Genomic DNA, 57,463 nt, shown 5'->3' on the forward strand with positions numbered 1-57,463 from the left:
CGAGATCTCGATGCAGCAGATCGAGCCGGTCGCGGCCTGAGAGCAGCGTTGATTGGCGTCAGGGTTCTTTCGCTGTTGAATAAGCCGCGAGAGCACTCCGGAGCGGATGTCAGCAGAACGGCCATGGCGCCAGCCACTGGTGATGGCGTTCGCGCTGATCAGTGTCTGCTTCAGTCAGCTGTCCTGCCAGCCCCGGCGCGCGGAGCAGCAATTGACGGTTGCTTCAGCGGGAAAGATCAGTTCGCTGGATCCCGCTCAGGCCAGCACCGTCAACACGATCCAGCTGTTGAGCGCCCTCGGCGACCCTCTCTACAGCCTCTCCGAAGACGGCGAGCTGGAACCCCGTCTCGCAGCGGCATCTCCTGAGATCAGCTCCGACGGAACGACCGTCACGATCCCGTTGCGCACCGACGTCCGCTTCCATGACGGCAGCCGCTTCGATGCGGCCGCCATGGCCTTCAGCCTGCGGCGCTTTCTGCGCATCGGCACCCTCAGCTATGTCGTCGGAGACCGCATCGCCGCTGTGGAGGTGGCCGCCCCCGACCGGCTGCGGCTGCGACTGAGCCGCCCGTCCACATCCCTCGAGGGACTGCTCACCTCGGTGAACCTCACCCCGGTCTCGCCGCAGTCTTACCGGGACCACAGCGATCGCTTCCTGACGGACCGGTTCGTCGGCACCGGACCGTACCGCCTGAGCAGCTTCAGCGAACACCAGCAGCGACTGGAACCCTTCGAGGCTTACTGGGGAGAGGCCCCCCGCAACAGCGGTCTCGACCTGATCACCCTGAGCAACTCCACAGCTCTCTACGGCGCCCTGCGCAGCGGTGAAGTGGATGTGCTGCTCTCTGCTTCCATCGATGAGGACCAGAGGTATGCGCTGCACCGCAAGGCGGAGGCGGGACAGCTGCATGAGGCGGTGGGGCCGGCCATGGAGGTCGGCTACATCACCCTGCTCAGCAACGCCATGCCGCTGCAGGATCCTCGGTTGCGTCGTGCCCTGTCGCTGAGTCTGAACCGCACGGAGCTGAGTGCACGGGTGAGCTACGGCCTGCGCCGTCCCCTGCGTGCCCTGGTCCCTCCCAGCCTGGCCGGGGGAGGGAGCCCGATCTGGCCGGCGCACGATCCCATGCAGGCCAGGGCCCTGCTCAGCAGCGCCGGGTACTGCGACGGCAGGCTCCTGCAGGTGCCGCTCACCTTCCGATCCAATGTGCCGGCAGACAAGCTGCTGGCCCTCACCTGGCAGGCGCAGGTGAAGCGTGATCTATCCGACTGCCTCGTGCTGGAACTGGATGGAGTGGAATCCACCACCGTTTACCGCCAGCTCGGAGAAGGTGCTTTCAAGGCCGTGATGCTCGACTGGCGCGGCACTTATCCCGATCCAGAGGCCTATCTGACGCCGCTGCTCAGCTGCAGCAATCCATCAGGCGAGATCTGCCTTGACGGCGAAGCAGCGATCAGCGGTAGCTTCTGGTCCACCTCCGGTCTGCAGGAGGCCCTGCGCAGCAGCGATGAGCTCAGGGGCGCCGCCCGTCACGCTGAGCTGAAGCGCATCGAACGCATGACCGCGCTTGGAGCGGCCTACATCCCGGTCTGGCTCGAATCCCCGCGCGCCTGGGGGCAGACCGATCTCTCGGTGCCCGAATTCGACGGCAGCGGCCACGTGCGGCTGAACCGGCTTCGGAGGACTCGCTGATGGGACGCGCCCGCGCACTGCTCAACTACAGCGCCACACGGCTGGGGCTGGCACCTCTGATGCTCTGGCTGATCGCCAGCCTGGTGTTCCTGCTGCTGCGACTCGCCCCTGGAGATCCGGTGGATGCGGTGCTGGGCAGTCGGGCTCCCGCAGCGGCGAAAGCGGCGATGCGGGCCCGGCTCGGCCTGGATCAATCCCTGTTGCAGCAATATCTCGACTATCTCAACGGCCTGCTGCACGGCGATCTCGGCCAGGCCCTGATCAACCAGGAACCGGTGAGCACGATCATCGGGCGCACACTTCCGGCCAGCCTCGAGCTGAGTTCGATCGCGCTGCTGGTGGCAGCGATTGTGGGTCTGAGCGTCGGGTTCAGCGGTATCGCACGCCCTGAGGGCAAGCTCGATCTCGCCGGGCGGCTCTACGGACTGGGCACCTATGCCCTGCCCCCCTTCTGGGTGGCGATGCTGGTGCAGCTGCTGTTCGCGGTGAGTCTGGGCTGGCTGCCGGTGGGAGGACGCTTCCCCCCCAGCCTCCTCCTCCCGGAGGGCAGCGGCTTCTATCTGCTGGACAGCATCCGACAGGCCGACTGGATGGCGCTGCGCGGCACCATCCGGCATCTGCTGCTTCCGGCGGGGACCCTGGCCCTACTGCTCAGCGGCACGTTCACAACAGCCCTGCGCCTGAACCTGCGCCGCACACTGAGAAGCGACTACATCGAATCGGCCCGCAGCCGTGGACTGATGGAATCCCGCGTGGTGCTTCGTCATGGCCTGCCCAATGCACTGCTGCCGGTGCTCACCATCGCCGGCATCACCGTGGCCTCCCTGATCGGTGGCGCGCTGCTGATCGAGGTGACCTTCTCATGGCCCGGCATCGCCCTGCGGCTGCAGGAAGCGATCAACCAACGGGACTACCCGGTGGTTCAGGGCATCGTGGTGGTGATCGCCGCGCTGGTGGTGCTGGTGAGTGTGGCGGTGGACCTGCTGGTGGCAGCTCTCGACCCGCGGATCCGCTACTGAAGCGCCGACTCCAGCACGGCAGCATCCCGGCTGTTGAAGCGGTGCCAGCGAACGGAACCCTCCTGGTAATGGTGCGAGGCCGTGGCCTGAGCGGCCCCCTCGAGCTGCTCGAGGAACGCGATCAGTTCACGACGCAGCAGCTCCTGCACCGCCAGGGGATTGACCCCCACCAGCTCCTCGCCCAGACGGAACAGATCATCTCCGTCGCCGCTGCTGCTCTGGCCCTCAACCCGGATGGCTGAAAAATGACTGCCCCCCTCCACGATCACCGCCCGACTGAAGGGGTGCTGTCCGAAGGAGGCGAGCATCCCCAGCTGCTCGGCCAGCGGCGGGGTGATCAGATCCAGCGTGCCGCCCATCAGCAGCACCGGAATCGAAGCGGGGCGCGACAGGCCGGGGGGCCAGATCAGGCTGCCGAAGCTGTTGAGACCCACCACAGCTGCCAGCTCCGGAACTGAGATCCGCGCCTCCAGAGCACCCTCCTTGGCCAGCTCACACTGCAGCAGCAGGGAGAGGTTGGTGAGCGGCAGTTCATCGAGAGCCTGCCGGCATCGCTGCGGCAGGCCTGGCTGCGGCGCCCGCCCCGTGGCCATCAAGGCCGTGAAGGCTCCGAGGGAATGGCCGATCAGCACCACGCGATCCCCCGGCACATCGAGGGTGCCGCGGCGCTGGGCCAGCAGGACAGCCTGGAGATCCTGCATCCGCTGACGCAGAGCCTCTGCACCCGCCAATGGCTCGCGACCTTCCAGCAAGGCCTGCACGGCGGCGGAGTCGCTGCCTGGATGCTCCATCAGCACGACAGACCAACCGGCTGATGCCAGCCCGCGAGCCAACCATTGGAAATGATCCGGATCACCTCCGAGCCCAGGCATCACCAGGATCCGGGGCCGGCGACGATCGGAGCGGGGCGCTGACCAGCTCTGCAGTTCCAGATCCTCGACACGATGGGGAACCGACAGCCGGATGCGTCGAGGTCCGGGCCTGGAGCGCTCCACCCCCGATGCGAGCGGGTCCAGCACCTCGGCCGGTTGGCGGGACAGATGACTGGTGAGCCGCTGCTGGCGTTCCACCTGGGTTTTCCAGCGGCCTGCAGCCAGCAGCAACGCATCAAGGTTCACCCTCAGACGCTCAGCGGGCAGGGCCTCCAGCAGATCGAGGGTCGAAACCTGCGGTGCCTCCGTCAGCAGCTTCTCCATGGTGGAGAGAATCCGCTCACTGCTGATCCGTTCCGTGCCCTTGGCGCTGTCGACCTGGATCAGATCACCGAGCGCATCGATCAGCGGTCGGGCCGCCCAGCTGCGCAGAAGCTGCTGGCCCAGGCTCCTGCGGGTCAGCACCGGCGCGTTCAACAGACGGATCAACCCAGACCGGCTGTCCTGGTCCAACAGCCTCAACCAGGTCGTGAGCTCGGATCGCTTGCCAGCGCCGGCGCCAGCCAGACCCTGAAGCTCATCCACGGTGATCGGCAACGTGATGCCGTCGATCACCACCTCGAGCCGTTCAGCAGCCCGGACGGGCCACGGTGCGAGGGGAGAGAGCAGCAGACTGCCGATAAGTCCTATCGCGAGGCTTCGCCCTGTTAAGCGTCCGCGCAGCAACGCCTGACCCCATGCGGTGGTGGAACCAGTTTCCTTCAGGCCTGCGAAATGTCACCCGGCTGAGACTGCTCGCGTCCATCGGGGCTGGCGGAGTCATCTTCATGACCCCGTTGATCTTCCATGCCATCGATTTCTCCGCCAGTCAGGTCGGCAGCGGGCTTGCGGTCTCCGCGCTGATCGGCACGGCCGTCCGCCTGCTCAGTGGGTCGCTGCTGGATCGGGGTCTCCGCTGCTCATGGCCGGTGCGCGCCACCACGCTGCTGGCGGTGCTGGCTGATCTGACCCTGTTCCGGGCCGACACCTACGGCGGATACCTGCTGGGCCAGCTGCTGCTGGGCACTGCGGCAGGGCTCTACTGGCCGGCGATCGAACTTGCTGTGCCGTTGAGCTGCGGCAACGTTCCCTCCGGACGAGGGTATGCCCTGGTCCGCAGTGCTGATGCCCTCGGCATCGGCCTGGGCGCTCTGCTGGGCACCGTGGCCGCCTTGGTGGGCCAGCTGCGCCTCGTCTACGGGGTGGAAGCGCTGTGCATGACGGCTGTGCTGATTCTGATTAGCCTCCATCCACTCGAGGATTCCCGCGCTCGCCCCGGGAAGGACAGCACCAGACCGACCGAACGGGAAGCCGGATCCAGCGGCCTGCGCTGGCTCGGACCACTGCTGCCCGTTCTGGCGGTCAGCGTGATCGCCACTGGCATCCTGGCGCTTCAGCAGAGTGCCCTGCCCCTGGATCTGGTGAAGGGAGGCCTGCAGCGCCCCGCTCTGAGCGAAAGCCAGAGCGGCGGGCTGATCGCTCTGCAGCTCAGCCTTCTGGTCGTGCTGCAGTGGCCGGTCGGCCGCTGGCTTTCGGATCGCAGCGTGATGTTCGGCCTCAGCGTCAGTGTGGCTGGTTTCAGCGTCGGTTCGGTGCTGCTGGCGCTCTCCTCCGTCTCCGAACACGGCCTCCACTTCGTTCTGGCAGCCCTGATGCCGATGGCCCTGGCACAGGCTGCCTTTCTACCCACCGCCACGGAGGCGGTGATCGAGGAGACGCCGCCCGGCCATCGGGGGCTGGCGATGGCACTGTTCTCCCAGTGTTTCGCCATCAGTGCGATGGCGGCACCTTTGATCGGAGGTGCCCTCCTGGACCGTCAGGGGCATGGATTGCTGCTCTGGCTGATCACGGCAGCGGCCTGCCTGCTGATGCTTCCGGTGGTGCGCAGCATCCAACCCCGCTTCACCGACTCATCGGGGGCTCTCGAAGAGACGGTCGATGGCGTAACAGGGAACCCAGGCTTTCTCGGGGACTGACGGTCGCCCGGATCGGTCCAGCAGGCGGTAGAGGCAGAACTGCTCTCTCTGCTCGATCGCCGGGCCTTCCACCACAATCTCCTCGCTGCGCAGATCCAGCCGATGGGTCATCCGGAAACCAGGCCTGGAATACAGACTGGTTCCAGGACGCAACGTGAACATCGCGGCCATCGACGGTGGCGCCGCCAGCAGCATGAAACCGATCAGAAGTGTCTGACGAAGGCGGCTGCGTGGCATCGAGCAGTCCCTGGAGGATCGCCAGTGTCACACGTGCCCCATGCATTGGACGGAACTGGCTGCCATCGCTGATTCAGACGATCAGCAGAACCAGATGCAACGTCTTTCAATTCCTGCCTGCACAACACATCCACCGCTGGAATCTTTCTTACCTTCAGCCAGGCAGAGCAGCCATTCGTTCACACATTCACAGCCAAGCGTGTGAGCCCGCACCATGACCAGGCAACTCACATTTCACCGCCATTATTCATCTGTCTTCATAAACAGTATTTCGAAACATATTTCATGATTTTTCCGCACTCTCTCCGCAATTGTCTTGCTATGAAACGCGAAAGAGCAGGAACGAATGAACCAAACCATCAAGTACTCCCTCCACAACGAAGTCATGGAAGCCGTTGACGAACTCATGGAGAAATATTTTCAAGTTGCCAACAAGAACGAGGTCTGCCAGGAAATCGCCTGCACTTGCATTGAATACTGCGAACAGGAACTACCAGAAAACGAAGAAGCAGTTAAAACTCTGCAAAAACTTTTTGAAAACAACAAAAGACACCAGCCTCACAAAAGACACCTTTGAAGCGCCTGGCCTCGAACAGTGCCCACAACAAAAAACAAATCCTTTAGAAAGAATTGTGCGACAAGAGTACGCAGCTTTTCGTCCAACTCCCTGCAACGAACCGAGGAATAAGTTCATGAAGTTCTGAGACTTGCCAGTCAAAATGGCGGAGAACTAGGCTTCAAATTGACTGCATTAATTTTTTTTGGAACAGTCTCATTCCATGGATTCCAATTCTGCCGTTCAGATTGGAACCTGGCGTCGCGCGATCAAGGGGATGCGATCCAATGGATCAAGCAAATATCATTACAACTGGAATTTCGATGACGGGAATAGTGGATTTATCGTACACGGGAAAAAGCGTGGCAAATGGCTCCGCAGAAAGTACAAGATGTTCATCGATTCCAATGGCAACGGAATTCTAGATGATTCAGATGAATTAATTTCAAAGGGGAAGTTTGAGAAAAGATTTCGCAAGCAACGACCTGGCCGACTGATTGAAAAAGATACCGATGGCATCATCACAGCAAAAACCTATGAAGTACATGATCATTCCGACCATGGGCATACCGAACATGACCATGGCGAACTTTTTTCCCATATGGGGGAATCCGGAATCAATGCACTCGGCATTGAACACATGAGCTTCATGAATCTAGACAACAATATGGTCCTACATGATCATGGTTTAGCCCACGATCATGACCACTCGATGACAATGTAATTGGAGCCAAGGCATCGTCATCACCCTGAAGACAGCAGCCTGTCCAGAGACCTGTTGGCTGTTGCGCTGATCACGACCCCTGCGTTTTCTATCGCTACGTCTTGCCCCCAATCAACCATTCGAGCCATCGATCAGGGGGCATCCATCGATTCGACCAATCCAGCATGCTCGAGAAGCCGTGGGGTCGACACTTGTTAACCAGACAAGTGTCGACCCCACGGCCTAACAAGGTATGCGTGTTGTTTACACGTTGAACAAAAACTCTGTACCTAATAGTCATAGCAATGGATCTAAGCGAACTCGATAACCATAGACTTTTAGAGGACTTTCCTGCCCACTGTGGTGGTTTGTCTACTGGGCGGTAACGCCTTCAGCCACTGAAGCCAGGCAAAACAGATCGATATCGAGCCAAAGAAATTGAGGGGCAGTCCAGCCAGCTACTCCACGCAGCTTCGGCAAGCACGAAACAGGGTCAAACGTTCTATTCAAACTCCTACAAATCAAGTCATACCAATCGGTATGAAGCAGTTGGTAGACAAGCAATTGTGGAGCAATGGACCATCACAGCTGGATCCTCCGGCAAAGCAAGCCAAAGGAATGACGCATGTCCGGCCATCCCTGCAACTGGTGCAGGAACGAGGGAAGAGAAGGCATCACCCAGAACCTGATCCATCAGAACAGGAACGAACAGGTTCACTTTCAGATCACTGACCGGAAGCTCAATGCTCTCGATGGCGGTCAGATTGACATCAAGGCTGAGCAACTTAAACTCGAAAAAGGATTAAGGGTTTTATCTCTATGTACGAGATGGACCGCAAGGCAGACCGAGAAGAGACGGATCGCTGGAGGGCTGATGCGATGGACGTGATGCTCCGCCTAAACGAGCTGCTCAGCGAAAGACGTTGAACACCATTCACCTGAATGGACTCCACTCAGAAGCTCGTAGAGAAGTTGATTGAGAGACGGATGAAGAACACCGGAGAGTCTCAAGCGGTAGCCACTGCCAACGTGCTGGCTGCCTTCGGAAAGCTCAAGAGAAGTGAACCGAACGCGCCTCTCGGCTGATGTTCAGAGAAAGTCAAAATCCTCTTCGACTTCATCACCCTCGAGGGATTGCAGCCAAAGCGCCGAGATGGGAAAAACGAGACAGCCAGCCAGAATGAATTCCATGGATGCCGGAGCGGTTGATATCACCATGCAGGCACAGACTGCGCACGTTTGTATCTTTTATTGCCAGAATTTCGTACAAGCGTAGCAAGTCATGCTTTCCAACTGAGTTAGGCATTTGAACTCAAGCGAGATATTTCGCCTCAACGACTACATCTCCGTTCCGCAGGATGACGGAAGTTGATTGTGTTACAACCTTTTCTGATGGAAGTTCTCGCCGTTGTCGTCATCGTTGCCATCTCCGGTGGATGCGCTGCTGCACTGACGCCGGGTAAATCCTGATCATGTACACATTGACTGTGATCATCATCACAATCGGATTCCTTGGTCTGTTTAGACCGATCATTTCGATCCTCTGATCAGGTTCTGTCACCAGCACACCTGGCTGAAGAACGTTGAGTGGCTGACGACTGAGGCATGAGTCACTTGAAGCCTCAGGGGTCCAGCCACAGACGGACCGCCCTTAGAGAGCCTTTTAGCCGAGTTCCAGCACAGAGCAGTTAGGGAGGCGTATGGGATGGGGGGATTGAGCTTGGTGGAGAGGCGAAAAACTCTTACTTAACCGATGTTGCAAAACTAATTTCATATGCAGCCATCAATGACATTCAATGGCCTTTTGGCTCTTCTTTTAGAAATGCATTCGGCTTTGATGATGTTGATCCATTCATAACCATTGGGCGCTCACATAATGCCATTAGGGCTAATGAAGGTCAGCTGCATAGAGAGCATGTAGTTCCAGCTGTACGCATTAAGGAGAAAGCTTACGAGATGGCGTGTGGATATGCGTCTGTTGAAGCTATTGCAGAGTTTCTACGCTGTCATCTCTTGATTGTTCTACTAACCAAGGAAGAAGCACAACTACTCGACACGAGAGTGTCAGATGGTGGGATTAAGCTTAAAACTTCTATGCCTTTGTATTGGGTATGGGGTGATGATCCACTCGATCGTTTGAAGGATGTTGGTATCAGCATCGAACTTTATGAGGAGTATTCACCGCGTACTTGGAAGCCATGGAAGCCTAGGAAGCGTGATTACGTGCGACATGTGCTTCGAAAACCATTCTCTTAAGACAGCGGGATGATCCTTCAATTATTGAGCCATGGGGTCAGAGGGCTTCATCCAAGATCTGGCGACCAAGGAAACCAAGCGGTTCCACCGTGACGAGAAAAGCTGGACACGAGACCCGAAGGTCTTTGTCGATACGGGTGTGCTGATACCTGGCGAGCCACCACTGCTGAAAACACGTGTGCACCTGCGTAGGGACGCTACAGAACAGCTGTGGAAGGAGTTGCATCGTGTTGGCTGGGAGCAGGTAGACCCTTGTTGGGGAGCTTCTGCAGAGCCGTAAAGCAAAGGGGCTGTGGGGGAAATCTGCGCTTTGTGTATACGTAAAGACCTCTCAGAAATTTTTCTTATTTTTCTCTATTTTGTTTCTTACTCAAATAAAATCAATGAAAATATATATTCGTATCTGGAGTCTATTTTCTAAAAACCATGGCTCAGCTCTATCTCGTTGCTTTCAAAGAGCAAAATTACGGCACTGAACCCGAAGTAAATTATGCGCTTCGGGAGCTACTCGACGAACACTGCAGCTACTGCACTCCTGCATGCAAGACAGAGGTCTTTGGTCCTCATACACCTGAACAGAGCCTGGCAGAAATCTGCTGGTTATTGCAGGAGGTTGGATACACACAACTTGCCTACCACGATCTGATTGACCTTCTCCGCGAGAAATATGAAAAGGTCAACGGCTATAAGACTCCATCATGGTATGAAACATTCTATGGTCGTGAGATCCAGCGCCAAGACGAAGTAGAGCGAAAAGAAAGAGTTGATAGATGGAAATCCGACCGAAACTGGATCTTCAGAACTCTGATTTCTAAGTGGGTCAAGCCACGCAAGAGGTGAGGCTTTGAAGCCAGAGGCCTAGGCGTTCAAGCAATCCCCATCATTGGAGCAAGCCACTCAGCATGAAGAGCTGTCAGCACTGACATGTCAAAGGCATGGACCGCCGGGTTGGTCTTGTCTGCCACCCACAACAGTCCAAACGGTGCATTGATCGCTAACTGCAACCGCCACCGCCAGGTGATGACTTTCCAAGTCTTCCGCAGGATGGGATTTTGGACCACGTCTGAACTGGGGCAAAGGGTAGTAGAGCCTATCCAGCTAAGCGCCCATATCGCTGATCACCTCCATCTCTCCCTACAGCTGGCATCCCTGTGTTGATAGATCAGGCAGCAGGTCAATCCATCACCTCACCTGCGCCAAGCATGAAGGTGTCGATAATGATCCGAAAAGAGAGAGCCAACGTCGCTTAACGAACTCATCACCCGTATAACTCAGCGCTCAATCGGAGAGCCGCTCCCAGTACCCAAGCGCTGAGAAGCACGACGAGTAAGACGTAGACAGACCGTATAGACAGCGGATATTCCGCAGGGCTTATCCCTCATACAGGATCCGGAGGTCATCGTCTAGGCGTGCCAGTCATCGGTCACACCAAGCAACCTCACTCAGGCTTCTTGCTGCTCTTACCTCCGTTGTGATCGCTTCCTGCGACGACGGCGACACGTGCACCACGACAAGTGCTGAATGGGTTCGACTGGGCTGCCTCAGCACACCCCTCAAGTCGAGACAAAAAGCCCTAAGCCTTTAAAGCCCCAGGCATCCAGGCACAGGCAGACCACCCTTAGAGAGACATTTAGCCGCGTTTCTGCACGGAGCACTTGAGGAAGGGTATGAGAAGGATTGCGCCCGGTCTGCACGTAATAGAAAGGCTTCTCAAATTTGTGTGATTTTTATCACAGCCACATACACTTGTTACAAACAATACTTTTGATAAATACTTTGGATAATATTAAAGTGAAACGGTCACTACACCCAAGCCGCAAAAAGGGTGCCAAAAATACATAGCAGGCAAACTGTTGTCAACTACCTTAAAAGGGTGAATTGACAATCACTATGTCCTCTCCACCCCGTGACTTTCGCTACACATTCGATTTCCTAAATAAAGGGAATCTCATTTATGTTTATCAACACTTCAACTATTTGCTGAGTATCGGAAGACTGGAAGACGCCAAAGCCTTTGAAGAGGAATATACAGAAGACATCGACACAACAACATTATTCACAAAGTCATAAACGATGAGCGGCTTTCCTAATTGCCATAACTAGGGAAGTGACAGCTTGCCACCTCTGCCTCTACTTCCTTTTAACAGTTAACTTTTTCCTAAAAGTCACCTCCGTCCTCACAGGAAGCTTTCTCCTAATCGCCATAACCAGAGCTAATCCAACAGTTACGACAACATAGAAGATGCCTGAGTAAAATGATGCCATAAAAAGTGCAGCAACTTGACCGATTATTATGAACGCAAGCGGCGGAGCACCGTCCAAAAAAGCAAGTGTAATCCAGAAGATGGATAAGAAGATAATTGTGCTTGCAACGAAGAACCAACAAGTAAGTTTCCAAATCAAGCTGAGCTGCTTATCAGTTAGCCAAAGAGTGCTAGGAGCCATTACCAGATAGCCCAGGCTTTTAAAGTATAGCGGCAGAAATAAGCTTGACCACTTGAAAAACCCCAACACTCCCTTCATCAGAAAACACTTAAAACTTATTCTCTAGCGCCAATTCATCCTTATATCGTCCTTGATTCATCAATACAAAAAGATGATCAAGCGTTTAACCGTAAGTTGAATAACTAAAATTGCCAGAGAAAAATAGAGATGCTGGCAGGGATGTTTCGTTGCTCATGAAAGTATCCACAACAAAGACTAGCCAGAAACGAAATCAAACCAAAATAGTCAATACAGAACCGAGCGCATCAAAAGTTGTCAAAGCAATGTCTTATTGCGTGAAGCAAAATGAAAGTCAATTTCCTAAGATGACATCAATCGTTCGTGAAAAGAACCACATTTGGCTGCGGCAATCAAGGCCGTCGAGCGCTGTTGCTTAGTCCTAGAGCGGAAGGGGGTATGGGGGGCTCAGTTTCACCTCCAGCGAATCCCGAGCTTACAAAGCTCATTCCTAAATCCTCTTCTCAAGGATCAGCTGTGCCGGCGAGGTAAGAGGTATTGAGAACATAAATGAAGGACGATGGAACTTCTTGCCAACACCACCTACCTTGTTATTAATAACGATGTGGAACGCGAAGGTTACCTCACTGACATATGAGACACATTGCAGCCCTCTTAAGTCTTTTAATTTTCAATGCACCATGCACATCGAAAGAGCTTTACTTGCCAATCAATGAATTCAATACAATTGCAGATAGAGCCCACAGGGATTGCGCAGATTACGACCTGGACTTATCAAGAGAGTTTTACAGGTGCCTTGACAGGAAGATGGATGGCATTTACGTCGACAGCAACACAATCGACATAATTCCTAAATAGCCTTAGAAGCTAATACTCAACAAACAACCATCCAGTTTGGCCGACTCAGAAGTAACTTATAAACTGCTGCCAGTCGTTCATTTCAGCCTTGTGATAGAACTTAAATACCAAAATAGTCAAAAGATGATTGATATGTAGCTGATTTTTGTTGGAGGTCTGGAAAGCTATCGACTTTTGAGCGCAGGCCAGACTCACTCAATATGATCAGATGCGTTGGATGAGACTATCGATTTTTGTATTTTTCAAGTTCGCTGGGGCAAACACCTGAAACGTAAGCTGAAATATAATTTGCAATCCGATTTCTCTGGTCTTCAGTCGGCATCATAGGGATGTCAGTATATTTGAGAGGGGTCTCTTTTTCCAAAAGACTAGAAATCTCAGGCTCTGGGATGTCATAAAAATCATCGACTCCCATCTTGCATATCTTTTCTGCCGTCCACTTGGCAAGGACAATTTGGTCTTCTCTCGTCAGGCCAGCTTGAGCTGTCCTTGCAAGAAAGAAATGCAGAGGCAGAAAAAATAGTAGAGCGAAAAGAATAGTTTTCACACCATTGGGTACAAAGCTAAATCATAGCAACAAGTCATGAACTCGTCAGCATCGCTACCACGCAAGCTTCATTTGTCCTCTATGAATCCCTATCAATCAAAAGCCTGTGCACTGACTTGAGCTATGACACCTATCTCAATGGCAACTCTTTTTTTCTTTCTTGGAGTGCCACTAGCAGCATACGCTGAGGAAGACATTCAAAATCAGCAAAGCAGATTTAAAGCATATAATGAATGCATCCTAGACGCATCTAGAAAGAATATGAAATGGACTCAATACAAATTTGATGTCAACAAATGCCGTTCTGAATTTAATCTTCCTGGCTTATACCAATAGGCAAGAAAACTTGAATATGGCAAGTCCTGGGCTCTTGATCAAGATAAATATTTCATCAATATAAAAGTCAAAGAATTAAATCAAAGTCCGGCTTCAATTCAGAACAACCACAAGGACGGCAACTTGTAGAGAGACTTTAGAAAAGTAATATACCATCTAGGAATTTGTTCATAGCTTTCGTCAGCAATTCGGTAACCACGCTTCTTCCATCTTTCATGGCAGATGCGAGGTGCAAGCATTGCAAAATACAGGTCAATAAATTTAAGGATAAGCGGCCAAAAGACATAGTAAGGCCACGGAAGAGAAAAGATTAATATCACCATAAAGACATAAAAGCCCAATATTCTCCATCTAACCGTATGAAACCAGAAGAAGATACCAAACGCAAAAGCAAAAATCGAAGCCCAGCTGTAGCTTACAAATTTTTCCTGCGGAAAATCATTGGGATTATTGTATAAAGGCACAAGGCAAGAAAGGTTATTAATATTATAGGCCAATCGTCAAGCCTCATTCACCAGGAATAATCAAATCAAAGACGCTCTCTTTCACGTTTCTCCATCGCTTCGAGCAATTCAGCGGCCTTTGACTTATGTCCTGAAAAGTTTGATATTCTTTGGCAAGATTGACCTTGCAAGCCTCCTTTGAATTGAAAACCAAGTTGGTTATTTTCTTTTTGATTGTCTAAATTTTGATTCATATGATTGTGAAATGTATTGGTCTTTTACGGCACGTTGTTTAGCTGACGCCTGCCATTAACGTTGTGAACATTTCAGAGTGAAAAAAGGAAGGAGTTGGTGAAGACCAACCAACCAACCAACCAACCAACTCCATTCCTCAGCCAATAAGTAAATATATCGCCCCCATTAGGGAGGGCTTTTTTATGTCTTGTGATTATTAGATAAACCAGCTCCACCCAGCCTGGCTGCTAACGGCTAACCACTACCGCTAGCAAAGACAACCAACAGGTATTGCTCCCGTTCTTTGTTCACTTGAAGGTTGTTGTGTTGATCTAACACAGAACAGCTAAAAGAAAGTAATTAAAAGATGTCTGTTCACTCCTTCACTCACTCGCTACGCTCGTTCGTTCAGTCGTTCACCAAGACATGAGTAAATAGAAATGATTGTGTCTTTTGGGACACCTCGCTCGTTTCACTCGCTCGGTGTAGCGATACTAGATCTTTTTTTGCAAGACTATCTGATTTGTCTTACCTACTACGTAGTAGGGGGGTAAATCCAAAAAGTCAGTCATTGCAAGTATTTATGACTGTCATCATCCCAAAGCATTGGGTCGTTCAAATAGTCCTGCTGGTCTTGCGCCATCTCTTCCTTCCTTACTTGTTCTGCAGCCTCCATCTCTCTTCTTCGTTGCTCTTGATCAACGCTGCCTGATTCAAGGTGTTTTTGTTTCCATTCACCACTTGCTTCGGCAAGTTCCTTGGCCTGCTTGCCTCTTAGCTTCTCATGTTCGATTCTTGTGTGATCAGCAGCTTTCTTCCTTCCTTTTTTTATCAATTCTAATCGCTCAAAGGGGTTCATTTTCTTTGGATCTGATATGTCTAATAAATCATCAGCAACAATTGAGCTTGCGGTGTCCCAATCAACGCTGTAATTACGGACAATACTTAGCTCCATTTGAAATTTGACATCTTCAATGGAGTCACCATCTATCAGGTTTTCAAACCACTGTTCTTGAGCTGAGTTGTAATCAGATATTTCTTGGTCTATTTGTGCTCTCATCGACCATGGCATTGAGCTGCTTTCCTTCTTCCTTTCATGCCGCTCCTCATCCTTGATTTCATTTAAGTAATCAAAGAGCTTTTGAGCTTCCTGCAGAGCTTTCTTCAGATTTGCAACTTGCTCGTTGGGTGGTTTTCCTTTGTTGTCTCGACTCCATTGGTGTGCGCTGCTGTCTTCACTGACGATCTTGCAGTTCTTAATGCTTGTGATCTCGTTGCGTCTGATGCCTAGTTGTAGCCAGATGATTGATAAGCGTATGAACTCTGCCTCTGTAATGCCTAGTTCCTTAGCTGCCTTTGCTGCTGCTATCTGTTCCGGCTTTGGAAGCTTCCACCGCCTCTCTGAAGATCGCCCCTCGTGGCCTTTCTCTATTGATGCCGTGCATGCCATATCTAAAAGCCATTTCGTGCACCTTCTCGGCGCTCCTAGATGCCTCATAGAGCGCTATGCGGACAGCCTTATCTTCGTCGCATTGCAATGTGTTGGACAATCCGACAAGCATTTGCAGTTCTTGCTGACTAAACAATGCTCTCGGCGTGGAGCTTGCACATTTGTCCGAGGCTGTAATTACTGGGTGCTTTGATGCATCGCATCTCCATTTGTTGATCGGGAAATAACTCTTTGTCTTTCCTGGGTTGTACTTGTTGTATCTGGGTGTAGCCATATGTATGGGTGTGTATTTGCTGGTTAATCCTGAGAGGTGCCTACAGGGCTCTGCGAGACGACTTAGTGAGCACGTATAGAGAATTCATCTTCTCATTATTTGAGACGGCTTGTGGGTGATCCTGTACGCACTCAATAAATGCATTCAATTTAGGCTTCATTCAAAAGATCAGTCTGCCAGAATTCATGTCTTTCCTTTAAAACTCGCGACACTATCGAGTGCAACTATTTCACTATCACTTTTACGCTTACCAAATTCAATATGTGCGGCTTCCTTAGTCGCTCGTCGCCGCTGCGGGAGTCGCGCATAAACCTTCTCAAGCATTGCGACTGTATGTCCGAGCTGAGTAGCAGCCAGATACACATCAACACCCATATCCATTAACTCCTGAGCACGTGTGGACCGAAGACTATAAATGGTGTATTTGTGATCAGACATAATTGGTCCTTTTAACTTTGAACCACACCTGTCAATTATGCTTCTCCAGTTAATATTTAAGACGTTATAGCTGGTGATTTTGACAGCATCTCTGTCAGGCACACCAAAGACCAGATCATCTTCAGAAATCTCGTAGTTGTATCCATTGCCGCACTGTTGCATGAGAGAGAGATATTGTTTCTGCCACACTTTCCAGCGTGATAATGCTTCAGCAGAATTACTAGTAACTTCTCTAATTGACTTGGTCTTAGATTGCAGAATACGGATATGGGTGACATAACGGCTGACTCGTCCAAGGCTTCGACGGTCATCTTCATCCAGATCATCCTCCTCTACACCTTGCAACTGCAGAAATGCCATGTCCTCTTCCCACTGAGTCTGGCTAAAACGACCAATATCCTCAGTCTCAATATCTCTCCACCTCAAACTCCTTGCTTCGTCAGGACGCATACCAGTTTGCTTGAGCACAAGTAGCAGCGACCAGAACATCTGACGGTGCAAAAGAGTTCGCGGTCGAGGATGAGCCTTTCCTTCCTTAACCCAGGCTCTGACCTCAACAAGAATCTTGAGCCATTCTTCAATATCCCTAATCGGAGGATTGCTGTCAAAGTCAGTATCAGTCAGACGAATCTTTGGCGGTATTTCTTGCTTTTGAGCAGCCTCATAAGGATCAAGCAATCTTTTCTTCACCAAATAGCCAATAAAGCCAGAAATTATTGTTGCTTCCTTCTTCAGAGTGAGGTTGGAAGGTGGGTTCTTTCCATCTGCAGCATTTGCCTCAATACGCCAAACCTGATACCGATCGAAACAGCCAACTTTGATCTGACCAACCTTGGTGATACCTGCATCGAGCAAGTAACCCTGTAAATGCTTGAGAAGCGTCTCTTTCTTGTTCTTGAGAGTGCTGGGCTTGATGACGCGTGCCTCACACTTTTCCTCCTGCTCGACCAGGTGCGCCGCCAAGTGATTCAGCAGGGCTGAGCGACTTGAGACTTTTGTGCCTTCCTTAGTCCCTCTTCTAGGAGGCTTTGGATGACTAGGCGTTCCAAGATCCATATAGGTATCCAGAGCCTTCTCAATCGCTTCTGGAAGCGTGCTCACGCCATCTATCCGCCTGGATCGATAACCCTGCTTCTGAGGTACACGAACACGGAGATAAAAGACGCTTGTGTCCCGTACGTACGAAACGACCTCCGCTCTTCCATCGAGCACCGAGTCCTTTGTCGCAAGCGCCGGCACGTGCTGATGGAGTTCGTCTAGCTAGCTAGAAGCGTAGACAAAACACAGACATCAGACAAGCAGACAAGTCAAAGGCACTGCCAGAACTGGGGAGTTACACGTTGAACAGAAACTCCATCACATCCCCTTCCGCCACCTCGTACTCCTTGCCTTCACTGCGCAGCCAACCCTTGCTCTTGGCCTCCACCAGGGAACCGGCCTCCAGCAGTTTCTCCCAGCCGATGGTCTGCGCCCGAATGAAGCCACGCTCGAAATCCGTGTGGATGACGCCGGCAGCCTGAGGCGCTGTCATGCCCGCCTTGAAGGTCCAGGCACGGGTCTCCTTCTCGCCGGTGGTGAAGTACGTACGCAGGCCCAGCAGGCGGTAGGTCGCCCGGATCAGACTCTGGAGTCCGCCTTCTTCGACACCCAGTCCGGAGAGGTAATCGGCCCGCTCCTCCTCACCGAGCTCGATCAGTTCCGCCTCCACCTGAGCGGAGATCCGCACGGTTTCTGCGCCCTCCTTTTCGGCCAGGTCGATCACCTCGGTGCAGAAGGCGTTGCCACCGGCAAGATCCTCCTCGCTGACATTGGTGGCGTAAATGATCGGTTTGCCGGTGAGCAGACCGAGCGGCTTGATCAGAGGAGCCTCCTCCTCCGTCAAATCGACGCTGCGCGCTGCACCCCCTTCTTCAAGAACGCACTGGATGCGCTCGAGGGCAGCGTCTTCGGTCTGGGCCTCCTTGCTGGTGCGAACCTGCTTTTTGAGACGCTCGCGGCGCTTCTCGATCTGAGCGAGATCCGCAAGCCCCAGCTCCAGGTTGATCACCTCAGCATCACGGGACGGTCCCACGGAACCGGACACGTGGATGACGTCATCGTCCTCGAAGCAGCGGATCACGTGAACAATCGCGTCGACTTCGCGGATATTGGAGAGAAATTTGTTGCCCAGGCCTTCACCCTGACTGGCACCCTTCACCAGGCCAGCGATGTCGACGAACTCCATCCGGGTGGGAATCGTGTTCAGACTGCTGCTGAGCTGCGTGAGCCGGTCCAGGCGTTCATCCGGCACGGCGACGCTGCCGACGTTTGGCTCGATCGTGCAGAAAGGGAAGTTCGCCGCCTGGGCCTGAGCGTTGGCCACAAGCGCATTGAACAGGGTGGACTTGCCAACGTTGGGCAGCCCGACAATTCCAGCTTTGAGCATGCGCCGGAATCTACCGGCAAGCAGCGAGACTGTTGTGAACTTTTGTTGGCCCATGCTGAAGACCGAGCAGCGCCCTGCGCTTCAGCCCACTCCAACCGTGCCGGACAGCCCTCCTCCACAGCGATCCTTGCTCCACCGCAACCGACGTCTTGGACTCGGCCTGCTGCTGGCGCTGCTTGCGGGTGGAGCGATGCTGCTGCGTTTCTCCCCCTGGAGTGCAAGAGATCGTGACCTGACGCCCTACACAGTGCTGGCCGAAACCGGCTCCCTGTCTGGTGTGATCACCGCCAGTGGCGAACTGCAGGCCGACCGCCGCGTGAACATCAGCCCCAGCAAACAGGGGCTGCTGAAGGAACTGATGGTGGATGAAGGGGATGTCGTCGAAGAAGGGCAGGTCTTGGCGCTGATGGATCCAAGGGATTACAGCGACCGTCTGGACGAACGCCGTGCGCTGATGCGCCAGGCGGAAGCCAACTTCCTCGGCAAACAGGATGAATTCGAGCGGCGACGCCAGCTCCATGAGCAGGAGGTGGTGAGCGCCGATGACTTCAGTCGCGTGCGCAATCAGATGCTGGCCAGCCAGGCGGCCGTCATCGCTGCACGGGAACGGATCCAGCAGCTGGAGGAAGAAGGCCGGGAACTGCGGATCCGCGCCCCCTTCAGCGGCACGATCACCGCCCGTTTCGCCGAACCCGGCGCCTTCGTGACACCAACGACCACGGCTTCGGCCAATGCGGGCGCCACCAGCTCCTCGATCGTCGAGCTGTCTCAGGGACGGGAAGTGGCCGCCAAGGTGCCGGAGAGCGACATCGGACGGATCGCGCTGGGGCAGCAGGCCGAGATCCGGGTGGATGCCTTCCCTGACGAGCGCTTTCAGGCGATGGTGGACGAAATCGCGCCACGCGCCGAGAAACGCGACAACGTCACCTCGTTCACAGTCAAGCTGCAGCTGAAGGATCCTCCCGAGCGGCTGCGGATCGGCATGACGGCCGATATCAACTTCCAGACCGGTCGCAGCGCACCGAAAACCCTCGTTCCCACCGTTGCGATCGTCACGGAGAACGGCAAACCCGGCGTGCTGCTGGTGGGCGAACAGCAGCAGCCCAGTTTCCAGGCGGTGGAGCTGGGCAGCAGCAGCGGCGATCGCACGGCGATCTTGAATGGCCTGCCATCCGGCACCCGCGTGTTCATCGACCTGCCCCCCTGGGCGAAGCGTGAGCGCAACTGACCCTGATCACCCCTGCTGAGAATGCCCGAGGCCGCCGACAAGCCCCTGCTGCTGCTCGTGGACGGCCACTCGCTGGCCTTCCGCAGCTTCTACGCCTTCAGCAAGGGAGGTGAAGGGGGTCTGGCCACCAAGGACGGTCGACCAACCAGCGTCACCTACGGCTTCCTCAAATCCCTGCTGGACATCGGTAGAAGCCTGACCCCCCAGGGCGTCGCCATCGCCTTCGACACCGCTGAGCCCACCTTCCGGCATGTCGCGGATGCGAACTACAAGGCCCACCGGGATGTTGCTCCGGAAGTGTTTTTCCAGGATCTCGAGCAGCTGCAGCAGATCTTGCGGGAGCAGCTGCAGCTGCCCCTCTGCATGGCGCCGGGCTATGAGGCAGATGACGTGCTCGGCACGCTGGCGAACCGCTCAGCTGAACAGGGTTGGCGGGTGCGGATCCTCTCCGGCGATCGCGACCTGTTCCAGCTTGTGGACGACCGGCGGGACATCGCCGTTCTGTACATGGGAGGCGGCCCTTACGCCAAGAACAGCGGCCCGACGTTGATCGATGAGGAGGGTGTGGTCGGCAAGCTCGGGGTGATGCCGGAGAAGGTGGTGGACCTGAAGGCCCTCACCGGCGACAGCTCCGACAACATCCCCGGCGTTCGTGGGGTGGGGCCCAAAACCGCCATCAACCTGCTGAAGGAGAACGGCGATCTCGATGCCATCTACGTGGCCCTCTCCGAGGTGGAAGCGGAAGGTCCGAAGGCCAGCCGCGGTGCGATCAAGGGAGCCCTGAAGGGAAAGCTGAGCAACGATCGGGACAACGCCTATCTCTCCCGCAAACTCGCGGAAATCCTGGTGGACATCCCGCTGCCGGAGGAACCTCGCCTGCCGCTGGCGGCCGTGGATGCCGCCTCTCTCAGCAGCAGCCTGGAGGATCTGGAACTCAACAGCCTGCTGCGGCAGGTGAACGGTTTCACCGTCACCTTCTCCGCCGCAGGCACGGCGGCAGCCCCGACAGGCGGTGACCATGACGGTGCCAAGGACGGCAAGGTCAGGACAGACACTGCTGAGGACGCCAGTGCTGACGACCGGACTCCGATGCTGCGGCCCCAGCTGATCAGCACAGCCACGGAACTCGCTGCCCTGATGCAACGGCTGATGGCCATCACCGACCCCGACACCCCCGTGGCTCTCGACACCGAGACCACGGCGCTGAACCCGTTCCAGGCCGAGCTGGTGGGCATCGGTGTGTGCTGGGGCGACGAGCCGGATGCCCTCGCCTACATCCCGATCGGCCATCGGCCGGCGGAGGATCTCACTTCGGATGCTCTCACCGCGGGACAGCCTCAGCAGTTGCCGCTGGAGAGCGTGCTCACCGCCCTGGCCCCGTGGCTGGCCAGCGGCGATCACCCCAAGGCGCTGCAGAACGCCAAGTACGACCGCCTGATCCTTCTGCGCCACGGCCTGGCCTTGGAGGGCGTGGTGATCGACACCCTGCTGGCCGACTACCTGCGGGATGCCGCAGCGAAGCATGGCCTGGAGGTGATGGCCGAGCGGGAATTCGGTTTTTCACCAACGGCCTACAGCGATCTGGTGGGGAAGAAGCAGACCTTCGCCGATGTGGCGATCGAACCCGCCAGCCTGTACTGCGGCATGGATGTGCACGTGACCCGGCGTCTGGCGCTCCAGCTGCGGGGACAGCTCGAGGCCATGGGTCCCCAGATGGTTCAGCTGCTGCTGCAGGTGGAACAGCCGCTGGAACCGGTGCTGGCCCTGATGGAAGCCACCGGCATCCGCATCGATGTTCCCTACCTGGCGGAACTCTCCCGTGAGATGGGCAGCACCCTCGAGCGGCTCGAGGCCGGCGCGAAAGAGGCGGCCGGCACCGACTTCAACCTGGGGTCGCCCAAACAGCTCGGTGAGCTGCTGTTCGGAACTCTGGGACTCGATCGCAAGAAGTCCCGGCGCACCAAGACCGGCTTCAGCACGGATGCCACCGTGCTGGAGAAGCTCGAAAACGATCACCCGGTGGTGCCGCTGGTGCTGGAACACCGGGTGTTGAGCAAGCTCAAGAGCACCTATGTGGATGCGCTGCCTCAGCTGGTGGAAGCGGAGACCGGACGGGTGCACACCGACTTCAACCAGGCGGTGACAGCCACGGGCCGGCTGAGCAGCAGCAACCCGAACCTGCAGAACATCCCGGTTCGCACCGAGTACAGCCGACGCATCCGCAAGGCCTTTCTGCCCCAGGAGGGCTGGACCCTGATCAGCGCCGACTACTCCCAGATCGAGCTGCGCATCCTCACCCACCTCTCCGGAGAAGACGTGCTGCAGCAGGCCTATCGCTCAGGAGACGACGTGCACGCTCTCACCGCGCGGCTTCTGCTCGAGAAGGACGAGATCTCCGCCGATGAACGGCGCCTCGGGAAGACGATCAATTTCGGTGTGATCTACGGCATGGGGGCGCAGCGTTTCGCACGGGAGACCGGCGTCTCCCAGGCGGAGGCCAAGGACTTCCTGACGAAGTACAAGCAGCGCTACCCGAAGGTGTTCGCCTTCCTCGAGCTGCAGGAACGCCTGGCTCTGAGCCGCGGTTACGTGGAAACGATCCTGGGTCGCCGCCGCCCGTTCCACTTCGACCGCAACGGTCTGGGTCGGTTGCTCGGGAAGGATCCGCTGGAGATCGATCTGGATGTGGCCCGGCGAGGCGGCATGGAGGCACAGCAGCTGCGGGCCGCGGCCAATGCTCCGATCCAGGGCTCCAGCGCCGACATCATCAAGGTGGCGATGGTGCAGCTTCAGGCGGCGCTGCAGAGCCAGGCACTGCCGGCGCGGCTGCTGTTGCAGGTGCACGACGAGCTGGTGCTGGAAGTGGAGCCGGACGCGTTGGAAGCCACCCGCCAGCTGGTGGTGACCACCATGGAAAACGCCGTGAAGCTCAGTGTTCCTCTGGTGACGGAAACGGGTGTGGGCGCCAACTGGATGGAAGCGAAATAACGCAGCCCCCGGCTGGAACGTAACCTCCGGATCTGCGCTTGTTTCTGCCGTGCCCCTGCGCTTCACCAACAGCCTCACCAGCCGTACCGAAGCGTTTGAGCCTCTCGAGGCCGGCAAAGCCACGATCTACTGCTGCGGCGTCACGGTCTACGACCTCTGCCATCTGGGCCATGCCCGCAGCTACATCAACTGGGATGTGCTGCGTCGCTACCTGATCTGGCGCGGCTACGACGTCACCTACGTCCAGAACTACACCGACATCGACGACAAGATCCTCAACCGTGCCAATGAGGAAGGCAGTTCCATGGAGGAGGTCAGCGAACGCAATATCGAGGCCTTTGAAATCGATATGGGCCGGCTGAACATCCTTCCGGCCGATCGCATGCCCAGGGCGACTTGCTGCATCGATGGCATCAAAACATTGATTGGCGAACTGGAGGCCAAAGGCGCCGCCTACAGCTCCGATGGCGATGTCTACTTCGACATTTCCAAAGCCAAGGATTACGGCAAACTCAGCGGCCGCGATCCCAATGAGCAGCAGCAGGGGGCCAGTGGCCGCACCGCTGATGGGGAGGAGAGCCGCAAGCGCCACCCCTTCGATTTCGCCCTATGGAAAAGTGCCAAAGAAGGCGAACCCAGCTGGGATTCACCGTGGGGGCCAGGACGACCGGGCTGGCACATCGAGTGCTCCGCCATGGTGCGCCAGGAACTCGGGCTCACAATCGACATTCACCTCGGCGGAGGTGATCTGGTGTTCCCGCACCATGAAAACGAAATCGCCCAGTCAGAAACCGCCAATGGCACGACCCTGGCGAAGTTGTGGATGCACAACGGCATGGTCAATGTCGGCGGCACCAAGATGTCGAAATCACTCGGCAACTTCACCACCATCCGGGCACTTCTCGACAGCGGCGTGTCGCCAATGACGCTGCGGCTGTTTGTGCTGCAGGCTCACTACCGCAAACCCCTCGACTTCACAGCTGAAGCCCTGGATGCGGCAGCCAGCGGCTGGAAGGGCCTCAACAGCGCCCTGCTGTTGAACGAGCGCCATGGCGATGCCTTGGGCTGGTCAACCACCCCAGACCAAACAAGTCCTGAACTGGACAAGCAGCGTCAACGCTTCATTGAGGCCATGGATGACGACCTCAACAGCTCCGCTGGCCTGGCCGTTCTGTTTGAACTGGCACGTCCGCTGCGTGCGCTGGCCAACCGTCTTGATCGCGGAGATGCCATGAACTCCAATGACAGGGCGCTCGGCAGCCAGTGGACACTCCTGCAGGACCTCGCAGGTGCCCTGGGGCTCGCCACCGAGATCACAGCTCCAAACGTGGAGGGTGATGACGGCGCACGGATCGACGACTTGATCGAGGCCCGCAAAGCCGCCAAAGCTTCCAAGAACTACGGCGAAGCCGATCGAATCCGCGACGAACTGCTCTCCCAGGGCATCGAACTGATCGACAAGCCAGGCGGCATCACCGAGTGGGTCAGGGCCTGATCCCGTCAGACTGGTGTTCTGTTCGCTGCCCCCGTGATGCTCTGGCTGAAGCGCCTCAATTTCATGGAGACCGCCAAGCTGGAGATGGAGCTGATGAAGGCGTTCGAAGCGGGAGAGGATCTCGACGCCAAACTGGATGCTCAGGCTCAGATCGCCGGCGGTGGAGATGCCGAGGAGATCTGGCGGCTTGAGGTGTGGCAGAAGATGCTGCTGCGGATCCGCAAGATGCAGGACCTGATGAAGGACAAACCCGATCCGAACGGCTGAGTCGGTTCAGCTCTTCAGCAGATCCACCACGCTGATCACCAGTCCGGTGGCGATCACCGGCGGCGACACCCAGCGCAGCATCACGAGCAGCAGACGTCGCAGCGGCGGCGGCGTCTGCGACCGGGCGAGATCGTCCTCGAAGCGATTGGGAACCACCCAGCCCAGCAGCAGGGCCAGCAGCAGTCCACCGAGAATCAGAAGCAATCCGCCGAAGACGGAATCCATCCATCCCAGCACCTCCATCGACGTGGCGGCAGGCAGCCCCGCCACGAAGATCAGAGCCGCTGAAAGCCAGACGGCCCGCGATCGGCTCCAGCCGAGGCGGTCGATCAGACAGGCCACAGGAACCTCCAGCAGCGAGACCGCCGAGGTGATCGCTGCGATCAAAGCGAGCGCGAAGAACAGCACCGCCACCACCTGTCCAGCTGCTCCGAGCGAGGCCAGGCCAGTGGGCAGGGCGATGAAGATCGTGCCGAGGGTGGATCCACTGATCACCTCCTCCAGCCCAAAACTCATCACCACCGGGAAGGTCACCATGCCGGCCAGGATGCCGACGGCTGTATCCATGCCCACGACCGCGACGGCCTCACGGGGCAGGTGAGCCCGGCGATCGAGATAGGCCGCATAGGCCAGGATGCAGCCGATTCCAGTGCCGATCGAGAAGAAGGCCTGAGTGAAGGCGTTGCGGATGGTGGTGGGATTGATCAGTTCCGCGCTGTCCCAGCGCAGCAGGAACGTGCGGTAGCCCTCAGCTGCGCTCTCCAGCCCGGCGGCCCACACAGCCAGACCGATCAGCAGCAGGAACAGCAGCGGCAGCCCCCAGCGGGAGAGGCGCTCGATCCCGTCCCGGACGCCGGCAGCCACCACCGCAGCGGTGACGATCAGGCTGAGCAGCTGACCGATCAGTGCCGTGCGACCTCCGCTCAGCCCGGCAAAGAAGGCTTCGGCGGCATCGATATCGCTCGGGAGGCCCTGGGTGAGGGTCTGCACCAGCGTGGCGCCGGTCCAGCCCATGAGCACGGCGTAGAAGGCCAGGATGCCGCTGGCCGCCAGCACGAACAGCCAACCCATCGGCTGCCAGCGACTGCCTGCAGCGGTCACCGGTGCCAGCAGGGGGCTGTGCCCCGTGCTGCGGCCCAGGACCATCTCAGCCACCAGCACCGGCAGGCAGACCAGCAGCACGATCAGGACGTACAGCAGCAGAAAGGCGCCACCGCCGCCCTGGGAGGCGCGGTAAGCGAACCCCCAGAGATTGCCGAGGCCAACGGCACTGCCCGCCGCTGCCAGCACAAAGCCCAGACCTGATCTCCACTGCTCCTTCGCCAACGGCTCTGATCACGCTGTGGGCCAGCTTGCCAGCGTTTGCCGGTCCTGGTGGGAGACTTGTCGCAACTGCCGGATCAGCGTGAAAGCCATCAGCGTGCTGGGCTCCACGGGCTCGATCGGCACCCAGACCCTTCAGATCGCCGAGGAGTTCCCCGATCAGTTCCGGGTGGTTGCCCTCACAGCCGGGCGCAATCTCGATCTCCTCGTTGAGCAGATCCAACGCCACCAGCCTGAGCTCGTGGCCCTCGCCGATGCCGAGCGGCTGCCGGAGCTGCAGCAGCGTCTCGACGCCCTCGACCCCTCCCAAAAGCCTGGTCAGCCCCCTCAGCTGGTGGGCGGTCCGGATGGACTCAACGTGGCGGCCTCGTGGGACACAGCCGATCTGGTGGTCACCGGAATCGTGGGCTGCGCGGGGCTCCTGCCGACTCTGGCCGCCGTCCGCGCCGGAAAGGATCTGGCCCTGGCCAACAAGGAGACGCTGATCGCGGCCGGACCGGTGGTGCTGCCCGAACTGAAGAAGAGCGGCAGCCGGCTGCTGCCGGCGGATTCCGAACACTCCGCCATCTTCCAGTGCCTGCAGGGAACCCCCTGGGCCGAGAACGCCCGCCTGTCCACCGGCGTTCCCACCCCTGGCCTGCGGCGGATTCAGCTCACCGCCTCCGGCGGCGCCTTCCGGGACTGGCAGGCGGCCGACCTTGAAAACGCGACCGTGGCCGATGCCACCAGCCATCCCAACTGGAGCATGGGGCGCAAGATCACGGTCGACTCAGCCACCCTGATGAACAAGGGCCTGGAAGTGATTGAGGCCCATTACCTATTCGGCCTTGACTACGACCACATCGAGATCGTGATCCACCCGCAGAGCATCATCCACTCAATGATCGAGCTGGCGGACTCCTCTGTGTTGGCCCAGCTGGGCTGGCCGGACATGAAACTGCCGATCCTGTACTGCCTCTCCTGGCCCTCCCGCCAGGAGACCCCATGGCGACGCCTGGATCTCACCGAGGTTGGACAGCTGACCTTCCGCGCTCCTGACACCACCAAATATCCCTGCATGGAACTGGCCTACGCCGCCGGGCGTGCGGGTGGCACCATGCCTGCCGTACTGAATGCGGCCAACGAGGAAGCCGTCGCTCAATTCCTCGAAGAACGCATCCACTTCCTGGATATCCCGGAGGTGATCGAGGCTGCCTGTGAACGCCACAAACCGGATCTGATGAACCATCCCCAGCTCGAGGATGTGCTGAGCGTTGACCGCTGGGCCCGCGAGGCCGTCCGTGAGCAGGTCAGCCGAGGCACCCGGCGCGTGCCGGTCGCCGCCCTGGCGGCATGAGCCCCCACCAGGTCAGCCACCATCTGCTGCTCTGCGCGACTCCCACCAAGGCAAAATGCTGCGACCCGGAAGCAGGCCTGGCGACCTGGAATGAATTGAAAAGGCTCGTCAGGGAGCTTGGACTGGAACACAGTGACCGACCGGAAGGAGTCGTCCTCAGAAGCAAAGTGGACTGCCTGAGGATCTGCGAGAAAGGTCCGATCCTTCTGGTTTGGCCTGATGGCGTCTGGTACTCGGAAGTGACCGTCGAGAGGATCAATCAAATCATTCATCAACACATCATCAACAGGCAACCCATTCAGGAGTGGATCCTCAGAACATCGAGCTTTTAAACATGAACGTCTGATTTGCTTTTCGCTGGCGTCCACAGCAACCAGGAGCGATACCTAGGATGAGTATGCGTTTATACAGAACAGGCAATTCTTGGCCTGCCTGATCTTTTCATTTGACACTCACTTCTCCCTCGCCACCGTTTGAGGGCTCGTTAGCGAAAACCACAGCAGCACCAAGCTATCCAAGCAAGAAAGAGCTTCTGAGCGTCTTACCCACTGACCTCACCAACTTCAATCCTCTGAAAGCCTGGGGAAGCCTGGCGATGTCGGTGGGACTTTCACTTGCAGCTGTTGGCATCGGTACAACCATCCCGCTGACGCTCACGGCCATCCCACTTTGGATGGTCTACGCCACTGTCACCGGCACCATCGCCATGGGCTGCTGGGTGCTGGCTCACGAATGCGGCCATAACGCTTTTCACCCCAACAGGCGGATAGAAGGAGTCGTCGGATTTGTTCTGCACAGCACCTTGCTGGTGCCTTACTACAGCTGGGCGCGCAGTCATGCCGTTCACCATGCTCACTGCAACCATCTCGAGGGCGGCGAAACCCATGTTCCACCACGAGCAAGCTCACCTCAGGGGCAGGCAATGGAACATCTGCAGCGCAAGCTCAACAGGCGATTGTTCGGCATCATTTCGCTGTTCAATCACTTGATCATCGGCTGGCAAATCTATCTCTTTTCAGGCGCCACTGGAGGTGAGGACCACGGCTTTCCCACCTCTCACTTCTGGAATGGAGCTCCATTCACGAACGGCAAACGTGAACTTTTTCCGGCTTCTTTTCGCCATCTGATGGTGCGCTCGAACCTGGGCCTGATTGCGATGATCATTTTTCTGATCACGGCGGGGAGTTATTTTTCACCCTTGCGGGTTCTATGCCTCTACGGACTTCCCTACGTTGTCATCAATATCTGGCTTACGACATACACCTGGCTGCAACACACTGATCGCAACATTCCTCACTTCTCTGACGAGACATGGAGCTGGGCGAAAGGCGCGCTACAAACAGTTGATCGCCCCTATGGCGGCATTCTGAACTTCTTGCACCATGGCATTGGATCAACTCATGTCTGTCATCACATCAATTCCAAGATCCCTCACTACAACGCTTGGCGCGGAACAGCCCTGCTGAGGCAACGTTTCCCTGATCTCGTTCGTTACGACTCAACCCCGATTCCTCAAGCCCTTTGGCGTATTGCCACAACCTGCGGAACTGTCTATCAGGAGGCAACCGATCAGGCCTTTTATTACCGCATACCTAATTCCGACAAACCGCAGATTGAATGCTGCGGTTGAACCATGCAAGAGCCAACCGATCCGACCAGCAACCGAGACTGAGATTGTCCCCGTGGCCATGGAAGCCGTTGTGTCCACCACGGGCCGTCAACAGAATCTCCACGGGCGTCTGCGATCCCTGTGCCGAACGCTTAGCCAGCGACGATTGCAACTGCCGTGCTGAAGCTGCCGGGACCCAGGGATCATCAAGGGCCTGCAACAGCAACGTCGGAGGAAGTCCCTGCGGCGATTTCGCCAGACGGTGCAGGGGGGACGCACTGAGGTAATACTCATCCACTGAAGAAAATCCCCAGCGCGGCGCTGTGACAGCCGCATCAAACGCGCGGATCGAGCGCGGAGGATTGCCACACAGCTGACGCTCTTCTGAAGCCCTCACTCCGAAGGGATCGGCGAGGGTCTGTCGCACCAAACGCTGCAGCAGCCAGCGTTGATAAACCCTGTTGCGCGGGCGTTCGATCGAGGCGCTGCAGGCAGCCAGGTCCAGAGGGCTGCTGGCACAAAACAACGCATCCAGAGCCCCGGCTTGATCCAGGCAGGCGTTCAGCAACATCGTTCCCCCCAGGGAGATCCCTGCGCCCAGCAGAGGCACCGGCTTGGACAGGCCCGCCTCCAGGGCCAACGCCGCGGCCAGATGCCGAGCCCGCTCCAGCACCGGCAGCAGATCGCTATTGCAAGCGGCGGCATAGGTGCCACCGGCCAGATGACGGCCAGGGTCGGCACCGCGCAGATTCAGCCGCAACACCGCAAACCCAGCCCCTTGAAGGCTGAGTGTCAACCTGCGCAACCCCTGCCTGCGGCTCGAGCCCCCCAAGCCGTGCAACACCACCACCAGTGCTTTCGGCGCGATCGCTGGGTGCGTCGCTGAACCACCTTCACCCGTTCGGAGCGGACGATCGAGATAGGCCAGCAGCTCTCCTGCATCAGCAGCACCACTCGCCAGCGGAGGCACAGGAATCTGAACGGGTTCCCCCCCATCAACGGGGAAAGCCGCCGGCCGGAGCGTATCCCTCAGGGTCTGCAGATCACCCCCCAACCAAGGCCAGCGCTGCCGATAGACAGAAACCCCCAGCTGCAGCAGCAGCTGGGGGTCATCGATGACATTGACAGCCCGATCGTTCACGTCTTGCCGAGTCCGAGATCCTTCAACTCGACCAGCAGATCCCCGAGCACCTTTTTGGCATCGCCGAACACCATCGAGGTGTTGGCCAGCTCGAACAGATCATTCTTGATTCCTGAGTAACCGGCGCTCATGCCGCGCTTGACCACGAAGACCGTTCGGGCCTCCTGCACATCCAGCACCGGCATGCCGTAGAGAGGCGAACTTGGATCGCTCTTGGCCTGAGGGTTCACCACATCGTTGGCCCCGAGCACCAGCACCACATCGGTGGCCGGAAACTCAGGATTGATCTGGTCCATCTCGATCAGCTGCTCGTAGGGAACGTCCGCCTCGGCCAGCAGCACGTTCATGTGACCGGGCATGCGGCCGGCGACCGGATGAATCGCGTAGGTGACGTCGATTCCGGCACTCTCCAGCACCCGTGTCACCTCCCGCAGGGTGTGCTGGGCCTGGGCGACGGCGAGGCCGTAGCCAGGCACAATCACCACCCGTTCAGCGGCTTCGAGAGTGAGGGCGCACTCCTCAGTGCTGCAGCTGGTGATGTTGGTGTATTCACCGCCACCGCCACCGGAGGTCGCCGAGGCGCCGAGTGCGCCGCCGAACAGCACCGACAACAGCGAACGGTTCATGCCGTCGCACATCACCTGGGTGAGGATCAGGCCAGCGGCCCCGACCATGGCACCAGCCACGATCAGAAGCTGGCTGCCCACCACAAAGCCTGCTGCAGCGGCCGCAACGCCGGAATAACTGTTGAGCAGGGAGATGACGACTGGCATGTCGGCACCGCCGATGGGCAGGGTGACGCCGATGCCCAGCAGGCCTGAGGCGATCACCACAATCCAGAGACCGGTGGCACCACCGGAGGTGCGCAGCATCTCGATCGCGCCGATCAGGGCCAGCACGGCGAGAGCGATGTTCACCGCATGTCGCAGCCGGCTCTGCATCCAGCCCGGCGTTGAGAGCCAACCCTGGAGCTTGGCCATGGCCACGATCGAACCGGTGAAGGTGATCGCTCCGACGAACACCGAGACGACGATCGAAACCAGAGCCACAGCCCCGGTGGCCTCCAGGGCCTGGGGATACAGCGCTGCCGCCAGAGCCACCAGCAACGACGACATGCCACCGCAGCCGTTGAACAGGGCGACGGTCTCGGGCATCGATGTCATCGGGACCCGCTGGGCCGTGATGGCGCCGAGCACGCCACCGGCCAGCGTGCCGAGAAGAATCCAGATCCAGGCAGAGGCACTGATCCCGGTGGTGGCCAGGGAACTGAACAGCAGACCCAGCACCGCAAGGGCCATGGCCACGGCGGCAAGCTGGTTGGCCCCGCGGGCGGAACGCACCTTGGAGAGTCCCTTGATGCCGAGCGCCAGCAGCAGGACAGCGACGAGTTCGATGGCGTAGCGAAGGATGTCGGTCATCAGCGGTTCTCCTTGCGGGCAGGCTTGCGGCTGAACATGGCCAGCATGCGGTCGGTGACCAGAAAGCCACCGATCACGTTGAAGAGAGCGAAGCCGAGCGACACCGAACCCAGCAGCAGCAGAACGATGTTGTCGCCGGCCTTGATGATGGCTGTGAGCGCTGCCAGCACGGTGATGCCGGAGATCGCATTGGCGCCGCTCATCAGAGGCGTATGCAGGGTGGGTGGCACCTTGCCGATCAGTTCCAGACCGAGAAGGCTGCCCAGCAGAAGCACCCAGAGGAATTCAACAAAGGTGGGATCCATCACTTGGCTCCTGGTGTGAGAACGTCACCACGGCGGATGCCACCGTCCTGAGCGACGAGACAACCGGCGATCAATTCATCCTCGGTGTCGAGGGTCAGCACGCCATCGGCGAGGGTGGGCTTGAGCAGTGCCACCAGGTTGCGGGCATAAAGGGCACTGGCGTGGTTGGCCACGGTGCAGGGCAGATCATTGCCCCCGATCAGCTTGACGCCGTTGCGGTCCACGGTGCGGCCGGGAACGGTGTCGGCGCAGTTTCCGCCCTGGGCCACCGCCAGGTCCACAACCACGGCACCGGGACGCATGCGATCGAGCATGTCCTCGCTGATCAGGCGCGGCGCGCGCCGGCCCGGAACCTGAGCGGTGCAGATGGCCACATCCGCCTCCGCCAGCTGATCCGAGAGCTGCTGGCGCTGGGCTGCCAGGAAGGCATCGGAGGCCTGCTTGGCATAGCCACCAGACTCCGCCGGCTTGTCGTCCATCTCAGGGGGATCGATGAAGCGGGCTCCCAGTGACTCCACCTGCTCCTTCACCGCAGGACGGATATCGCTCACGTAGACCACCGCTCCCAGGCGTCGGGCTGTGGCCACCGCCTGCAGACCGGCGACACCGGCACCGAGGATCACCACCTTCGCCGGCTGAACCGTGCCCGCCGCCGTCATCAGCATCGGGAAATAGCGATCGAGCGCCCCGGAGGCCAGCAGCACGGATTTGTAGCCGGCGATGTTGGCCTGGGACGACAGCGCATCGGCGGCCTGAGCCCGGCTGATCCGCGGCAGCAGCTCCAGCGCCATGGCGGACAATCCACCACGCTCGAGGGCAGCGGAGAGAGCTTCGTTCGCATAGGGCTCCAGCAGACCCACCACGAGGGCGCCGCGGCGCAGCCGTCCCAGGGCGTCGCTGCTGGGCGTCTGAACGCACAGGAGCACATCGGCACCGGACCAGGCATCCGCATCACCTGGGGACACCAGGTCAGCCCCCTGATCGGCATAGGCGGCATCGAGATAACCGGCAGGGGTTCCGGCACCCCGCTCAAGGCAGACATTGCAGCCGAGAGAGACGAACGTCTTGACCGTCTCGGGCGTGGCCGACACCCGGGTTTCACCCGGCGTTGCCTCCACAGGAATGAGAAGTCTGGGCAAGGTGAGCAGATCCACCGACCCGAGCGAGACTACGAGGTCACCCCCGGGAGACCGGGAGGTTTCCTGAAGAAAGCCGAGCGACGACAGGACCTCTGGCTACGTGAGGAAAACACCACCGTGCTTTCCATGGGCCTCACCGCGATCGAATGTCCTGACGGCGTCTGCCACAGCCATCACGGTGGCCATGCGGTCGAGCGGCAAACCATGCAGTCGACCCTGGAGAGCCATGGGAAGGACTGGTGCGAGCGCCTGGCCGAACGGATTTACGAGATCTCCGTCGACACCTTCTCCCAGAGCGTGATGCCGAGTCTGCACTCCGCGGGCTGGCAGCGCCGCCATCTCGATTGGGAGTTCAAGCTCAGCGAGCAGGAATCGGAACCGGACCGCACCCTGGTCGACGGGATCATCAACGCCACCGAGAGCTTCCTGCGCAGCAGTGAGGTGCACCGTCTGTTCATCCAGGAACTGGTGCAGGGAACCTTCGCCGAAGCAGCGGCCGATGACCTCCGGATCCAGGCCGTCCGCACCCTGGTGGAGACGGAGATCGTGGCGATGCTGGAAGAGAGGCGTCAGGAGCTTCTCGACCGGCTGGCTCAGCAGCTTCTGGTCACGGCCAAAGGAGATTTCCAGGCCGCACTTGGAGCGGCCGAGGATGCCCTGATGGAGGTGGAGCGTCTGGTGGTGAATCACGCCGAAGCGCTCTGAGAGGGCTTCAGACGATCGGAAGCACCTCCTGATCCAGACAGCGCGCCAGCCGGAAACGTCCGAGCCGGCGCAGCTGTCGTGCGCGAAGGATCAAGGGATCGATATCACAATCGTTCTGCCAGCAGCGATCAAGCTGCTGGCGCAGCTGATCTCGAAATTCAGGTGAGGGAAGACGCTTGGCCATGGCGGTGACGGGAAAGGGCCCGACGGATGCCGATGGCCGGACCGTAGAGATGCCGCTGCCGAAAGGAATGGTTAAAAAGACTCATCTTCCCCAGGCACGCCATCGCCGCGCCGTCCTTTGATCTGCCGCGTGCTGCGGCCCCCTCCTCCCTGCGGCCGCGACGCTGGCAGCAGCAGCTGATCCAGCTGCTGCGGCGACGTCTGCTGACGACGGCCGAGCGCGAACAGGATGTGCTGGTGTTCGCCGGACCGGGCGCCGGCAAGACCCTCGGTGCCCTGCTGGCATTCCGGACGTTCCAGCAGGAAAGACAGCTGGAGCGCTGCCTGGTGTTCTGCCACCGCACCTCGATCCTTCATCAGTGGCTGAGCGCTGCGGAGCGGCTCGGGCTGAACCTGCAGGAGTGGCCGTGGCCAGCCGACGGCGAAGGCCCCGATGGCAAGCCCCCCGACGGTCTGGTGCTGACCTACCAGGGGGCACGCAGGCAGCTGGGCCATCTCAGCGAGACCCTGGGACCCTGGATGGGCTCCTCCTGTCTGGCGATCGCGGACGAAGCCCATCACCTCGGGGTGGATCCCGACGAGCCCGACGGTCTGGCCTGGGGGCAGACATTCCTTGATCTGACGGGCCGCAGCCGCCTGCGGCTGGGGTTGACCGGCACGCCGTTCCGGGCGGACAACCTCGCCTTCTGTGCCGCACGCCGGGTACGGAGCGTCCAGGGCGGGATGCCGGTGGAGCTGATCAGTCCCGACCTGTGCGTGGAGCCGCGCGAACTGATCGCCGCCGGTGACGTGCGTCCCCTGGAGTTCCATTTCCAGGACGGTTGGGTGGAGCACGGTCGTGAGGGGGTGCCGGACCGGGATGTCTCCCCGCTATCCGGAGAACGGCGGGAGAGCTGGAGGGCCCGCAACCTGCGTCGCGCGATCCGGCTGGCGGACAGCAGCTGCATCGGTCAGCAGGTGCTGCTGCGGGCCCAGAGAAAACTTGAGCAGATCCGCCGTTGCCATCCCCAGGCTGCCGGCCTGGTCATCGCCAGAGACATCGCCCATGCCGAAGCGATCACCCAGATCCTCGAGGACGACGGCAACCGGGTGGATCTGGTGCACTCCCAGGAGCGTGAGGCCTCCGACCGACTGCGGCTGTTCCAGACGGGACAGGCCGACTGGCTGGTGAGCATCGACATGTGTGCGGAGGGATTCGACGCGCCTCGGTTGCGGGTGGTCGCCTATCTCACGACGGTGGTGACCCGCAGCCGCTTCGTGCAGGGCATCACCCGGGCCGTGCGGATGACAGCGGACCTGGCCGCTGCGGAACCGATTCCGCGCCACCCCTCCTATGTCTATGCACCGGCGGACCCTCTGCTGATGGGTTACGCCCGCACCTGGTCCGTGGCGGAGCCTTACGTCCTCCGCCATCCGGCGAATGAGGGAGACGCAGCTGATTCCAGCACCGCATCCGGCGCAACACTGCAGCTGCCCCTGGAGGCAGTGGAGGACGGGGCTGGTGAGGTGATCCGCCTGAAGACTCCGCAACTGCCTACCTTTCTGCAGCGCTGACGACATCTTTATCGGTAGAAAAATGCGAATTTCTGCGAAATCAGGTCTTTCTCTGGACCTCGATCCTTCAACCTGTACCTCGGCAAAGGAGTGAACATGGACGCAGCAATGGAACGCCGGGTGAGCGTTGCCACCGGCTGGGCGTCCACCAGGATCGCCGTTCTGGACAGCGAAGAGCGCTATGAGGACAGTTATGCGGTGACCCAGGAATTCCGCGAATGGATCACCTGTTGGGGAGAAAACAGCGACATGCTCGAGGAGAGCGTTCACGCCGTTCCCCGCAATCCCGACAAGCTGTACAGGCTGCTTGGCCAAAACAGCAGCGACAATCCCCTCGAAATCTGAAGAGATCCTTAAAATTCCAGGCATCACTGTCCGCTAATTTTTTTTGACCGGCTAGCGCGCGGTGAGCGCCTCCTCCTTTTAAAGTCAACTCATATTCATTCCGTATAAGGCCATGGCAGCCGGCAGCGCCTCGGAGACTGTCGAGAATCTCGTGATTGTCGGTTCCGGCCCGGCCGGCTACACCGCAGCGATCTACGCGGCAAGGGCCAACCTGCAACCGCTGCTGATTACAGGCTTCCAACGGGGCGGTATTCCGGGCGGTCAGTTGATGACCACCACCGATGTCGAGAATTTCCCTGGTTTTCCTGACGGTGTCCTGGGCCCGGACCTGATGGATCTGATGCGTGCCCAGGCCGTGCGCTGGGGAACACACCTGCTGGAAGCGGATGCCGATGAGATCGATCTCAGTCAGCGGCCCTTCCGGATCAAAGCGGATGGACGCACTCTGCTGACCCATTCCCTGGTGATCGCCACGGGTGCAAGCGCGAACCGACTCGGCCTGCCCTCAGAAGAGCGCTTCTGGAGCAGCGGCATCAGTGCATGCGCCATCTGCGACGGAGCGACTCCTCAGTTCCGCAACGCCGAACTCGCTGTGGTGGGAGGAGGCGACTCCGCCTGCGAAGAAGCGGTTTATCTCACCAAATACGGCAGTCACGTTCACCAGATCGTGCGTTCCGAGCAACTCAGGGCCAGCGCCGCCATGGCCGACCGGGTTCGGGCCAACCCCGCCATCACCCTTCACTGGAACAGCGAAGTGGTGGACGTGAGCGGCAACGGCTGGATGGAGAGTCTGACCCTGCGCGACCGTTCCACTGGAGATCAGGCCAGCCTTGCTGCCAAGGGCCTGTTCTATGCAATCGGCCACACACCGAACACGGATTTGCTGAAGGAGCAGCTTTCTCTGGATGCCAAGGGGTACGTGATCACCGAGCCAGGCCGACCGGAAACCTCCATCGAAGGTGTCTTCGCTGCCGGAGATGTCGCCGATGCCGAATGGCGGCAGGGCATCACAGCAGCCGGCAGCGGTTGCAAGGCCGCCCTGGCCGCTGAGCGCTGGCTGACCCATCACGATCTGGCGCAACGGGTGCAGAGACGCTCGGTTGACCCCGCGAAGGCGGAGATGCCGGTGAATGTGGCCGTAACGACCGAGGAGACCTATGCCCCTGACGCTCCCTGGCAGAAAGGCAGCTATGCCCTGCGCAAGCTGTATCACGACAGCAGCCGCCCCCTGCTTGTGATCTACACCTCACCCTCGTGCGGCCCCTGCCACGTGCTCAAACCGCAGTTGAAGCGGGTGATCACCGAGTTGGAAGGCCAGGCCCAGGCCGTGGTGATCGACATCGAGGCCGATCAGGATATTGCTGAACAGGCCGGCGTGAACGGAACCCCGACAGTCCAGCTCTTCCACCGGAAATCGATGGTGGAACAGTGGCGCGGTGTCAAACAGCGCAGCACGTTCAAATCGGCGATCGAAGCGCTGCTGGAACCAGCCTGAACATCAGCGGCGGCGGGGCCCACCTGGGCGGTTGCCACCCGGGCGCCCGCCGGGGGCTCCAGCGTTCCGCTCGCGGTACGTGATCCGACCGCGCGTGAGGTCGTAAGGGCTGATCTCCACCAGCACCTTGTCACCGGCGAGCAGTTTGATCCTGAACTTCGTGAGCTTGCCTGCTGCGCGGCAAAGGCACTGGTGACCGGCAGGCTGCTCGAGCGTGACCAGATAGAACCCGTTTCCCTGTTCCTTCTCGATCACTCCCGAGGTTTCAATCATTCGCCCTTAAACGGTTTGCCACAGACCACTTTACGAGGGTGGGTCGCAGGCCCGCCCGTGGGGATAGCCCCTTAGGGTGCTCCACCGTTGAGCGTGCAGCCATGATTCTTCCTCCCCTGACGATAGATCTCGGGCTGCTGCTGATCTCGATCGGTGTCGTGAACCTGTGGAGAGCACGCGAAAACGCCGGTTGACCACCCTGCTGCTCCACAAGCCCTACGGCGTGCTCAGCCAGTTCACCCGTGAATCCGGCAGCCGCTGGGGATGCCTGGCTGAGTTTGTGGACGTTCCTGACGTATATGCCGCAGGTCGTCTGGACGCAGACAGTGAGGGACTGCTGCTGCTCACCAGCAACGGGCGCCTCCAGCAGCAGCTGACCGATCCGCGTTTCGGACATTGGCGGACCTACTGGGTTCAGGTGGAAGGGGTGCCTGATGAGCAGCGATTGCAGCAGCTCCGTGACGGTGTGGTGATCCAGGAGAAGCTGACCCGGCCCGCACAGGCACGCTGGCTCCAGGGAGATGCCATCCCCGCCCTGGAGGAGCGAACGCCGCCGGTGCGCTGGCGAGCCTCCATTCCCACCAGCTGGATCGAGCTCTCCCTGAGGGAGGGACGCAACCGCCAGGTGCGCCGGATGACCGCCGCAGTGGGGCTGCCGACGCTGCGGCTGGTCCGCAGCAGCATCGACCTGATGGATGGAGGCCCACGCCTGAACCTTGAGGAACTGGCTCAGGGCTGCTGGCGGCCGACAACAGCCGAGGAGCAGAAGCGGTTGACGCGCCTGATCAGCGACAGGCGCGGCCGACCGAGGGATGGGTCGCCACCAGGGTGACGGCGCGAAACGCAATCCGCTCCAGCTCCCGCCAGGGATCAAGGCTGCGATCGGCGTCGTGCACATCCTGAAAACCGCGTTGCCGGAAGGCTTCCCAAAAAGCCTCTTCCTGCCAGGCGCCGCTGATGCAGCCACTCCACAGCGCCGGATCCTCCTGAAGAGGCCGAGGCACAGGACGATCACAGACGATGTCACTGATGGCAACCAGGCCCCCGGATGCCAGAACACGCTGAATGTTGCCGAGCAACCGATCCCGGGCGGAGGGATTCACCAGATTCAGAACACAGTTGCTCAGAACCACATCGACGCTGGCATCCGATGGGGCAGCCTCCCTCGACAAGGCCAGCATGCTGGCGTTCCGGTCCACACCCGTCACCCATCCATCAGCACCGACGACCTGGCAACAGATGAAGGCGTTCTTGCCACTGCCGCTGCCGAGGTCTAGAGCCCTGTCACCGCTGCGACCCCAGCGGGTGGGACGCCGCAGACGTAGTCCCGCTCAACCACCTCCTAAGGGATAACCTCAGCAGCTCGGCGTCAAAGCCGACCGTTTTGCAGAGACAGGTTTCCAACTCCTGGGCAACAGCGCCGTAGCGATCCTCCACCGGCCTGGTCTGATCCAGTGGAGCAGAGCCACAGAAGCCGGGGGCATCAATCATCCGATCGCCTCCTGCAGCTCACGAACCACGTTCCACTGCCCATACCAGTAGTTCGCTTCAGCACGGCGGGCGGGATCCTCCAGACCATCGATGGCGTCAGGCCCGAGGGATTTCCAGAGCTCATGCCCGCAGGCACGATTGAGACCCTGCTCCGCCTCATCGGAGAGCAGCAGCAGTCGCCGCTGCAGATTCTTGAGCTGGGCGACGGACATGGAAAAACAGGGACTCGATCAATAGTACAAAGGAACCATCGCCTTGGTCAGAACGGCAGCTTTTTCTTCGCGTCCTTGTCCAGATCCGCCTCCATCTCCCTCAGCCGCTTCAGGATCGTGTCGTAGTACTCACGGATGTAGGCCTCCATCGACGTGGTCTCCTCGGGATCGAGCCCGAAAGCTGCATAGCTGGTGTCCATGGGTGCGTTGAGTTCCTGCCCCCCTCCGGTCACCTCCGCGAAGGCCAGACGTTCCGCAACATTCACCGAAGGCTCGAAGAACGACGCGACGCCCTGCATCAAACGGATCAGCAACGGTTGAACCCGGAACACCCGGGCCGTCTTACCGCTGAAGCGCTCGCAGAGCTGCACCAGCTCACCGGTGTTCCATGCCTTGGGGCCGACAACCGGGTAACTGCCACGGATGGTTTCCGGACGCCCTAAGGCCGACACGGCGAAACGCGCCATGTCCTGGGTGTTCATGTAGGAGATGGCGGTTGGGCTGCCACTCACCCAGACCGTCTGACTCTCCAGAACCGGAATGGCGAACTGGCTGATGACGCCCTGCATGAAGGCAGCACCCTGCAGGATCGTGTAGTCGAGATCGGACGATTCGAGCAGGTTCTCCGTGCAGGCCTTGATGTCCATCAGAGGAACATCGCGGTGACGGTGAGCACCGAGCAGCGACACGAAAACGAAGCGGGAGACACCTGCACGTTCACAGGCCCTCAGCAGATTCAGCTTCCCGTCCCAGTCGGTGACGTAAACGCTCTGTGGATCCGTGGGCCGGCTGGTGGCGGCGTCGATGACGGCATCCACGCCATCCAGGGCGTAGTCGAGGCTGTCGGGCTCCAGCAGATCGCCGCGGGTGAGCTCGCAGCCCCATTCCTGCAGGAAGGACGCTTTGCGCGGCGTTCGCACCATGCAGCGGACCTGGTGACCGGCATCAAGAGCATTCCGAGCGATCTGCCGCCCCAGGGTGCCCGTGCCACCCACCACAAGAACCTGCATGGGGCCCAACATTCAAGGTGGGAGCTTAATGGTCCCGGGATAGAACCTGTCGCTGCTCAGTCCCCCTGAAGCTTGAGAAGCAGGGCACCACCGGCCAGGCCGACCGGGATCAGAACCCAGAAAACGGCTGCAATACCGAAGATCTCAGAAGCCATGGTCAGGGCCCAATGTTCACTGGCCTATTTAAGGACCTTCCGAGCGAAGCCCGACACAGAGCTGTAACAGCTCGGGAAGATCGGCATCGGTCCGCACCTGACCAGCCATGACGGCACTCGGCCAGGCCTGATGCCCCGCACGCCTGAGCGTCTCCACCAGATCAGCAACCCCTGGAGGACCATCCATGCCGAGCCGCCGGGACAGTTCATCTGTGGGCCAGACGCGGGCAGGGACACCGGGATCAGCCTGAAGGCGCTGAATCAGGCGTTGTGTCCTGGGCTCCAGGTCCGCCCTGGGATCCTGCAGCGCTCCAAGCGCTGCAGGATCCTGCAGCGCTCCAAGCCAGAGAGGTCCACTGATCGCCCAGCGACCGGCCCCGTCCAGACAGTGACAGCGGGGCCAGCCCTGCAACCGCAGCAGCGGCTGCAGCTGCTGATCGCCGCAGCGCTCACAGCGGGCGACCAGTCCGAGACGCTCCTCCTCCGCAGCGGTCGGGCGCCGCGCAAGCCTCACCGCCAGGCGGAACGTGCGGCCATCGCTGAAGGCGAGCAAGGGCTGCACCCCCCGCCCCAGCATCCAGGCCTGCCGGGCCAGCAAACCCAGCTGCAGCCGCAGCGCCAGCTCCCAGCTGGCTGGATGGGCCCGGGCTGCGGCGCCGAAACTGCGGATGGCTCCCGGACGGTCATGGCCGGTGGGGGAACGGCCGTCGGTGCTGGCCAGCAGAAGCACACCGTCGAACGCCAACACCTGCAGCACGGGCTGGATCAGGGCCGAGGGGCTGCCGAAGGCATCCAGGTCGATCAGATCGAAGAAGCGCTTCTCCGCGAAGGCACGCGCCAGCAGCACCTCGGCAGGCATCGCGCTGAGCTTCAGAGCCTGAACCCGTGAAGCCAGCGGTGCGAGGTTGGTCTTCAGCAACGGCAGACGGTCTGGGTCGGCGTCGTTGACCCACAGCTCCACCCCGGAACCGACCTCCGGAAGCGCTTCGAGCCCCCAGCGCAGAGCCCGGATGCCGCAGCCTGCCATCAGATCCAGCCAGCGCTGACAGCCTTCTCCACGGGGACGCCGGGCCAGAGACAGGGCCAGCAGCACCGAGATGTCCCGTGCCGGTCGCGATTGAGCCCGGAAGAATCCATCGCCGAGCGACAACCGGGCCCGCCCTTCGCAATAGTGAGCAGAAGAACTCTCCAGAGCCGTGATGACCTCTGCTCTCCAGAGTGCCCACTGGGGAGAGCATGGCCGCTGGTTCTGGCAGGGCCACGGTTGCCACTGGCGTTGCCTCGGCCCTGAGCACGGTCCGGCCGTGCTGCTGCTCCACGGTTTCGGAGCCAGCAGTGCGCACTGGCGTCGCTGTGCCCCCCTGCTGGCCACGCGCGGCTATCGGGTCTATGCGCTCGACCTGATCGGCTTCGGAGCGTCATCACAACCCGGCTATCACTCCTCCCGCCCCGTGGACAACCGACTGTGGGGACGTCAGGTGATCGGCTTCGTGCAGGAGGTCGTCCAGCGTCCCTGCGTGCTGATGGGCAACTCACTCGGGGGGCTGACCGCTTTGACCGCAGCGCTGCTGAAGCCTGAACTAGTGAAAGCGGTGGTGGCCGCTCCACTGCCGGATCCTGCCCTGATGCAACCGGTGCCGTGCCGGCGGCCACCTGCCTCCCGGAGTCTGCAGCGTCTTGTGGTGGTGTGCCTGCTGCGGCTGCTGCCTCTTGAGCTGATCGTGCCGTTGATCAGCCGCACCCCGCTGCTGCGGGCCGGACTGCAAGGGGCCTATCGCCGTTCGGTTGCCAACGACCGCGAACTTCTGCAGCTCATCGCCGCCCCGGCCCGTCGAGCCTCCGCCGCGCGATCACTGCGGGCGATGAGCATCGGCATGGCGCTGAGGCCGAGAGGAGCCACCGCACCGGCCCTGCTCGGACAACTCAACGGCCGACTGCCGCTGCTGCTGGTCTGGGGACGGCAGGACCGCTTCGTTCCGCTCGCGATCGGCCGGAGAACCGCCGAACGGCACCCCTGGCTGTCGCTGCATGTGATCGATCAGACCGGGCACTGCCCGCATGACGAAACGCCGGACGCCTTTCTGCAGGCAGTGCTGCCCTGGCTGGACCGTAGTTTGGATGAAAGCAGCCCGGCAGGGGACGAACAGCGGAGATGAAGCACACCCTTTCCGTGCTGGTGGAAGATGAGTCCGGCGCTCTCAGCCGGATCTCGGGCCTGTTCGCCCGACGCGGCTTCAACATCGACAGCCTGGCCGTCGGCCCTGCCGAAAGCGGTGGGCAGTCCCGCCTGACGATGGTGGTGGAGGGAGATGACCAGACCCTGCAGCAGATGACCAAGCAGCTGGACAAGCTGGTGAATGTGCTGCAGGTACTCGATCTCACCCAGAGACCTGCCGTGGAGCGGGAACTGATGCTGCTGAAGGTGGCCGCCCCCCCGGAGACGCGCAGTGCCGTGTTCGACCTGGTGCAGGTATTCCGGGCCAAGGTGGTGGATGTGGCCGACGAAGCTCTGACGCTGGAGGTGGTCGGAGACCCTGGAAAGCTGGTGGCTCTCGAGCGACTGATGACGGCCTTCGGCATTCTCGAGATCGCCCGTACCGGCAAGGTGGCCCTTGAACGAGCCTCAGGCGTCAACACGGAAATGCTCAAGGTGTCCCCAAGCCAGAACCGCGTTCCGGCCTAAGTTCACTCTGTTAATACAGCCTTGTTGATGCGATCCCCTTGCTGGATCGCATCAACCACCTCCATGCCATCCACGACACGGCCGAAGACGGCGTAACGACCGTCGAGTTCCGGCAATGGACGCAATGCTATGTAGAACTGGGCGCTGGCTGAGTCAGGAGCCTGGGAGCGGGCCATGGCAACCGCCCCACGCTCATGGGGCAACTCCAGACCATCAAGTTCAGCCGGATTGGTGCTGACCCGGCTGTAACGGGGCTGCGGCTCGGATCGGAACTTGATTTCAAGCGGGATCATCCGCGCCTGACCGTTATCGGGATCCACGAAACTGCCGGTGCCGAGCTGCCCCAGGGGAACCGATCGATCACTGGATTGCGGATCGCCCCCCTGCACCACGAAGGGGACGGGCTCGCGAACAACGCGGTGGAACATCGTTCCGTCGTAGGTGCCGCGCCGCACCAGATCAATGAAATTGCCGGAGGTGAGGGGAGCGGCATCGCCGTTCACCTCAATCGTGAACTCGCCCTGGCTCGTCTGCATGGTGACGGTGGCCTTGCCCTGCAGACAGGCGGAGTCGGCGTCGGCACAGCCCTGAGCCACCGCAGCGGTCGGGGACGGACTGCAACTGACGACCAGAGGGGTCAGCAGCAGCAGCAGACACCAGAGGATGGAACGGGTCAGCGCACGCATGGGATTCAAAGACCTTCGAGGTTGACGCCGAGAAAACGGGCCAGCTCGGCACCGTCCTGCTCGAGCTGGGCAAGAGGGAGTGGCTCTCCGACACGGGTCAGAGGCATGTCGCGGCGTCCCTGAATGCGCAGGGACACCCGGCGGCGGGCATTGAAACCATCCCTCACCTCAACCTTCACCGCCTTCACATCCCGCATCGGGATCTCAACGCTGATCGGCTTGCGGAAGCCTCGACGGCTGATGGTCACCAACCCGGCCTTCCGATCGAAGCGATTGCTTCCGGAGCCGACATCCACAGCGATCACGTACCAGAGGTAAGTAGCGAGCAGGGCGGCCGCGATGCTGTAAAGACCCATCACCACACCCTGAGGCACGAAGATCAACGCCGCCGGATGGCCGATCGGCAAGAGATCTCGGCCCAGATAACTGGAGAGGGATGCCAGCAGGAATCCGATCCCACCGATGCTGACGGCGGCGGCGACGAGAAAGTTGGAAATGCGCCGGGAGCCGAGCACGGATTGCTCGAGCACATCGGTGGACATGGCCGACCCTGAAGGAAGCGTCATTGTGACCTCCAGCAGGCCACCGCGGCCAAACAGGAAGAAATCCCAAAGAAACAAAGCGATACAAGGGATTTCAGCTGAAGCAAACAGGCCCCGCGCTCCGCTTCAGGATTGTTAAGGTCGCCCGGTATCCCACAGCCTGCGGCTCTTCCGCTCCGTTTCCTCCATGACGATCGCTGTAGGACGCGCGCCTCAGCGGGGATGGTTTGACATCCTCGATGACTGGCTCAAGCGCGACCGCTTCGTTTTTGTCGGCTGGTCCGGCATTCTCCTTTTCCCAACGGCCTACATGGCCATCGGTGGCTGGCTGACAGGCACCACCTTTGTCACCTCCTGGTACACCCACGGCATCGCCTCCTCGTACCTGGAAGGCTGCAACTTCCTCACCGCAGCTGTCTCCACCCCCGCTGATGCGATGGGTCACAGCCTGCTGCTGCTCTGGGGACCTGAGGCTCAGGGCGACTTCGTTCGCTGGTGTCAGCTCGGCGGCCTTTGGGCCTTCGTGGCCCTGCACGGTGCCTTCGCGCTGATCGGCTTCATGCTGCGTCAGTTCGAGATCGCCCGTCTGGTGGGCATCCGCCCCTACAACGCCATCGCCTTCTCCGGTCCGATTGCGGTGTTCGTCAGTGTCTTCCTGATGTACCCCCTCGGCCAGAGCAGCTGGTTCTTCGCGCCCTCCTTTGGTGTGGCTGCGATCTTCCGCTTCCTGCTCTTCCTTCAGGGCTTCCACAACTGGACCCTGAATCCCTTCCACATGATGGGCGTGGCCGGCATCCTCGGCGGCGCACTGCTCTGCGCCATCCATGGCGCCACCGTGGAAAACACCCTGTTTGAGGACGGCGAGCAGGCCAACACCTTCAAGGCGTTCGAGCCCACTCAGGAAGAAGAGACCTATTCCATGGTCACGGCCAACCGCTTCTGGAGTCAGATCTTCGGGATCGCCTTCTCCAACAAGCGCTGGCTGCACTTCTTCATGCTGTTCGTGCCTGTGATGGGCCTGTGGACCAGCTCCATCGGCATCATCGGCCTCGCCCTCAACCTGCGCGCCTACGACTTCGTGTCGCAGGAGATCCGCGCTGCAGAAGATCCCGAATTCGAGACCTTCTACACCAAGAACATCCTTCTGAATGAAGGTCTGCGTGCCTGGATGGCACCGGCTGACCAGCCGCACGAAAACTTCGTCTTCCCTGAAGAGGTTCTGCCCCGTGGTAACGCTCTCTAATCCCGGTCTTGGCGCCACTGGCGGCAAAGATCTCGACTCCACCGGCTACGCCTGGTGGTCCGGTAACGCCCGTCTGATCAACCTTTCAGGCCGTCTGCTTGGTGCCCACGTGGCCCATGCCGGTCTGATGGTGTTCTGGGCCGGCGCCATGATGCTGTTCGAGGTGAGCCATTTCACCTACGACAAGCCAATGTATGAGCAGGGCTTCCTCTGCATGCCCCACGTCGCCACTCTTGGCTACGGCGTGGGGCCCGGCGGTGAGGTCACTGATCTCTTCCCCTTCTTCGTGGTCGGTGTTCTGCACCTGATCAGCTCCGCCGTGCTCGGCCTTGGCGGTCTGTACCACGCCCTGCGTGGTCCTGAGATTTTGGAGAACTACTCCTCCTTCTTCTCTCAGGACTGGCGTGACAAGAACCAGATGACCAACATCATTGGTTATCACTTGATCCTGCTGGGCGTCGGCTGCCTGTTGCTGGTCTTCAAGGCCATGTTCTTTGGTGGCGTTTACGACACCTGGGCCCCCGGCGGTGGAGATGTCCGCCTGATCACCAACCCGACTCTCGATCCGGGCGTGATCTTCGGTTACCTGTTCCGCGCCCCCTTCGGTGGCGAGGGCTGGATCATCGGTGTGAACTCGATGGAGGACATCATCGGTGGCCACATCTGGCTCGGCCTGACCTGCATCTTCGGAGGCATCTGGCACGTGATCACCAAGCCCTTCGGCTGGGTGCGTCGCGCCTTCATCTGGAACGGTGAGGCCTACCTGAGCTACAGCCTTGGAGCCCTGAGCTTCATGAGCTTCATCTGCTCTGCCTACATCTGGTTCAACAACACCGCCTATCCCTCCGAGTTCTGGGGACCCACCAACGCTGAGGCTTCCCAGGCTCAGAGTTTCACCTTCCTGGTGCGTGACCAACGCCTCGGCGCCAACATCGGTTCGGCCATGGGCCCCACCGGTCTGGGTAAGTACCTGATGCGCTCCCCAACTGGTGAGATCATCTTCGGAGGAGAAACCATGCGCTTCTGGGATTTCCGTGGTCCCTGGCTGGAGCCCCTGCGTGGTCCCAACGGTCTCAGCCTCGACAAGCTGCAGAACGATATTCAGCCCTGGCAGGTTCGCCGCGCCGCTGAATACATGACCCACGCTCCCAACGCGTCTCTCAACTCCGTGGGCGGCATCATCACCGAGCCCAACTCGGTGAACTACGTGAACCTCCGCCAGTGGCTGGGTGCAGCGCAGTTCGTGCTCGCTTTCTTCTTCCTGATCGGTCACCTCTGGCACGCCGGCCGCGCTCGCGCTGCTGCCGCTGGCTTCGAGAAAGGCATCAGCCGTGAGGCTGAGCCTGTGCTGGGCATGCCCGACCTCGACTGATCCTTCAACGGTTCAGCCTGCGATCGTCCATCAGCCCTCGCCCAACGGCGGGGGCTTTTTATTGGCACGAAATCGTGAAGATTTCGAGTGCATTTACTCACGAAATCGTGCTGACCTTGATTTCTTAGCCTTTCACTGTGGCTTCAGTGGCATTGAAGGAAGGCGGCAACGAAGGTCTGAACACCCGGGTGATCCATCACGGCGACAGCTTCGCTGGGGACACCGGCACCGTGATGCCGCCGATCTTTCCAACCTCCACCTTTGCCCACGGCAATTCCGCCGGCTTCGACTACACCCGTTCCGGCAACCCCAATTTCCGCATCCTCGACGCTGTGCTCGCCTCGGTGGAGGGCTGCAGCCATGCCACCGTGTTCGCCTCCGGCGTCAGCGCCATCACCGCCGTTGTCTCCCAGTTGAAGCAGGGAGATCTGGTGCTGTGCGAAGAGAACCTCTACGGCTGCACCGTGCGTCTGTTCGAACAGGTGTTCGCCAAGTTCGGCCTGCGCACCGCCTGGGTGGATTTCACCCGCCCGGAGGCCCTGCAGGAGATCCGATCCCACAAGCCTGCCATGGTCTGGCTGGAGAGTCCTACCAACCCACTGCTGAAGGTGATCGACCTGCAGGAGGTCTGCGCCATGACCCAGTCCCTCGGCATCCCCGTGCTGGTGGACAACACCTTTGCCACGGCCCTGGTGCAGCGACCGCTTGAGCTGGGAGCCACCCTGTCACTCACCAGCACTACCAAATACATCAACGGTCACTCCGATGCTCTGGGCGGAGCCGTCTGCACCAACGACCCTGAATGGCACCAGAAAATGGTGTTCTCCCAGAAGGCGCTGGGTCTGCAGCCCTCGCCGTTCGACTGCTGGTTGATCACTCGAGGCATCAAGACCCTGCCGCTGCGGCTGCGGCAGCAGATGGCCAACGCTGCCGCTCTTGCCGACCAGCTGGCGGAGCACCCCCGGGTGAACTGGGTGCGCTACCCCCACCGAGCGGATCACCCTCAGCATGCGGTTGCCAGCCGGCAGATGGCCGCCGGAGGCGCCATCGTGACGGTGAGCTTCGACGCCACTCAGCAGCAGACCTACGCCCTGTGCAAACGGCTGCGCTGGTTCACCATGGCCGAGAGCCTGGGTGGCATCGAGAGCCTGATCTGCCATCCGGCCACCATGACCCATGCTTCGGTGTCTGCGGAGGTGAAGACGAGGCTGGGCATCGACGACGGGCTGGTGCGCTTCTCCGTTGGCTGCGAGGACCTGGTGGATCTGCAGATGGATCTGCAGCAGGCCCTGGAGCAACTGGTGTGAGTCCCCGCGATCTGCTGCACGATCCCTGCTGGCAGGGAACGGATCTGGGGCAACCGCTCCCCGACGCGACCCATGCCGTCTCGATGACGCTGCCGCGCTGGCAGGACGTGATCGCCTACGAGGAAAAGGATCCCGCCTGTCGCAAGGCCCTGCAGACGATTTATCCCCGTTTCGGGCTCCACCCACTGCTGCAGGAGCTGTCCGCCCAGATGGCCGTGGATGGTTTGACGGCGTGGCCGTTTTCCACTGAAGCAGCCGCCCGCGCAGCCCAGACCCACTGCCAACACCAGGAACCGGATGGTCACACCCGGCTGACCCGTGGCGAGACGCTCGTGGCCCTGCACACCGACGCCAGCACCAGCCCCCACGCCAAGGCCTTCTGGCAGCACACGGGTCTGGGAGCCTCCTCCCGTCAGGCCGCCGTTGCCCTGGGACGGGAATCAGCTCCGGCGCCAGCAACGGCTGAAGCGGCCCGCACAGCGGTGCGACAGCGGTTGGCCGCCATCCACGGCATCGATGCCCATCGGATCAGCCTGCTCCCAGCCGGCATGGCCGGACTGCATGCGGCGCTCTCCGCCATCCAAAGCCTCAAGCCGAATCGCCCCACCCTTCAGCTGGGCTTCCCCTACGTGGATGTGCTCAAGCAGCCGCAGGTGGTGTTCCACGGCGGCGAGCTGCTGCAGGGGAACAACCTGGAGGAGCTGAAGGATGCTCTGGAGCGTCGCGATCCCGCAGCTGTGATCGTTGAACTGCCCAGCAATCCCTTGCTGCGCTGTGTGGATCTGCCGGCCGTGGCTGAGCTGGCCCACCGCCATGGCATCCCCGTGATCGCCGACGACACCATCGGCACCGGCCTCAACCTCAGGGCCCTGCCCCATGTCGATCTGATCTTCACCTCGCTCACCAAGAGCTTCGCCGGCCGTGGCGATGTGATGGCCGGCAGCCTGCTCGTGAGCCCCCATTCCCCCTGGAGCGATCCACTGTTGAAGGCCATCTCCCCGGTTGCCCGGCTGGCGGATGGCGATGCAATCGCCCTGGAGGAGGCGAGCCGCGACGTTGACCAGCGGGTGCCACAGCTGGATGCCAATGCCCTTGCGCTGGCGGAACGGCTGGAGAGACACCCGGCGGTGGCGCGCGTGCAGCACCCGAAGGACTGCCCCCATTTCCTGGCCTTGATGCGCCCGGATGGAGGCCACGGCTGCCTGCTCTCCCTTGAGCTGAAGCAGGGGGAAGCCAAGGCATCGAGGGTGTACGACGCCCTGAGGGTCTGCAAGGGACCCAGCCTGGGCACCTCATTCACCCTGGCCTGTCCCTACACCCAGTTGGCGCACTACGACGAACTCGGATGGGCCGCGGACTGCGGAGTGCCCTCCCACCTGCTGCGCGTTTCGGTGGGACTGGAGGACCCCGGGGAACTCTGGGAGCGCTTCCGCGACGCCCTGGACGCCTGAGAGCGAGAGGGAAGCCTGAAAAAGCCCTTAACAACCAGGGCCCAAGCGGGTTGTGTTTCTAGGTTGACCTTTCGGGCCCTTACAGACGCTTCATGTCCCGCATCTACGACGACAACAGCCAGGCCATCGGCAACACCCCGCTGGTGAAGCTGAACCACGTCACCAAGAACTGCAAGGCCACCGTGCTGGCCAAGGTCGAAGGCCGGAACCCTGCCTACAGCGTCAAGTGCCGCATCGGCGCCAACATGATCTGGGACGCCGAGAAGAGCGGCGCCCTCACCAAGGACAAGGTGATCGTCGAGCCCACGTCCGGCAACACCGGCATCGCCCTGGCCTTCACCGCTGCTGCGCGCGGCTACAAGCTGATCCTGACCATGCCCGAATCGATGTCGATCGAACGACGTCGGGTCATGGCAGTGCTCGGTGCCGAGATCGTTCTCACCGAAGCTGCCAAGGGCATGCCCGGCGCCATCGCCAAGGCCAAGGAGATCGCCGAGACCGACCCGGCCAAGTACTTCATGCCCGGCCAGTTCGATAATCCCGCCAACCCTGAGATCCACTTCAAGACCACCGGTCCGGAGATCTGGAACGACTGCGACGGAGCGATCGATGTGCTCGTGGCCGGCGTCGGCACCGGTGGCACCATCACCGGCGTTTCCCGCTTCATCAAGAACGAGGCCGGCAAGGCGATCGAATCGGTGGCCGTGGAGCCCAGCCACAGTCCGGTGATCACCCAGACCCTCAATGGTGAGGACGTCAAGCCCGGACCACACAAGATCCAGGGCATCGGCGCCGGATTCATCCCCAAGAACCTCGACCTCTCCGTGGTCGACAAGGTGGAGCAGGTGACCAACGACGAATCCATCGCCATGGCTCTGCGCCTGGCCGAGGAGGAGGGACTTCTGGTGGGCATTTCCTGCGGCGCCGCTGCTGCTGCTGCCATCCGCCTGGCGGAACAGGATGAATACGCCGGAAAAACCATTGTGGTGGTGCTTCCCGATCTGGCCGAGCGTTACCTCTCCTCCGTGATGTTCAGCGAGGTGCCCACGGGCATCATCGAGGAACCTGTTGCTGTCTGAGATCGATCAGCGCGTCGGGGGTCTGGCTGCATCCATCACCGCCTCCGGCGCGATCCACATCGCATCGCCATAGGAAAAGAAGCGGTAGTTCCTGCTGATCGCTTCGCTGTAGAGCCCCAGCAGCGTCTCCCGGCCGATCAGAGCGCTCACCAACAACAGCAGCGAACTCTTCGGCAGATGAAAGTTGGTGAGCAACCCCTGCACCACGCGGAAGCGATAGCCGGGCTGAATCACCAGATCCACGGGGCCGGTGAACGGCTTCAGCTCTCCGCCATGGACCTGCGCTGCTCCCTCGAGGGCCCGCACGCTGGTGGTGCCGACGGCGATCACCCGACCTGAGCAGTGGCGGATCGTCTCGACCACCGCCGGACTGACCTCGATCCACTCGCTGTGCAGCTCGAGCGTGGTGAGATCCTCCGTCTCCACGGGGCGGAACGTGCCGAGTCCCACATGCAGGGTGATCCGGGCCAGTTCCACTCCCTTGCGGGCCAACGCGTCCAGCAGTGCATCACTGAAATGCAGCCCCGCCGTCGGGGCTGCGACGGCTCCGGGTCGCTCGGCATAACGGGTCTGATACCGCTCGGCATCTCCGGGGTCGTGCCGTTCGATATAGGGCGGCAGCGGCACCTCACCGCACCGGTTGAGCAGGGTCTCGATCGTCGCCGCATCGGTGCAGTCGTCCGGAAACTGAACGATGCGCCCGCCGCTGGCGGCATCCTCTGCCACCACGGTGAGCCTGATCTCAGTTCCATCGATGGTGAGAACGTCCCCAGCCCGCATCCGCTTGGCCGGCCGGGCCAGACAGAGCCACAACCCCTGACCGCGGGGCTCCAGCACCAACAGTTCCGACAGTCCGCCACCGGCGCGGCGCACCCTCAGACGCGCCTTGAGCACCCGGGTGTCATTGACCACCAGCAGATCACCGGACTTCAGTTCCTCGAGCAGATCCCAGACCAGACGATGCCGGGTCGACGCCACGCCGCTGCCCTCAGGAGCCACCATCAGCAACCGGGCGCTGTGCCGTGGCTCGACTGGGGCCTGCGCGATGCGCTCAGGCGGCAGTGGATAGTCGTAGCTGCTGAGCTGCCGGTCCCTGGGATCGGACACTCCGATCAGAGCGCCAGACTCTCGGGGTGGGTCTCGATCAGCTCCGCTAGATCCTTCAGGAAGGCCGCACCGTCAGCCCCGTAGATCACCCGGTGATCGGCGGTCAGATTCACCTGCATCTGACGCTTCACGGCGATGGAACCGTCCTTGCCGGCCACCACGGTGGGGCGTGATGCCGCCACCGCCAGGATCGCGCCGGTGCCGGGAGGAAGGATCGCATCGAAGCGATCGACACCAAACATGCCGAGATTGGAGAGGGTGAAGGTACCGGTGCTGTATTCCTCCGGCTGCAGCTGCTTGCTGCGGGAGCGCTTCACCAGATCACCCCACTGGCGTGACATCTCATAGAGATCGGTGCGGTCGGCATTGCGCAGCACCGGCGTGATCAGGCCGCCGTCCTCCATGGCCACGGCGACGGCCACGTTCACGTCGGCGGGGTAGGCCATGCCGGCCGCCGTGGTGGCGGCATTCACTTGGGGATGGCGAGCCAACGTGACGGCCACGGCCTTGGCCAGCAGGGCAGTCATGGTGACGCCCTTGGGCTTCACTTGTTTGTAGAAAGCATCCAGCTTGTCGGTGGTGATCGTGTACCCGACACGGAAGCAGGGCACCGCCAGGCTGGCTTCCATGTTTCGATTAACCGCTCCCTGCAGGGTGTTGAAGGGCACGGTCTCACCGGGTCGCCCGAAGCTGCTGCCAGCCGGTGCAGCCGGGGGCGCTGCAGCAGAGGACGCGCCTCCAGAGACGGCAGGAGCTGTGCCCTCGGCGACTCTCGGAACGGAGATCGGTTGACCGCTCGCCTTTTCCACGTCCTCCGCCTGGATCCGGCCGTGGGGGCCGCTGCCGCGCACGGTGGCCAGATCCACGCCCATCTGAGATGCCAGCTTCTTGGCACGGGGGCTGGCGACGATGCGGCCGTCGTTGACGACCGGAGCAGACGGCTGAACGGCTGCCGGAGGCGGAGCTGCCACGGGAGCTGCCGCAGCCACCGGTGCAGGGGCAGGCGTCGGGGCCGGAGCAGGAGCTGTGGCCGTCGGTGCAGGAGCAGCGGCAGCGGGGGCTGCCGGAGCCGAGGCCTTGGCATCAGCGATCTCCGCCTCGCTTTCCACGATCAGCCCGATCGTCTCGCCCACCGGCGCGGTGCTGCCAGCCGGCATCAGCACCGCGGCCAGATAGCCGTCCTGAAAGGACTCCACATCCATGTCGGCCTTGTCGGACTCGACCACGAGCACCGACTCCCCCCGTCCGACCTTGTCGCCGGGTTGCTTCAGCCATTCCACGATCTTGCCCTCCGTCATGGTGGAGCTGAGGGCAGGCATGAAGATGTCGTGGGTTGCCAAAACCGTCTCCGTGAGGGCAGATCAGGGGAGTTTACGAGTCAGCTGATGGCTGCTGATCAGGCCTCCTCAATGGCCTGAACGACACCGTCCCGCACGACGATCGACACCTGCATTTTCTGCACCAGGTTGTCGCCGACGGTGAGTTCACAGGTGCTCTCCAACTGGCCCTGCTCCACGATCTGCTCCAGCTCGAGCTCACGCACCTGAGCCTGCTGCTGCAGCAACCCGCGTTTCTGCTCCTCGATCTCGGAACGCTTGGCGGCGACCTGCTGCTGAATCTGAGCCACCTGCTCCTGTACCCGGGGATCGAGCGGGTTGGCACTCTGACGGCGCACCTCATCAACCACCTGCTGACCCTCCTGCTCCAGCTGGGCCAGCTGCTGATCGCAGTTGGCGATGCCGTTGCTGATCTCCCGCTCCGCTTCCTCCTTCCAGGTGGGGGTCACCACGGCACGAACGGTGATCGGGCGCTTGATCGTGAGGATGGTGCCGTCGGCCATGGGACTGCTTGAGAAGCAGCAAGCGTCTCAGCCGTGCGGCCTCAGGTCAATCACTTCAGTGATCATCCCCTCATCGGCCGTACAGCTGCTCGATCAGGGCAGCATCCCGGGCCGTGATGCGATCGCGACGCTGCTTGAGCGTCTGCGTGAGCAGACCGTTCTCGATGCTGAAGGGATCCACCAGCACCACCCCGGCCAAGCGCTCATCCCCACGGGAGCCGGATCGTCCCTTGAGCAACCGGTTGCACTCCTGCATCAGCCGTTTCAACAGCAGCGCATCCCCCGGGCGCCCTCCAAGATCCTCCGCCAGGGCCATCCCCTGCTCCGAGGCCCAGGTCTGAAGCGCTTCCACCCGGGGCACCACCAGTGCTCCGAGCTGGCGTTCGTCCTGACCCACCAGCATCACCTGCTCGATTAGCGGACTGGCCACCAGAGCCTCCTCCAGTGGACCGGGTTCGATGTTCTCACCGCTGCTCAGCACGATTGTGTCCTTGGCGCGGCCGGTCAACGCCAGCGAACCATCCGCGAGCAGGAGCCCCAGATCACCGGTGTCGAACCAGCCCTCAGCATCGAGCACCTTGGCGCTGGCCTCCGGCCGGCCCAGATAGCCCCCCATCACCTGGGGACCGCGCACCAGCACACGGCCCCTGCGGCGCAGTCCCAGATCCTCGCCGGACTCCGGATCCACGATGCGGAACTCGGTCTCCGGCATCGGCAGGCCTGCACTGCCGCGGATGTTGCGCCACGGTCGGCGGCAGCTCACCACCGGACTGGTCTCCGTGAGTCCGTACCCCACCAGCAGCTCGATCCCCACCGCTTCGAAGAACGCATCGATGTGAGGGGCAATGGCTCCGCCACCGCTGATGGGATACAGCAGCTGTCCGCCGCTGAGCTGAAGCCGCAGCTTCGGCCAGATCAGCGTGGAGGCAAGGGCGTGCAGAGGCCAGCGCAGCCCCGCTTCCGCAGCCGCCGCCAGCCGGCCGGCCGGTGCCATCGGTTGCAGCAGAAGGTTGCGCGCGGTCCGCATCGCGCGCCGCTGGGCCGCACTGTTGGCCAGGGCCGCTCTCAACACCCGCTGTCGCGACGGCGGGAAGGTTTTCAGCACATCCTCGAACCCTGCCTGCACCGCTTCCCACAGACGCGGCACCGTGGCCATGGCGATCGGCCGCACCCGCGGCAGATCCTTCTTCAGCTGCTTGATCGTGGTGTAGGTCTGCGTGCAGGCGCAGGACAGGAAGTAGTAACTGGCGCTGCGCTCATAGGCGTGCCAGATCGGCAGCACGCTGAGCACAGGCGAGCCTGGAGCCGGATAGGCCACACAGGCCAGAGAGTGCATCTGATGCAGCAGATTGGCGTGGGTCAGCGGCACCCCCTTGGGCTGGCCGGTGGTGCCGGAGGTGTAGAGCACCGTGGCCACCGCCTGACGTGACTGCTCACGGTCCGCGTCGCATGGCACCGACGGGCTACCACGCCCGCTCGCCAGGAAGGCGTCCCAGCTCATCACCCCGTCCTGAGGCTCCCCTTCCAGCTGCAGCACGAAGCGAAGCGGGGCCCGCTGCTCCGGTGTCAACGCCAGGCGTCGCCACACCTCCGCGTTCTGCACCACCAGGGCGGTGGCCCGACAGTCCGACAAGATGTAACGCAGCTCTTCAACCGGAGCGGACGCCCCCCGAACGGCATCGGCTGCACCGGCCCGCATCAGCCCCTGATCCGCCACCAGCCAGCGGGGGCTGTTCTCGGCGAACAGCGCCACCACCTCGCCGGCTTCCAGACCCTGCTCTCGGAAAGCCGCAGCCGCCGTGGCGATGCACTGAGCCAGTTCCGCGAAGCTGAGCCGTTCCGGATGTGCCACATGGGGCGCATCCAGGGCCGTCAGGGTGCCGTGGTGATCCGCCAGCCAGGGCCAGATCGCATCCACCCGCTGCAGCGCGAGGACGTGCTGATGGCGTCGAAGCGAGTCCTGCTCCTGGCGTGTCGGGGTCCAGCTGGCCGTCATCGGAGGCGATCCATCGATGGGCTCAGGCCTATCACGCTTCCGCGGACCAGACCAGATCGAAACGTCGGCGCAGGGCTTCCCGCAGCCGGGGCTGAACCTGTTCCACCGTCAACCCAGGCCGCCAGTCGCACAGACGACCCACCCGGCTGCCCCGGAGACCGCAGGGGGTGATGACCTCAAACCCGCTCAGCGCACAGGACACATTCAGGGCGAGACCGTGCTGGGTGATCCAGCGACGGCATCCGGTTCCAATGGCCGCAACCTTGCGACCCTCCAGCCAGATCCCTGTGAAGCCCGGGATGCGCTCTCCCACCAGGTCGAACTCCGCAAGCACATCCAGCAGCACCTGTTCCAGCTGTCGCAGATACCAGTGCAGGTCCGGCTGGTGACGACGCAGATCCAGCACCGGATAAGCCACCAGCTGGCCCGGCAGATGGTGCGTTACCTCCCCTCCGCGATCGATCCGGTGCAGCGGAGCCGGCGGAACCTGCGGATCGAAGTGAAGATGCTCTGCGCTGGCACCGCGACCGAGGGTGTAACAGTCCGGATGCTGAAGCAACCAGACTGCCTGCGGCTGGCAGGGATTCTCCAGAAGACGCTGCTGCCAGCGCCGCTGAGCGCTCCAGGCCTGCTCGAACGGCACCGGCTCCGCAGGCTCAAAAAGAATTGCACGGGAGGACTGTGCCGAATCGCCAACCGTTCCTAATTTGCCGTCAACAATCGGCACAGGAGCGTTGCATGAAGTTGCTGATCCATGGTCGCAACCTCGAGATCACGCCAGCCCTGCGGGACTACACCCAGACCAAGCTCGAACGGGCGACGCATCACTTCGCTGAGGCGGTGCGAGAGGCGGATGTGCATCTCTCGGTGGCCCGCAACCCCCGTGTTCCTCAGCAAACCGCAGAGGTGACGGTCTTCGCCAACGGCACCGTGATCCGGGCTCAGGAACGCAGTGAGAATCTCTACGCCAGCATCGACATGGCCGCGGGGAAGCTGGCGCGTCAGCTGCGGCGCTGGAAGGAGCGCCACAGCGATCACCACCACAGCCACGGCCACAGCGCCAGCCTGACGCCCGGCACCGAATCGATCACCGATGACGAACCGGTGGACGGCTCACTGCTGAAGGGCCGCCATGCTGAGCTCCCCGACCCCGGCGTGCGCCGCAAATATTTCGCGATGCCGCCGATGAGCCTGGAGGAGGCCCGTCATCAGCTCGATCTAATCGATCACGACTTCTACCTGTTCCGCGACAGTGACAGCGGTGAGCTGCAGGTGATCTACCGGCGCAACCATGGGGGCTACGGCGTGATTCAGGCTCGGGACTGAAGACCGCAACCGCCATGGCCGATCCCCTTCAGGACCTTCCGGATCTGCCTCCCCTTCTCGACCAGGCCATCCTCGACCCGCTGCTGAATGCCGAGCAGCTGACCGAATGCTGCGATGCCAGCCGGGAACGGAACATCCGGGCCATCTGCGGCACCCTTGCCAGGCTGCCGGCCCTGCGCCATCGACTCGGGGGTGGTGACGGTCCACGACTGATCGCCGCCATCGACTTTCCGTTCGGCACCCTGCCCGCCGGTCTGCGACTGGCTGAGGCCCAGTGGGCGGCAGCCAACGGAGCCGACGAGCTGGATGTGGTGCCGGATTTCAGCGCCCTGGCCGATGG

Annotated in this window: 55 protein-coding genes and 1 pseudogene (2 of these 56 only partly in view); 29 read left to right on the plus strand and 27 right to left on the minus strand. The window is 60.5% G+C overall.

The genetic code is table 11. The annotated features are described in order from the left end of the window. From SynA15127_RS09425 to SynA15127_RS09435, 3 genes are all read left to right on the plus strand, one after another. Window positions 1-40, plus strand: the 3' portion of a protein-coding gene (locus SynA15127_RS09425) for a hypothetical protein (RefSeq protein ID WP_370593978.1). 200 nt of this gene lie to the left of the window's left edge; only the last 40 of its 240 coding nucleotides appear in the window; its start codon lies off the left edge, out of view; it ends in the stop codon at window positions 38-40. Window positions 41-142: 102 nt separating this feature from the next. After that, complete coding sequence (locus SynA15127_RS09430) at window positions 143-1,693, plus strand: ABC transporter substrate-binding protein (protein WP_255475457.1); 1,551 nt, start codon at window positions 143-145, stop codon at window positions 1,691-1,693. Continuing rightward, the gene (locus SynA15127_RS09435; RefSeq protein ID WP_186483838.1) at window positions 1,693-2,712 is read left to right on the plus strand and encodes an ABC transporter permease; all 1,020 of its coding nucleotides are present in this window, start codon (window positions 1,693-1,695) and stop codon (window positions 2,710-2,712) included. Before SynA15127_RS09430 ends, SynA15127_RS09435 begins: the two co-directional genes overlap by 1 nt. Here SynA15127_RS09435 and SynA15127_RS09440 read toward each other — a convergent pair. Then, a complete protein-coding gene (locus tag SynA15127_RS09440; RefSeq protein ID WP_255475458.1) occupies window positions 2,706-4,310 on the minus strand; it encodes an alpha/beta hydrolase in 1,605 nt (534 codons plus the stop codon). The two genes, SynA15127_RS09435 and SynA15127_RS09440, sit on opposite strands and share 7 nt — an antisense overlap. A gap of 101 nt (window positions 4,311-4,411) precedes the next feature. On the opposite strand from SynA15127_RS09440, the gene SynA15127_RS09445 reads away from it, so the two are divergent. Next, window positions 4,412-5,599 carry an MFS transporter gene (locus tag SynA15127_RS09445; protein WP_255475459.1) on the plus strand — a complete coding sequence of 396 codons (1,188 nt, stop codon included), beginning with the start codon at window positions 4,412-4,414 and terminating at the stop codon, window positions 5,597-5,599. Here the strand turns inward: SynA15127_RS09445 and SynA15127_RS09450 are convergent. Continuing rightward, window positions 5,534-5,836: a hypothetical protein gene (locus SynA15127_RS09450; RefSeq protein ID WP_186483840.1), complete on the minus strand. Its 303-nt coding sequence runs from the start codon at window positions 5,834-5,836 to the stop codon at window positions 5,534-5,536. The two genes, SynA15127_RS09445 and SynA15127_RS09450, sit on opposite strands and share 66 nt — an antisense overlap. 385 nt (window positions 5,837-6,221) lie before the next feature. Between SynA15127_RS09450 and SynA15127_RS09455 the strand changes: the two genes are divergently transcribed. Both SynA15127_RS09455 and SynA15127_RS09460 read left to right on the plus strand, forming a co-directional pair. Beyond that, the gene (locus SynA15127_RS09455; protein ID WP_186483841.1) at window positions 6,222-6,413 is read left to right on the plus strand and encodes a hypothetical protein; all 192 of its coding nucleotides are present in this window, start codon (window positions 6,222-6,224) and stop codon (window positions 6,411-6,413) included. Window positions 6,414-6,615: 202 nt separating this feature from the next. Continuing rightward, window positions 6,616-7,116 carry a hypothetical protein gene (locus SynA15127_RS09460; RefSeq protein WP_186483842.1) on the plus strand — a complete coding sequence of 167 codons (501 nt, stop codon included), beginning with the start codon at window positions 6,616-6,618 and terminating at the stop codon, window positions 7,114-7,116. Window positions 7,117-7,621: 505 nt separating this feature from the next. On the opposite strand, the gene SynA15127_RS09465 is transcribed toward SynA15127_RS09460, so the two are convergent. After that, window positions 7,622-7,879 carry a hypothetical protein gene (locus SynA15127_RS09465; RefSeq protein WP_186483843.1) on the minus strand — a complete coding sequence of 86 codons (258 nt, stop codon included), beginning with the start codon at window positions 7,877-7,879 and terminating at the stop codon, window positions 7,622-7,624. A gap of 1,503 nt (window positions 7,880-9,382) precedes the next feature. On the opposite strand from SynA15127_RS09465, the gene SynA15127_RS09470 reads away from it, so the two are divergent. Next, window positions 9,383-9,631: a DUF1651 domain-containing protein gene (locus SynA15127_RS09470; protein WP_186483844.1), complete on the plus strand. Its 249-nt coding sequence runs from the start codon at window positions 9,383-9,385 to the stop codon at window positions 9,629-9,631. A 146-nt stretch (window positions 9,632-9,777) separates the two neighbouring features. After that, window positions 9,778-10,191, plus strand: a complete 414-nt coding sequence (locus SynA15127_RS09475) for a hypothetical protein (protein WP_186483845.1) — start codon at window positions 9,778-9,780, stop codon at window positions 10,189-10,191. 26 nt (window positions 10,192-10,217) lie between these two features. On the opposite strand, the gene SynA15127_RS09480 is transcribed toward SynA15127_RS09475, so the two are convergent. The 5 genes from SynA15127_RS09480 to ychF all read right to left on the minus strand — a co-directional run bounded on the left by SynA15127_RS09480 (window position 10,218) and on the right by ychF (window position 18,819). Beyond that, window positions 10,218-10,412: a hypothetical protein gene (locus tag SynA15127_RS09480; protein ID WP_186483846.1), complete on the minus strand. Its 195-nt coding sequence runs from the start codon at window positions 10,410-10,412 to the stop codon at window positions 10,218-10,220. A 2,483-nt stretch (window positions 10,413-12,895) separates the two neighbouring features. After that, a complete protein-coding gene (locus SynA15127_RS09485; protein WP_186483847.1) occupies window positions 12,896-13,219 on the minus strand; it encodes a hypothetical protein in 324 nt (107 codons plus the stop codon). A gap of 1,581 nt (window positions 13,220-14,800) precedes the next feature. Next, complete coding sequence (locus tag SynA15127_RS09490) at window positions 14,801-15,682, minus strand: hypothetical protein (RefSeq protein WP_186483848.1); 882 nt, start codon at window positions 15,680-15,682, stop codon at window positions 14,801-14,803. Window positions 15,683-16,139: 457 nt separating this feature from the next. Then, window positions 16,140-17,495 (minus strand): hypothetical protein, encoded by a 1,356-nt coding sequence (locus tag SynA15127_RS09495; RefSeq protein ID WP_186483849.1) that lies wholly within the window; start codon window positions 17,493-17,495, stop codon window positions 16,140-16,142. A gap of 232 nt (window positions 17,496-17,727) precedes the next feature. Next, window positions 17,728-18,819 carry a redox-regulated ATPase YchF gene (gene ychF / locus SynA15127_RS09500; RefSeq protein WP_186483850.1) on the minus strand — a complete coding sequence of 364 codons (1,092 nt, stop codon included), beginning with the start codon at window positions 18,817-18,819 and terminating at the stop codon, window positions 17,728-17,730. Between the two features lie 52 nt (window positions 18,820-18,871). Here ychF and SynA15127_RS09505 point away from each other — a divergent pair, with 52 nt between their 5' ends. From SynA15127_RS09505 to SynA15127_RS09520, 4 genes are read left to right on the plus strand one after another with little or no spacing between them, the layout of a single operon-like run. Continuing rightward, complete coding sequence (locus SynA15127_RS09505; RefSeq protein WP_186483851.1) at window positions 18,872-20,047, plus strand: efflux RND transporter periplasmic adaptor subunit; 1,176 nt, start codon at window positions 18,872-18,874, stop codon at window positions 20,045-20,047. 21 nt (window positions 20,048-20,068) lie between these two features. Beyond that, window positions 20,069-23,035: a DNA polymerase I gene (gene polA / locus SynA15127_RS09510; RefSeq protein WP_186483853.1), complete on the plus strand. Its 2,967-nt coding sequence runs from the start codon at window positions 20,069-20,071 to the stop codon at window positions 23,033-23,035. A 49-nt stretch (window positions 23,036-23,084) separates the two neighbouring features. After that, the gene (gene cysS, locus SynA15127_RS09515) at window positions 23,085-24,530 is read left to right on the plus strand and encodes a cysteine--tRNA ligase (protein WP_186483854.1); all 1,446 of its coding nucleotides are present in this window, start codon (window positions 23,085-23,087) and stop codon (window positions 24,528-24,530) included. A gap of 36 nt (window positions 24,531-24,566) precedes the next feature. Then, complete coding sequence (locus SynA15127_RS09520; protein ID WP_186483855.1) at window positions 24,567-24,797, plus strand: hypothetical protein; 231 nt, start codon at window positions 24,567-24,569, stop codon at window positions 24,795-24,797. Window positions 24,798-24,803: 6 nt separating this feature from the next. Here SynA15127_RS09520 and SynA15127_RS09525 read toward each other — a convergent pair whose 3' ends face one another. Continuing rightward, entirely contained in the window at window positions 24,804-26,123 is a 1,320-nt protein-coding gene (locus SynA15127_RS09525; RefSeq protein WP_186483856.1) for a sodium-dependent transporter, read from the minus strand. Window positions 26,124-26,202: 79 nt separating this feature from the next. On the opposite strand from SynA15127_RS09525, the gene SynA15127_RS09530 reads away from it, so the two are divergent. The 3 genes from SynA15127_RS09530 (at window position 26,203) to SynA15127_RS09535 (ending at window position 29,086) form a co-directional block, all read left to right on the plus strand. Next, window positions 26,203-27,456: a 1-deoxy-D-xylulose-5-phosphate reductoisomerase gene (locus SynA15127_RS09530; RefSeq protein WP_186485679.1), complete on the plus strand. Its 1,254-nt coding sequence runs from the start codon at window positions 26,203-26,205 to the stop codon at window positions 27,454-27,456. Next, complete coding sequence (locus tag SynA15127_RS13575) at window positions 27,453-27,788, plus strand: ferredoxin (protein WP_255475460.1); 336 nt, start codon at window positions 27,453-27,455, stop codon at window positions 27,786-27,788. Before SynA15127_RS09530 ends, SynA15127_RS13575 begins: the two co-directional genes overlap by 4 nt. 113 nt (window positions 27,789-27,901) lie before the next feature. Further along, a complete protein-coding gene (locus tag SynA15127_RS09535) occupies window positions 27,902-29,086 on the plus strand; it encodes a fatty acid desaturase (protein WP_186483857.1) in 1,185 nt (394 codons plus the stop codon). Here SynA15127_RS09535 and SynA15127_RS09540 read toward each other — a convergent pair. From SynA15127_RS09540 to SynA15127_RS09555, 4 genes are read right to left on the minus strand one after another with little or no spacing between them, the layout of a single operon-like run. After that, a complete protein-coding gene (locus SynA15127_RS09540) occupies window positions 29,049-30,206 on the minus strand; it encodes an alpha/beta fold hydrolase (protein ID WP_255475461.1) in 1,158 nt (385 codons plus the stop codon). The genes SynA15127_RS09535 and SynA15127_RS09540 overlap by 38 nt on opposite strands. Beyond that, on the minus strand, window positions 30,203-31,624 hold the full coding sequence (locus SynA15127_RS09545) for an NAD(P)(+) transhydrogenase (Re/Si-specific) subunit beta (protein ID WP_186483858.1): 1,422 nt from the start codon (window positions 31,622-31,624) through the stop codon (window positions 30,203-30,205). Before SynA15127_RS09545 ends, SynA15127_RS09540 begins: the two co-directional genes overlap by 4 nt. Next, window positions 31,624-31,929, minus strand: coding sequence for an NAD(P) transhydrogenase subunit alpha (locus SynA15127_RS09550; RefSeq protein WP_043692155.1), 306 nt, complete (start codon window positions 31,927-31,929; stop codon window positions 31,624-31,626). Before SynA15127_RS09550 ends, SynA15127_RS09545 begins: the two co-directional genes overlap by 1 nt. Then, the gene (locus SynA15127_RS09555; RefSeq protein ID WP_186483859.1) at window positions 31,929-33,068 is read right to left on the minus strand and encodes an NAD(P) transhydrogenase subunit alpha; all 1,140 of its coding nucleotides are present in this window, start codon (window positions 33,066-33,068) and stop codon (window positions 31,929-31,931) included. Before SynA15127_RS09555 ends, SynA15127_RS09550 begins: the two co-directional genes overlap by 1 nt. 126 nt (window positions 33,069-33,194) lie before the next feature. On the opposite strand from SynA15127_RS09555, the gene SynA15127_RS09560 reads away from it, so the two are divergent. Further along, entirely contained in the window at window positions 33,195-33,773 is a 579-nt protein-coding gene (locus tag SynA15127_RS09560; protein WP_186483860.1) for an EF-1 guanine nucleotide exchange domain-containing protein, read from the plus strand. Window positions 33,774-33,780: 7 nt separating this feature from the next. On the opposite strand, the gene SynA15127_RS09565 is transcribed toward SynA15127_RS09560, so the two are convergent. Then, window positions 33,781-33,957, minus strand: coding sequence for a hypothetical protein (locus SynA15127_RS09565; protein WP_186483861.1), 177 nt, complete (start codon window positions 33,955-33,957; stop codon window positions 33,781-33,783). Window positions 33,958-34,058: 101 nt separating this feature from the next. On the opposite strand from SynA15127_RS09565, the gene SynA15127_RS09570 reads away from it, so the two are divergent. From SynA15127_RS09570 to trxB, 3 genes are all read left to right on the plus strand, one after another. After that, window positions 34,059-35,510 carry a DEAD/DEAH box helicase gene (locus SynA15127_RS09570; protein ID WP_186485681.1) on the plus strand — a complete coding sequence of 484 codons (1,452 nt, stop codon included), beginning with the start codon at window positions 34,059-34,061 and terminating at the stop codon, window positions 35,508-35,510. A 96-nt stretch (window positions 35,511-35,606) separates the two neighbouring features. Next, window positions 35,607-35,855 (plus strand): hypothetical protein, encoded by a 249-nt coding sequence (locus SynA15127_RS09575; protein ID WP_186483862.1) that lies wholly within the window; start codon window positions 35,607-35,609, stop codon window positions 35,853-35,855. A gap of 112 nt (window positions 35,856-35,967) precedes the next feature. Then, on the plus strand, window positions 35,968-37,350 hold the full coding sequence (gene trxB, locus SynA15127_RS09580) for a thioredoxin-disulfide reductase (RefSeq protein ID WP_186483863.1): 1,383 nt from the start codon (window positions 35,968-35,970) through the stop codon (window positions 37,348-37,350). A 3-nt stretch (window positions 37,351-37,353) separates the two neighbouring features. On the opposite strand, the gene infA is transcribed toward trxB, so the two are convergent. Then, window positions 37,354-37,623: a translation initiation factor IF-1 gene (gene infA, locus SynA15127_RS09585; protein WP_006041809.1), complete on the minus strand. Its 270-nt coding sequence runs from the start codon at window positions 37,621-37,623 to the stop codon at window positions 37,354-37,356. Between the two features lie 190 nt (window positions 37,624-37,813). Here infA and SynA15127_RS09590 point away from each other — a divergent pair, with 190 nt between their 5' ends. Beyond that, entirely contained in the window at window positions 37,814-38,455 is a 642-nt protein-coding gene (locus SynA15127_RS09590; RefSeq protein WP_186483865.1) for a pseudouridine synthase, read from the plus strand. On the opposite strand, the pseudogene SynA15127_RS09595 reads toward SynA15127_RS09590, so the two are convergent. The 5 genes and pseudogenes from SynA15127_RS09595 to SynA15127_RS09615 form a co-directional block, all read right to left on the minus strand. After that, a pseudogene (locus SynA15127_RS09595) lies at window positions 38,409-39,114 on the minus strand (methyltransferase domain-containing protein). The gene SynA15127_RS09590 and the pseudogene SynA15127_RS09595 sit on opposite strands and share 47 nt — an antisense overlap. Beyond that, window positions 39,111-39,326, minus strand: a complete 216-nt coding sequence (locus SynA15127_RS09600) for a hypothetical protein (RefSeq protein WP_043692181.1) — start codon at window positions 39,324-39,326, stop codon at window positions 39,111-39,113. The pseudogene SynA15127_RS09595 and the gene SynA15127_RS09600 overlap by 4 nt, the downstream one beginning before the upstream one ends. Before the next feature lie 47 nt (window positions 39,327-39,373). Beyond that, window positions 39,374-40,336, minus strand: coding sequence for an NAD(P)H-binding protein (locus tag SynA15127_RS09605; RefSeq protein WP_186483866.1), 963 nt, complete (start codon window positions 40,334-40,336; stop codon window positions 39,374-39,376). A gap of 56 nt (window positions 40,337-40,392) precedes the next feature. Continuing rightward, complete coding sequence (gene petM, locus SynA15127_RS09610) at window positions 40,393-40,491, minus strand: cytochrome b6-f complex subunit PetM (protein WP_011130544.1); 99 nt, start codon at window positions 40,489-40,491, stop codon at window positions 40,393-40,395. Between the two features lie 28 nt (window positions 40,492-40,519). After that, window positions 40,520-41,641 carry a N2,N2-dimethylguanosine tRNA methyltransferase gene (locus tag SynA15127_RS09615; protein ID WP_255475462.1) on the minus strand — a complete coding sequence of 374 codons (1,122 nt, stop codon included), beginning with the start codon at window positions 41,639-41,641 and terminating at the stop codon, window positions 40,520-40,522. A gap of 49 nt (window positions 41,642-41,690) precedes the next feature. Here SynA15127_RS09615 and SynA15127_RS09620 point away from each other — a divergent pair, with 49 nt between their 5' ends. Both SynA15127_RS09620 and ilvN read left to right on the plus strand, forming a co-directional pair. Continuing rightward, window positions 41,691-42,647: an alpha/beta fold hydrolase gene (locus SynA15127_RS09620; RefSeq protein ID WP_186483867.1), complete on the plus strand. Its 957-nt coding sequence runs from the start codon at window positions 41,691-41,693 to the stop codon at window positions 42,645-42,647. Beyond that, window positions 42,644-43,174, plus strand: a complete 531-nt coding sequence (ilvN, locus tag SynA15127_RS09625) for an acetolactate synthase small subunit (RefSeq protein WP_186483871.1) — start codon at window positions 42,644-42,646, stop codon at window positions 43,172-43,174. The genes SynA15127_RS09620 and ilvN overlap by 4 nt, the downstream gene beginning before the upstream one ends. A gap of 2 nt (window positions 43,175-43,176) precedes the next feature. Here ilvN and SynA15127_RS09630 read toward each other — a convergent pair whose 3' ends face one another. Beyond that, a complete protein-coding gene (locus SynA15127_RS09630; protein WP_186483873.1) occupies window positions 43,177-43,860 on the minus strand; it encodes a peptidylprolyl isomerase in 684 nt (227 codons plus the stop codon). 5 nt (window positions 43,861-43,865) lie between these two features. After that, on the minus strand, window positions 43,866-44,402 hold the full coding sequence (locus SynA15127_RS09635) for a photosystem I assembly protein Ycf4 (RefSeq protein ID WP_043696814.1): 537 nt from the start codon (window positions 44,400-44,402) through the stop codon (window positions 43,866-43,868). A gap of 187 nt (window positions 44,403-44,589) precedes the next feature. Between SynA15127_RS09635 and psbD the strand changes: the two genes are divergently transcribed. The 5 genes from psbD (at window position 44,590) to cysK (ending at window position 50,854) form a co-directional block, all read left to right on the plus strand. Further along, window positions 44,590-45,645 carry a photosystem II D2 protein (photosystem q(a) protein) gene (psbD, locus tag SynA15127_RS09640; protein WP_043692195.1) on the plus strand — a complete coding sequence of 352 codons (1,056 nt, stop codon included), beginning with the start codon at window positions 44,590-44,592 and terminating at the stop codon, window positions 45,643-45,645. Then, the gene (gene psbC / locus SynA15127_RS09645) at window positions 45,629-47,017 is read left to right on the plus strand and encodes a photosystem II reaction center protein CP43 (protein ID WP_186483874.1); all 1,389 of its coding nucleotides are present in this window, start codon (window positions 45,629-45,631) and stop codon (window positions 47,015-47,017) included. Before psbD ends, psbC begins: the two co-directional genes overlap by 17 nt. Window positions 47,018-47,163: 146 nt before the next feature. Further along, window positions 47,164-48,324: a PLP-dependent aspartate aminotransferase family protein gene (locus SynA15127_RS09650; protein ID WP_255475463.1), complete on the plus strand. Its 1,161-nt coding sequence runs from the start codon at window positions 47,164-47,166 to the stop codon at window positions 48,322-48,324. Further along, window positions 48,321-49,775, plus strand: coding sequence for a PLP-dependent transferase (locus SynA15127_RS09655; RefSeq protein WP_186483876.1), 1,455 nt, complete (start codon window positions 48,321-48,323; stop codon window positions 49,773-49,775). Before SynA15127_RS09650 ends, SynA15127_RS09655 begins: the two co-directional genes overlap by 4 nt. 92 nt (window positions 49,776-49,867) lie before the next feature. Then, entirely contained in the window at window positions 49,868-50,854 is a 987-nt protein-coding gene (gene cysK, locus SynA15127_RS09660; RefSeq protein WP_186483877.1) for a cysteine synthase A, read from the plus strand. Window positions 50,855-50,860: 6 nt separating this feature from the next. Here cysK and queA read toward each other — a convergent pair whose 3' ends face one another. From queA to lipB, 5 genes are all read right to left on the minus strand, one after another. After that, window positions 50,861-51,961 carry a tRNA preQ1(34) S-adenosylmethionine ribosyltransferase-isomerase QueA gene (gene queA, locus SynA15127_RS09665; protein WP_186483878.1) on the minus strand — a complete coding sequence of 367 codons (1,101 nt, stop codon included), beginning with the start codon at window positions 51,959-51,961 and terminating at the stop codon, window positions 50,861-50,863. Window positions 51,962-51,966: 5 nt separating this feature from the next. Next, window positions 51,967-53,301 carry a dihydrolipoamide acetyltransferase family protein gene (locus SynA15127_RS09670; RefSeq protein ID WP_186483880.1) on the minus strand — a complete coding sequence of 445 codons (1,335 nt, stop codon included), beginning with the start codon at window positions 53,299-53,301 and terminating at the stop codon, window positions 51,967-51,969. Between the two features lie 56 nt (window positions 53,302-53,357). Continuing rightward, window positions 53,358-53,801 (minus strand): YlqD family protein, encoded by a 444-nt coding sequence (locus SynA15127_RS09675; protein ID WP_186483881.1) that lies wholly within the window; start codon window positions 53,799-53,801, stop codon window positions 53,358-53,360. 70 nt (window positions 53,802-53,871) lie between these two features. Next, on the minus strand, window positions 53,872-55,797 hold the full coding sequence (locus SynA15127_RS09680; RefSeq protein WP_186483883.1) for an AMP-binding protein: 1,926 nt from the start codon (window positions 55,795-55,797) through the stop codon (window positions 53,872-53,874). 31 nt (window positions 55,798-55,828) lie between these two features. Then, window positions 55,829-56,524, minus strand: coding sequence for a lipoyl(octanoyl) transferase LipB (lipB, locus tag SynA15127_RS09685; RefSeq protein ID WP_186483884.1), 696 nt, complete (start codon window positions 56,522-56,524; stop codon window positions 55,829-55,831). A gap of 11 nt (window positions 56,525-56,535) precedes the next feature. Between lipB and hpf the strand changes: the two genes are divergently transcribed. Together hpf and SynA15127_RS09695 are read left to right on the plus strand one after the other, a co-directional pair. After that, on the plus strand, window positions 56,536-57,123 hold the full coding sequence (gene hpf / locus SynA15127_RS09690; protein ID WP_043692222.1) for a ribosome hibernation-promoting factor, HPF/YfiA family: 588 nt from the start codon (window positions 56,536-56,538) through the stop codon (window positions 57,121-57,123). Window positions 57,124-57,137: 14 nt separating this feature from the next. Then, window positions 57,138-57,463 carry the beginning of a 2-deoxyribose-5-phosphate aldolase gene (locus SynA15127_RS09695; protein ID WP_186483886.1) on the plus strand. Its footprint extends 352 nt past the window's final position, so 326 of the gene's 678 nt are visible here — the first part of the coding sequence; its start codon is at window positions 57,138-57,140; its stop codon lies beyond the right edge, outside the window.

It is taken from the genome of Synechococcus sp. A15-127 (assembly GCF_014280215.1).
GTDB lineage: Bacteria > Cyanobacteriota > Cyanobacteriia > PCC-6307 > Cyanobiaceae > Parasynechococcus.

Bases quoted from the DNA above. Each gene is read 5' to 3' on its own strand.
- SynA15127_RS09430 (WP_255475457.1), top strand. From the start codon at position 143: ATGGCGTTCGCGCTGATCAGTGTCTGCTTCAGTCAGCTGTCCTGCCAG.
- SynA15127_RS09435 (WP_186483838.1), top strand. From the start codon at position 1,693: ATGGGACGCGCCCGCGCACTGCTCAACTACAGCGCCACACGGCTGGGG.
- SynA15127_RS09445 (WP_255475459.1), top strand. From the start codon at position 4,412: ATGACCCCGTTGATCTTCCATGCCATCGATTTCTCCGCCAGTCAGGTC.
- SynA15127_RS09450 (WP_186483840.1), bottom strand. From the start codon at position 5,836: ATGCCACGCAGCCGCCTTCGTCAGACACTTCTGATCGGTTTCATGCTG.
- SynA15127_RS09455 (WP_186483841.1), top strand. From the start codon at position 6,222: ATGGAAGCCGTTGACGAACTCATGGAGAAATATTTTCAAGTTGCCAAC.
- SynA15127_RS09460 (WP_186483842.1), top strand. From the start codon at position 6,616: ATGGATTCCAATTCTGCCGTTCAGATTGGAACCTGGCGTCGCGCGATC.
- SynA15127_RS09470 (WP_186483844.1), top strand. From the start codon at position 9,383: ATGGGGTCAGAGGGCTTCATCCAAGATCTGGCGACCAAGGAAACCAAG.
- SynA15127_RS09475 (WP_186483845.1), top strand. From the start codon at position 9,778: ATGGCTCAGCTCTATCTCGTTGCTTTCAAAGAGCAAAATTACGGCACT.
- SynA15127_RS09490 (WP_186483848.1), bottom strand. From the start codon at position 15,682: ATGGCATGCACGGCATCAATAGAGAAAGGCCACGAGGGGCGATCTTCA.
- ychF (WP_186483850.1), bottom strand. From the start codon at position 18,819: ATGCTCAAAGCTGGAATTGTCGGGCTGCCCAACGTTGGCAAGTCCACC.
- SynA15127_RS09505 (WP_186483851.1), top strand. From the start codon at position 18,872: ATGCTGAAGACCGAGCAGCGCCCTGCGCTTCAGCCCACTCCAACCGTG.
- polA (WP_186483853.1), top strand. From the start codon at position 20,069: ATGCCCGAGGCCGCCGACAAGCCCCTGCTGCTGCTCGTGGACGGCCAC.
- SynA15127_RS09520 (WP_186483855.1), top strand. From the start codon at position 24,567: ATGCTCTGGCTGAAGCGCCTCAATTTCATGGAGACCGCCAAGCTGGAG.
- SynA15127_RS13575 (WP_255475460.1), top strand. From the start codon at position 27,453: ATGAGCCCCCACCAGGTCAGCCACCATCTGCTGCTCTGCGCGACTCCC.
- SynA15127_RS09545 (WP_186483858.1), bottom strand. From the start codon at position 31,624: ATGACCGACATCCTTCGCTACGCCATCGAACTCGTCGCTGTCCTGCTG.
- SynA15127_RS09550 (WP_043692155.1), bottom strand. From the start codon at position 31,929: ATGGATCCCACCTTTGTTGAATTCCTCTGGGTGCTTCTGCTGGGCAGC.
- SynA15127_RS09560 (WP_186483860.1), top strand. From the start codon at position 33,195: ATGGGCCTCACCGCGATCGAATGTCCTGACGGCGTCTGCCACAGCCAT.
- SynA15127_RS09565 (WP_186483861.1), bottom strand. From the start codon at position 33,957: ATGGCCAAGCGTCTTCCCTCACCTGAATTTCGAGATCAGCTGCGCCAG.
- SynA15127_RS09575 (WP_186483862.1), top strand. From the start codon at position 35,607: ATGGACGCAGCAATGGAACGCCGGGTGAGCGTTGCCACCGGCTGGGCG.
- trxB (WP_186483863.1), top strand. From the start codon at position 35,968: ATGGCAGCCGGCAGCGCCTCGGAGACTGTCGAGAATCTCGTGATTGTC.
- infA (WP_006041809.1), bottom strand. From the start codon at position 37,623: ATGATTGAAACCTCGGGAGTGATCGAGAAGGAACAGGGAAACGGGTTC.
- SynA15127_RS09600 (WP_043692181.1), bottom strand. From the start codon at position 39,326: ATGTCCGTCGCCCAGCTCAAGAATCTGCAGCGGCGACTGCTGCTGCTC.
- SynA15127_RS09605 (WP_186483866.1), bottom strand. From the start codon at position 40,336: ATGCAGGTTCTTGTGGTGGGTGGCACGGGCACCCTGGGGCGGCAGATC.
- petM (WP_011130544.1), bottom strand. From the start codon at position 40,491: ATGGCTTCTGAGATCTTCGGTATTGCAGCCGTTTTCTGGGTTCTGATC.
- SynA15127_RS09620 (WP_186483867.1), top strand. From the start codon at position 41,691: ATGACCTCTGCTCTCCAGAGTGCCCACTGGGGAGAGCATGGCCGCTGG.
- ilvN (WP_186483871.1), top strand. From the start codon at position 42,644: ATGAAGCACACCCTTTCCGTGCTGGTGGAAGATGAGTCCGGCGCTCTC.
- SynA15127_RS09630 (WP_186483873.1), bottom strand. From the start codon at position 43,860: ATGCGTGCGCTGACCCGTTCCATCCTCTGGTGTCTGCTGCTGCTGCTG.
- SynA15127_RS09635 (WP_043696814.1), bottom strand. From the start codon at position 44,402: ATGTCCACCGATGTGCTCGAGCAATCCGTGCTCGGCTCCCGGCGCATT.
- psbD (WP_043692195.1), top strand. From the start codon at position 44,590: ATGACGATCGCTGTAGGACGCGCGCCTCAGCGGGGATGGTTTGACATC.
- cysK (WP_186483877.1), top strand. From the start codon at position 49,868: ATGTCCCGCATCTACGACGACAACAGCCAGGCCATCGGCAACACCCCG.
- SynA15127_RS09675 (WP_186483881.1), bottom strand. From the start codon at position 53,801: ATGGCCGACGGCACCATCCTCACGATCAAGCGCCCGATCACCGTTCGT.
- SynA15127_RS09680 (WP_186483883.1), bottom strand. From the start codon at position 55,797: ATGACGGCCAGCTGGACCCCGACACGCCAGGAGCAGGACTCGCTTCGA.
- hpf (WP_043692222.1), top strand. From the start codon at position 56,536: ATGAAGTTGCTGATCCATGGTCGCAACCTCGAGATCACGCCAGCCCTG.